At 60.9% G+C, this 55,589-nt stretch carries 56 protein-coding genes (2 of these 56 only partly in view); 29 read left to right on the top strand and 27 right to left on the bottom strand.

Annotated features, from left to right (window positions below; all coding sequences use genetic code 11):
• The 3 genes from EIY72_RS27215 to EIY72_RS27225 form a co-directional block, all read right to left on the bottom strand.
• Positions 1–640, bottom strand: partial view of a 2-hydroxyacid dehydrogenase gene (locus EIY72_RS27215; protein ID WP_093222175.1) — the 5' portion only. The gene continues 326 nt to the left of window position 1, outside the view; only the first 640 of its 966 coding nucleotides appear in the window; the start codon lies at positions 638–640; its stop codon lies beyond the left edge, outside the window.
• A gap of 158 nt (positions 641–798) precedes the next feature.
• Entirely contained in the window at positions 799–1,398 is a 600-nt protein-coding gene (locus EIY72_RS27220; RefSeq protein WP_093222171.1) for a TetR/AcrR family transcriptional regulator, read from the bottom strand.
• A gap of 29 nt (positions 1,399–1,427) precedes the next feature.
• Positions 1,428–1,811 (bottom strand): tautomerase family protein, encoded by a 384-nt coding sequence (locus EIY72_RS27225; RefSeq protein ID WP_093222168.1) that lies wholly within the window; start codon positions 1,809–1,811, stop codon positions 1,428–1,430.
• Positions 1,812–2,101: 290 nt separating this feature from the next.
• Here EIY72_RS27225 and EIY72_RS27230 point away from each other — a divergent pair, with 290 nt between their 5' ends.
• Complete coding sequence (locus EIY72_RS27230) at positions 2,102–3,382, top strand: serine/threonine transporter (protein WP_093222164.1); 1,281 nt, start codon at positions 2,102–2,104, stop codon at positions 3,380–3,382.
• Positions 3,383–3,477: 95 nt separating this feature from the next.
• Positions 3,478–5,148: a SulP family inorganic anion transporter gene (locus EIY72_RS27235; protein WP_093222159.1), complete on the top strand. Its 1,671-nt coding sequence runs from the start codon at positions 3,478–3,480 to the stop codon at positions 5,146–5,148.
• 216 nt (positions 5,149–5,364) lie between these two features.
• On the opposite strand, the gene acnB is transcribed toward EIY72_RS27235, so the two are convergent.
• On the bottom strand, positions 5,365–7,965 hold the full coding sequence (gene acnB, locus EIY72_RS27240; protein ID WP_093222156.1) for a bifunctional aconitate hydratase 2/2-methylisocitrate dehydratase: 2,601 nt from the start codon (positions 7,963–7,965) through the stop codon (positions 5,365–5,367).
• A 435-nt stretch (positions 7,966–8,400) separates the two neighbouring features.
• Between acnB and EIY72_RS27245 the strand changes: the two genes are divergently transcribed.
• The gene (locus EIY72_RS27245) at positions 8,401–8,877 is read left to right on the top strand and encodes a DUF1289 domain-containing protein (protein ID WP_093222153.1); all 477 of its coding nucleotides are present in this window, start codon (positions 8,401–8,403) and stop codon (positions 8,875–8,877) included.
• Positions 8,878–8,970: 93 nt separating this feature from the next.
• On the opposite strand, the gene EIY72_RS27250 is transcribed toward EIY72_RS27245, so the two are convergent.
• Positions 8,971–9,834 (bottom strand): universal stress protein, encoded by an 864-nt coding sequence (locus tag EIY72_RS27250; protein WP_093222150.1) that lies wholly within the window; start codon positions 9,832–9,834, stop codon positions 8,971–8,973.
• Between the two features lie 160 nt (positions 9,835–9,994).
• On the opposite strand from EIY72_RS27250, the gene EIY72_RS27255 reads away from it, so the two are divergent.
• From EIY72_RS27255 to EIY72_RS27265, 3 genes are all read left to right on the top strand, one after another.
• Complete coding sequence (locus tag EIY72_RS27255) at positions 9,995–10,603, top strand: MiaE family protein (protein ID WP_093230569.1); 609 nt, start codon at positions 9,995–9,997, stop codon at positions 10,601–10,603.
• Between the two features lie 165 nt (positions 10,604–10,768).
• Positions 10,769–11,476: a winged helix-turn-helix domain-containing protein gene (locus tag EIY72_RS27260; protein ID WP_093222146.1), complete on the top strand. Its 708-nt coding sequence runs from the start codon at positions 10,769–10,771 to the stop codon at positions 11,474–11,476.
• Positions 11,477–12,763 carry an ATP-binding protein gene (locus EIY72_RS27265; protein WP_093222141.1) on the top strand — a complete coding sequence of 429 codons (1,287 nt, stop codon included), beginning with the start codon at positions 11,477–11,479 and terminating at the stop codon, positions 12,761–12,763. It abuts the gene before it with no gap.
• 132 nt (positions 12,764–12,895) lie between these two features.
• Here EIY72_RS27265 and EIY72_RS27270 read toward each other — a convergent pair whose 3' ends face one another.
• The 3 genes from EIY72_RS27270 to EIY72_RS27280 form a co-directional block, all read right to left on the bottom strand.
• Positions 12,896–13,189 (bottom strand): hypothetical protein, encoded by a 294-nt coding sequence (locus EIY72_RS27270; RefSeq protein WP_093222135.1) that lies wholly within the window; start codon positions 13,187–13,189, stop codon positions 12,896–12,898.
• Between the two features lie 125 nt (positions 13,190–13,314).
• On the bottom strand, positions 13,315–13,803 hold the full coding sequence (locus tag EIY72_RS27275) for a GFA family protein (protein ID WP_093222132.1): 489 nt from the start codon (positions 13,801–13,803) through the stop codon (positions 13,315–13,317).
• 51 nt (positions 13,804–13,854) lie between these two features.
• Positions 13,855–14,253: a PaaI family thioesterase gene (locus EIY72_RS27280; protein WP_093222127.1), complete on the bottom strand. Its 399-nt coding sequence runs from the start codon at positions 14,251–14,253 to the stop codon at positions 13,855–13,857.
• Between the two features lie 188 nt (positions 14,254–14,441).
• Here EIY72_RS27280 and EIY72_RS27285 point away from each other — a divergent pair, with 188 nt between their 5' ends.
• The 3 genes from EIY72_RS27285 to EIY72_RS27295 all read left to right on the top strand — a co-directional run bounded on the left by EIY72_RS27285 (position 14,442) and on the right by EIY72_RS27295 (position 17,651).
• Complete coding sequence (locus tag EIY72_RS27285) at positions 14,442–15,326, top strand: LysR substrate-binding domain-containing protein (RefSeq protein ID WP_093230567.1); 885 nt, start codon at positions 14,442–14,444, stop codon at positions 15,324–15,326.
• A 100-nt stretch (positions 15,327–15,426) separates the two neighbouring features.
• Positions 15,427–16,551, top strand: a complete 1,125-nt coding sequence (aguA, locus tag EIY72_RS27290) for an agmatine deiminase (RefSeq protein WP_093222122.1) — start codon at positions 15,427–15,429, stop codon at positions 16,549–16,551.
• Positions 16,552–16,553: 2 nt separating this feature from the next.
• Complete coding sequence (locus EIY72_RS27295; RefSeq protein WP_093222117.1) at positions 16,554–17,651, top strand: extracellular solute-binding protein; 1,098 nt, start codon at positions 16,554–16,556, stop codon at positions 17,649–17,651.
• A gap of 139 nt (positions 17,652–17,790) precedes the next feature.
• Here the strand turns inward: EIY72_RS27295 and EIY72_RS27300 are convergent, their stop codons facing one another.
• The 5 genes from EIY72_RS27300 to EIY72_RS27320 form a co-directional block, all read right to left on the bottom strand.
• On the bottom strand, positions 17,791–18,408 hold the full coding sequence (locus tag EIY72_RS27300; protein ID WP_093222113.1) for a DNA-3-methyladenine glycosylase family protein: 618 nt from the start codon (positions 18,406–18,408) through the stop codon (positions 17,791–17,793).
• A gap of 22 nt (positions 18,409–18,430) precedes the next feature.
• Positions 18,431–19,513 carry a bifunctional transcriptional activator/DNA repair enzyme AdaA gene (locus EIY72_RS27305; RefSeq protein ID WP_093222110.1) on the bottom strand — a complete coding sequence of 361 codons (1,083 nt, stop codon included), beginning with the start codon at positions 19,511–19,513 and terminating at the stop codon, positions 18,431–18,433.
• Between the two features lie 70 nt (positions 19,514–19,583).
• A complete protein-coding gene (locus EIY72_RS27310) occupies positions 19,584–20,540 on the bottom strand; it encodes a Dyp-type peroxidase (RefSeq protein ID WP_093222107.1) in 957 nt (318 codons plus the stop codon).
• A 30-nt stretch (positions 20,541–20,570) separates the two neighbouring features.
• A complete protein-coding gene (locus EIY72_RS27315) occupies positions 20,571–21,191 on the bottom strand; it encodes a LysE family translocator (protein WP_093222103.1) in 621 nt (206 codons plus the stop codon).
• A 91-nt stretch (positions 21,192–21,282) separates the two neighbouring features.
• A complete protein-coding gene (locus EIY72_RS27320) occupies positions 21,283–22,179 on the bottom strand; it encodes a DMT family transporter (RefSeq protein WP_093222096.1) in 897 nt (298 codons plus the stop codon).
• 87 nt (positions 22,180–22,266) lie between these two features.
• On the opposite strand from EIY72_RS27320, the gene EIY72_RS27325 reads away from it, so the two are divergent.
• Both EIY72_RS27325 and EIY72_RS27330 read left to right on the top strand, forming a co-directional pair.
• Positions 22,267–23,598 (top strand): aminotransferase-like domain-containing protein, encoded by a 1,332-nt coding sequence (locus EIY72_RS27325; RefSeq protein ID WP_093222080.1) that lies wholly within the window; start codon positions 22,267–22,269, stop codon positions 23,596–23,598.
• Positions 23,599–23,688: 90 nt separating this feature from the next.
• On the top strand, positions 23,689–24,276 hold the full coding sequence (locus EIY72_RS27330) for a LysE family translocator (protein ID WP_093222075.1): 588 nt from the start codon (positions 23,689–23,691) through the stop codon (positions 24,274–24,276).
• Positions 24,277–24,284: 8 nt separating this feature from the next.
• Here the strand turns inward: EIY72_RS27330 and EIY72_RS27335 are convergent, their stop codons facing one another.
• Together EIY72_RS27335 and EIY72_RS27340 are read right to left on the bottom strand one after the other, a co-directional pair.
• The gene (locus tag EIY72_RS27335; RefSeq protein ID WP_093222070.1) at positions 24,285–25,118 is read right to left on the bottom strand and encodes a helix-turn-helix transcriptional regulator; all 834 of its coding nucleotides are present in this window, start codon (positions 25,116–25,118) and stop codon (positions 24,285–24,287) included.
• A 33-nt stretch (positions 25,119–25,151) separates the two neighbouring features.
• The gene (locus EIY72_RS27340) at positions 25,152–25,655 is read right to left on the bottom strand and encodes a VOC family protein (protein ID WP_093222067.1); all 504 of its coding nucleotides are present in this window, start codon (positions 25,653–25,655) and stop codon (positions 25,152–25,154) included.
• Between the two features lie 280 nt (positions 25,656–25,935).
• On the opposite strand from EIY72_RS27340, the gene EIY72_RS27345 reads away from it, so the two are divergent.
• From EIY72_RS27345 to EIY72_RS27365, 5 genes are all read left to right on the top strand, one after another.
• Positions 25,936–26,184, top strand: coding sequence for a transmembrane sensor/regulator PpyR (locus EIY72_RS27345; protein WP_093222062.1), 249 nt, complete (start codon positions 25,936–25,938; stop codon positions 26,182–26,184).
• A gap of 168 nt (positions 26,185–26,352) precedes the next feature.
• On the top strand, positions 26,353–26,808 hold the full coding sequence (locus tag EIY72_RS27350; protein WP_093222057.1) for a (2Fe-2S)-binding protein: 456 nt from the start codon (positions 26,353–26,355) through the stop codon (positions 26,806–26,808).
• A 7-nt stretch (positions 26,809–26,815) separates the two neighbouring features.
• Entirely contained in the window at positions 26,816–28,984 is a 2,169-nt protein-coding gene (locus EIY72_RS27355; protein WP_093222053.1) for a xanthine dehydrogenase family protein molybdopterin-binding subunit, read from the top strand.
• 1 nt (position 28,985) lies between these two features.
• Entirely contained in the window at positions 28,986–29,564 is a 579-nt protein-coding gene (locus EIY72_RS27360; protein WP_093222049.1) for a hypothetical protein, read from the top strand.
• Between the two features lie 74 nt (positions 29,565–29,638).
• A complete protein-coding gene (locus tag EIY72_RS27365; RefSeq protein ID WP_093222045.1) occupies positions 29,639–30,220 on the top strand; it encodes a GGDEF domain-containing protein in 582 nt (193 codons plus the stop codon).
• 136 nt (positions 30,221–30,356) lie between these two features.
• On the opposite strand, the gene fabI is transcribed toward EIY72_RS27365, so the two are convergent.
• From fabI to gloB, 8 genes are all read right to left on the bottom strand, one after another.
• Positions 30,357–31,151, bottom strand: a complete 795-nt coding sequence (fabI, locus tag EIY72_RS27370) for an enoyl-ACP reductase FabI (RefSeq protein ID WP_093222042.1) — start codon at positions 31,149–31,151, stop codon at positions 30,357–30,359.
• 19 nt (positions 31,152–31,170) lie between these two features.
• Positions 31,171–32,781 (bottom strand): ABC transporter ATP-binding protein, encoded by a 1,611-nt coding sequence (locus EIY72_RS27375; RefSeq protein WP_093222038.1) that lies wholly within the window; start codon positions 32,779–32,781, stop codon positions 31,171–31,173.
• Between the two features lies 1 nt (position 32,782).
• A complete protein-coding gene (locus EIY72_RS27380) occupies positions 32,783–33,802 on the bottom strand; it encodes an ABC transporter permease (RefSeq protein ID WP_093222035.1) in 1,020 nt (339 codons plus the stop codon).
• Between the two features lies 1 nt (position 33,803).
• A complete protein-coding gene (locus tag EIY72_RS27385) occupies positions 33,804–34,877 on the bottom strand; it encodes a microcin C ABC transporter permease YejB (RefSeq protein WP_093222031.1) in 1,074 nt (357 codons plus the stop codon).
• 4 nt (positions 34,878–34,881) lie between these two features.
• Positions 34,882–36,723, bottom strand: coding sequence for an extracellular solute-binding protein (locus EIY72_RS27390; protein ID WP_093222028.1), 1,842 nt, complete (start codon positions 36,721–36,723; stop codon positions 34,882–34,884).
• Positions 36,720–38,549, bottom strand: coding sequence for an extracellular solute-binding protein (locus tag EIY72_RS27395; RefSeq protein ID WP_093222024.1), 1,830 nt, complete (start codon positions 38,547–38,549; stop codon positions 36,720–36,722). Before EIY72_RS27395 ends, EIY72_RS27390 begins: the two co-directional genes overlap by 4 nt.
• 298 nt (positions 38,550–38,847) lie before the next feature.
• Positions 38,848–40,278: a transglycosylase SLT domain-containing protein gene (locus EIY72_RS27400; protein WP_093222020.1), complete on the bottom strand. Its 1,431-nt coding sequence runs from the start codon at positions 40,276–40,278 to the stop codon at positions 38,848–38,850.
• Positions 40,279–40,377: 99 nt separating this feature from the next.
• Positions 40,378–41,145: a hydroxyacylglutathione hydrolase gene (gene gloB / locus EIY72_RS27405; protein ID WP_093230564.1), complete on the bottom strand. Its 768-nt coding sequence runs from the start codon at positions 41,143–41,145 to the stop codon at positions 40,378–40,380.
• A 65-nt stretch (positions 41,146–41,210) separates the two neighbouring features.
• Between gloB and EIY72_RS27410 the strand changes: the two genes are divergently transcribed.
• The 5 genes from EIY72_RS27410 to EIY72_RS27430 all read left to right on the top strand — a co-directional run bounded on the left by EIY72_RS27410 (position 41,211) and on the right by EIY72_RS27430 (position 46,359).
• Positions 41,211–41,969 (top strand): class I SAM-dependent methyltransferase, encoded by a 759-nt coding sequence (locus EIY72_RS27410; protein WP_093222016.1) that lies wholly within the window; start codon positions 41,211–41,213, stop codon positions 41,967–41,969.
• A gap of 89 nt (positions 41,970–42,058) precedes the next feature.
• A complete protein-coding gene (gene rnhA / locus EIY72_RS27415; RefSeq protein ID WP_093222012.1) occupies positions 42,059–42,511 on the top strand; it encodes a ribonuclease HI in 453 nt (150 codons plus the stop codon).
• Positions 42,512–42,592: 81 nt separating this feature from the next.
• Positions 42,593–43,351, top strand: coding sequence for a DNA polymerase III subunit epsilon (dnaQ, locus tag EIY72_RS27420; protein WP_046037200.1), 759 nt, complete (start codon positions 42,593–42,595; stop codon positions 43,349–43,351).
• Between the two features lie 123 nt (positions 43,352–43,474).
• Positions 43,475–45,730 carry an Orn/Lys/Arg family decarboxylase gene (locus EIY72_RS27425; protein WP_093222007.1) on the top strand — a complete coding sequence of 752 codons (2,256 nt, stop codon included), beginning with the start codon at positions 43,475–43,477 and terminating at the stop codon, positions 45,728–45,730.
• Between the two features lie 14 nt (positions 45,731–45,744).
• Complete coding sequence (locus tag EIY72_RS27430) at positions 45,745–46,359, top strand: GNAT family N-acetyltransferase (RefSeq protein WP_093222002.1); 615 nt, start codon at positions 45,745–45,747, stop codon at positions 46,357–46,359.
• On the opposite strand, the gene EIY72_RS27435 is transcribed toward EIY72_RS27430, so the two are convergent.
• Positions 46,325–47,218, bottom strand: coding sequence for a LysR family transcriptional regulator (locus EIY72_RS27435; protein WP_093221997.1), 894 nt, complete (start codon positions 47,216–47,218; stop codon positions 46,325–46,327). The two genes, EIY72_RS27430 and EIY72_RS27435, sit on opposite strands and share 35 nt — an antisense overlap.
• Before the next feature lie 88 nt (positions 47,219–47,306).
• Positions 47,307–47,534, bottom strand: a complete 228-nt coding sequence (locus EIY72_RS27440) for a hypothetical protein (protein WP_093221994.1) — start codon at positions 47,532–47,534, stop codon at positions 47,307–47,309.
• Positions 47,535–47,708: 174 nt separating this feature from the next.
• Here EIY72_RS27440 and EIY72_RS27445 point away from each other — a divergent pair, with 174 nt between their 5' ends.
• Positions 47,709–48,269 carry an NADPH-dependent FMN reductase gene (locus EIY72_RS27445; protein ID WP_093221990.1) on the top strand — a complete coding sequence of 187 codons (561 nt, stop codon included), beginning with the start codon at positions 47,709–47,711 and terminating at the stop codon, positions 48,267–48,269.
• A gap of 21 nt (positions 48,270–48,290) precedes the next feature.
• Here the strand turns inward: EIY72_RS27445 and EIY72_RS27450 are convergent, their stop codons facing one another.
• Positions 48,291–48,950 carry a TetR/AcrR family transcriptional regulator gene (locus EIY72_RS27450; RefSeq protein ID WP_093221986.1) on the bottom strand — a complete coding sequence of 220 codons (660 nt, stop codon included), beginning with the start codon at positions 48,948–48,950 and terminating at the stop codon, positions 48,291–48,293.
• 55 nt (positions 48,951–49,005) lie between these two features.
• Here EIY72_RS27450 and EIY72_RS27455 point away from each other — a divergent pair, with 55 nt between their 5' ends.
• The gene (locus EIY72_RS27455; protein WP_093221982.1) at positions 49,006–50,109 is read left to right on the top strand and encodes a DUF2855 family protein; all 1,104 of its coding nucleotides are present in this window, start codon (positions 49,006–49,008) and stop codon (positions 50,107–50,109) included.
• A 129-nt stretch (positions 50,110–50,238) separates the two neighbouring features.
• Here EIY72_RS27455 and EIY72_RS27460 read toward each other — a convergent pair whose 3' ends face one another.
• On the bottom strand, positions 50,239–51,189 hold the full coding sequence (locus tag EIY72_RS27460; RefSeq protein WP_093221978.1) for a DUF1853 family protein: 951 nt from the start codon (positions 51,187–51,189) through the stop codon (positions 50,239–50,241).
• A 117-nt stretch (positions 51,190–51,306) separates the two neighbouring features.
• Here EIY72_RS27460 and EIY72_RS27465 point away from each other — a divergent pair, with 117 nt between their 5' ends.
• The 6 genes in view from EIY72_RS27465 to pepN are tightly spaced (at most 32 nt apart) and all read left to right on the top strand, a layout consistent with a single transcriptional unit that may run on beyond the window.
• A complete protein-coding gene (locus tag EIY72_RS27465; protein ID WP_034146463.1) occupies positions 51,307–52,197 on the top strand; it encodes an NAD(+) kinase in 891 nt (296 codons plus the stop codon).
• Positions 52,197–53,168: a metallophosphoesterase gene (locus tag EIY72_RS27470; RefSeq protein ID WP_093221974.1), complete on the top strand. Its 972-nt coding sequence runs from the start codon at positions 52,197–52,199 to the stop codon at positions 53,166–53,168. Before EIY72_RS27465 ends, EIY72_RS27470 begins: the two co-directional genes overlap by 1 nt.
• A complete protein-coding gene (locus EIY72_RS27475; protein WP_093221967.1) occupies positions 53,165–54,034 on the top strand; it encodes a rhomboid family intramembrane serine protease in 870 nt (289 codons plus the stop codon). The genes EIY72_RS27470 and EIY72_RS27475 overlap by 4 nt, the downstream gene beginning before the upstream one ends.
• Before the next feature lie 32 nt (positions 54,035–54,066).
• Positions 54,067–54,327 carry a YeaC family protein gene (locus EIY72_RS27480; RefSeq protein WP_093221961.1) on the top strand — a complete coding sequence of 87 codons (261 nt, stop codon included), beginning with the start codon at positions 54,067–54,069 and terminating at the stop codon, positions 54,325–54,327.
• On the top strand, positions 54,324–55,154 hold the full coding sequence (locus EIY72_RS27485; RefSeq protein WP_093221956.1) for a DUF2797 domain-containing protein: 831 nt from the start codon (positions 54,324–54,326) through the stop codon (positions 55,152–55,154). Before EIY72_RS27480 ends, EIY72_RS27485 begins: the two co-directional genes overlap by 4 nt.
• Before the next feature lie 10 nt (positions 55,155–55,164).
• Positions 55,165–55,589 carry the beginning of an aminopeptidase N gene (gene pepN, locus EIY72_RS27490; protein WP_093221952.1) on the top strand. The gene runs 2,233 nt beyond the window's last position, so only the first 425 of its 2,658 coding nucleotides appear in the window; it begins with the start codon at positions 55,165–55,167; its stop codon lies off the right edge, out of view.

Genomic DNA, 55,589 nt, shown 5'->3' on the forward strand with positions numbered 1-55,589 from the left:
GGCGATTGATCAGGTGTTTGGTGCCCAGGCCACCCGGGGTGGCGACGATCAGGAAGTCCGAGGCCCGCGCCAGTTCCGTTGGCGTGGAACAGAAGGTGTAGGGCACATCGCTTCGATGCTGGCGATTGTGATAGCACACGCTCATGTCGAAACCGGCGGCGGCGCGTTTGGCGATGGCCATGCCGACGGCGCCGAGGCCGAGGATGCCCAGGCGTTTGCCGGCGAGGGAAGGGCGCATGATTTTCGGCCACTCACCACGGCGCACGGCGGCATCGCAGCGCGGCACATCGCGCACCAGTGCCAGCAGCAATGCCATGGCGTGGTCGGCCACGGACGAGGCGTTGACCCCGGCGCCGTTGGTCACCGTGATGCCGCGATCGGCGGCGGCCTGCAGGTCGACGTGTTCATAACCGGCGCCGATCACGCAGATGATCTTGAGGTTGGGCAGGGCGGCGATTTCATCGGCATACAAGCCCAGCGGGCCACGGGTCAGCACGGCGTCAATCTGGCCGGCGTGCCGGGTGATGGCTTCGGCACGTTCGGCAGGCGTCGGCGCCAGAATCAGGTGAAAGCCCTGATGTTCGAGAATCGGCAGGTAGTCATTGATGGTTTCAACCAGTACCAGAACAGTTACAGGCATGCTTGGCTCCTGTGGGCAGCAGAATGTCGGTCTCGAACGTCCTATGAGATTGCTGGCTGCATGGGGATTTGGCAATGCCAAAGATCGCCATCAGCGGGCCGCGCCAACAAGTGTAGGAGCTGGCGCAACCGGCGATCTTTTTTCTGTGTGCCTGGGGGTTATTTGCGTGGGGCGGGGGGCTTCAGCAGCGCATCGCGTGCTGTCTCCAGCAGTTCATCGGACAACGGATCGCCGCGGGTCGCCCGGGCCAACATCAGCGCGCCAAACATCAGTGAGTACTGAACCAGCGCTTGCTGGCGGTTGGCAGCGGCATCGTCCGACTCCTGAAGCGAAGCCAACGAATCGAGCAAATTGTTCAGGCCATGCAGGTAGGTCTGGTGCAAGCCGCTGTCGGCGGCCTCGTGGCACATGTCCCCGGCAAAGGCTACCACCGGGCAACTTTCCCCCGGCTTGTCGCGGCTTTCGTTGGACAGGTACAGCTCAATCACGTCCCGGCGCGCGGCGGTTTTGTCTTCCCGGCCGGTAGCACGTTCCTGCCAGCGCTGTGCCGCCTGCTCGAATGCCCGGCCGCTGGCCTCCTGCGCCAGTGCTTCCTTGGACTCGAAGTGACCATAGAAACCGCCATGGGTCAAGCCGGCAGCCGCCATCACATCGACCACGCTGATGCCGTGCAAGCCACGCTCACGAAACAGCCGCGTGGCGGCATCGACGATGGTTTCGCGGTTGAGTTCGGCTTGTTTTCGGGAGACTCGGGGCATGGGCGGCTCGCAGGATCAGGGATGGAAGGTCAACTGGCGTACTGGGCAATACCGTTGCCGAAGGACCAGTTTTCCTTTTTGACTTCCACAAGGTTAATGAAAACGTCCTCCATGCGCACGCCCAGTTCCCCGTGCAAGCTCTCGGCGATGGTCTTGTAGAGCAGTTTTTTCTGCTCCAGGGTTCGTCCTTCGTTCAGGGTGATCTGGATGATCACCAGGTTGTCGGTGCGCTGGATGCCCAGGTATTCAGTGTCGAAAATGAAGTGCTGCTCATCGTGCTCGGCAAGGATCTGGAAGTTGTCATGTTCGGGCACGCCAATCGCGCTGTGCATGGCGGCGTAGATCAACTGGCCGACGCGCTTGGCGTGGGTGGGGTCCTGGTGTTTCTTGATGTCGACGCGAACCAGTGGCATGGGGCAGCTCCGGAAAGGATGGCAGGTGTATTCAAAATACATGATGCTAATCCTTTATCAAGGGCTTAACGATGAAAAAGCATCCCCGAAAGCGCAGCACGCCTTTTGTAGGAGCCGGCTCCCGCAGGTGACTTTCGTCCATCTGGAACCACCGTCCCTCACCTAAGTCTTTGCTTCTGCTCACTTATCCCCCAGAATGCCGCCCCTGTTTCGGCCAAGTCACTTTTTGTCGGGTACTCCGACGCGTCCTGGCCGAGTGGCAAGTGACCGGAATGTGGAGATCCCACCGGATGAATGATCAGGCCAATAGCGTCAACAAGCGCTATGTAGCAGCAACTCCAGCCACGCTTTCGAGCTGGAATCGCCAAGACACCACCTGGATGCTCGGGCTGTTTGGCACGGCGATTGGTGCCGGCACCCTGTTTTTGCCGATCAACGCAGGCCTTGGCGGTTTCTGGCCGCTATTGATCCTGGCGCTGCTCGCCTTCCCGATGACCTTCTATGCACACCGTGGCCTGACTCGCTTTGTGTTGTCCGGACGCGAAGGCGCGGACATTACCGAGGTGGTGGAAGAACATTTCGGCATCAAGGCCGGTGCGCTGATTACTCTGCTGTACTTTTTCGCGATTTTCCCGATCCTGCTGATCTACAGCGTGGCCCTGACCAACACGGTCGGCAGCTTCCTTGAGCATCAGTTGCACATCACGCCGCCGCCGCGTGCGCTGCTGTCGCTGGTGCTGATCCTCGGCCTGCTGGCGGTGGTGCGCTGCGGCGAGCAACTGATCGTCAAGGCCATGAGCCTGATGGTCTACCCGTTCATCGTCGCCTTGCTGTTTCTCGCGGTGTTCCTGATTCCCCACTGGAACGGCGGCATCCTCAGCACCGCCAGCACAGTGCCGGCGCCTTCGGCGCTACTGCACACGCTATGGCTGGCGATTCCGGTGATGGTCTTTTCGTTCAATCACTCGCCGATCATCTCGGCGTTCGCCGTGGACCAGAAGCGCCGTTACGGTGAACACGCCGAGGAGCGCAGCTCGCAGATCCTGTCCCGCGCGCACCTGTTGATGGTGGTGATGGTGCTGTTCTTCGTATTCAGCTGCGTATTGACCCTGTCGCCGGCACAACTGGCAGAAGCCAAGGCGCAAAACCTGTCGATCCTGTCGTACCTGGCCAACCACTTCAACAACCCGACCATCGCCTTCGCCGCGCCGTTGATTGCCTTCGTGGCGATTTCCAAGTCGTTCCTGGGCCATTACATCGGCGCCAGCGAAGGTCTCAAGGGCCTGATCATCAAGAGCGGCAAACGTCCGGCGGCCAAGACCCTGGACCGCATGACCGCGGCCTTCATGCTGGTGGTGTGCTGGATCGTCGCCACCCTGAACCCGAGCATCCTCGGCATGATCGAAACCCTCGGCGGCCCGGTCATCGCGGCGATCCTGTTCCTGATGCCGATGTATGCGATCCGCAAGGTCCCGGCGATGGCCCGTTATCGTGGTCAGGCCTCCAACGTCTTCGTGACGGCGGTGGGCCTGGTAGCGATTACTGCGTTGATCTACTCGCTGACCGCTTGATCCGCAGGCCTGCCTCGCGCAGTGCCGGATAGACAGCTACAGTGGCCGCTGTGCGTGATGCGCACAGCGGCTTTTTTTCGTCTGGAGACACAGGATTGTCGAGCGCCTCTTCCACAACCCCCACCGAGCAACCCAACCGCTGGCAGGACCTGCTGGCCGGGTTGTCGATAGCCGGCCTGTTGCTGCCTGAAGCGGTGGCTTATTCAAGCATTGCCGCGCTGGCGCCCCAGGCCGGGGTGATCGCGCTGTTTGCCGGTTTGCTGTGCTATGGGTTGCTGGGCACCAGTCGTTTCGCCATCGTCTCGGCGACTTCCTCTTCTGCCGCGGTACTGGCGGCGGCCACGGCGACCCTGGCCAATGGCGATCCGGCACTGCGCTCGACCCTGGCCATCGCCCTGGTGCTGGTCACGGGGGCGTTCTTTTTGCTGGCCGGGCTGTTCAAGCTCGGCAGCGTCACCTCCTTCATTGCCAAACCGGTATTGCGCGGGTTCGCCTTTGGCCTGGCGCTGACGATCATTCTCAAACAGGTCGCCAGCGTCGTCGGCGTGCACCTGACCGATGCCAACCTGGTGCGATTCCTGCCGCAACTGCTGGAACAGCTACCAAAATGGAACTGGGTGGCTGCAAGCGTGGCCGCCGTGGCCCTGGCGCTGCTCTGGCTGTTTGGCAAGTTTCGACGCCTGCCGGGCGGCTTGCTGGTGGTGGTGATCGGCATTGTGGCGGGGCAGTGGTTGAACCTGACCGCCCATGGCGTGCCGATGATCGGCGTGATCGGCGTGATCGACTTGAGCCTTGAAGTGCCCAGGCTGCCGGTGCTGCCCTTTGCCGATTGGTTGCGTCTGGGGGAATTGGGTTTTGCCATGGTGATGATCCTGTACGCCGAGTCTTATGGCTCGATCAGTGCCTACGCGCTGAAACACGGTGACAGGGTCACTTCCAACCGCGATCTGCTGGCCCTTGGCGCTTCCAACCTGCTCTCCGGCCTGTTCCATGGCATGCCGGCGGGGGCAGGGTATTCGGCGACATCGGCCAACGAAGCGGCCGGCGCCACCTCGCGTTTTGCCGGCATCGTGGCCGCGCTGGTGGTGTTGGTCATCGTCTTGACGGTGTTGCCCTACATCGCCCTGACCCCCGAGCCGATCCTAGCCGCCATCGTCATCCACGCTCTGGGCCGTGGCTTGAGCCTGCAACCGCTGGGACGTTACTTCATTTGGCGGCGTGATCGCCTGCTGGTGATTTGTGCGGTCGGTGCGGTCCTGCTGCTCGGTGTGCTGGACGGCCTGCTGGTGGCGGTGGCGATCAGTGTGTTGCTGATGCTCAAGCAGATGTCCTCGGCCGACATCCAGGTGCTCGGGCGCATCGATGGCGGGCACGATTTCGTCGATGTGAGGCGTCATCCTGCGGCGACAGCGGAACCGGGGGTCCTGATCGTGCGGCCGAGCGAGGCGCTGTTTTTTGCCAACGTCGAACGGATCCTCGGTGGCGCCTTGCGTCTGGTGCGACATTCACAGGTGCCAATCCATACGGTGATTCTCAGCCTCGAGGAGTCGCCTGATCTGGATGGCACCAGTATCGAGGCGTTGCAGGAGTTTTTCCTGCGGGTTCATCAGGAGGGCAAATTTCTGGTTCTGGCGCGTCTGAAAGATCACGCGCAAACCGTCTTGGCGGCGTTGCCAGAGGTGGAGGCCAACGGGGTGATTCTCAGTGGGTTGAGTGTGGACGGGGCCGTGCAGCAGGCCCGTAGCCTGACTGTGACCCAAGAGTGATTACCTGTGGCGAGGGAGCTTGCTCCCGCTGGGGCGCGTAGCGGCCCCTTTTCGATAACCCAACCTATCCATTGGAGTGCATTGGTCTATTTTAGGGCCGCTGCGCAGCCCGACGGAAGCAAGCTCCCTCGCCACAAAATCCGCGACTGATCTTTACGGGCATAAAAAAACGCCGCCCCTCGCGAGAGGGGCGGCGTTTTCTATTGCGTTGCTACGTTAGGCTTGAACGACCGGAATGTTGGCGTTCGCAGCAGCTTCACGGAACTCGGCGATCTGGTCGAAGGACAGGTAGCGGTAAACGTCGGCCGCCATGCTGTCGATCTTGCCAGCGTATTCCATGTACTCCTCGACGGTCGGCAGGCGACCCAGGATGGAAGCCACGGACGCAAGCTCAGCCGAAGCCAGGTAGACGTTCGCGCCGTCACCCAGACGGTTCGGGAAGTTACGGGTCGAAGTCGACACCACAGTCGAGTTCGGCTCTACACGTGCCTGGTTACCCATGCACAGCGAGCAGCCCGGCATTTCCATGCGCGCGCCAGCCTTGCCGTAGATGCCGTAGTAGCCTTCTTCGGTCAGTTGGTGAGCGTCCATCTTGGTCGGCGGCGACAGCCACAGACGAGTTGGCAGCTGACCCTTGACCTGTTCCAGCAACTTGCCGGCAGCGCGGAAGTGACCGATGTTGGTCATGCACGAACCGATGAACACTTCGTCGATCTTCTCGCCAGCAACGCTGGAGAGCAGGCGAGCGTCGTCCGGGTCGTTTGGAGCGCAGAGCACAGGCTCCTTGATCTCGGCCAGGTCGATCTCGATGATTTCGGCGTATTCGGCGTCCTTGTCCGCTTCCATCAGCTCAGGGTTGGCCAGCCAGGCTTCCATCGCTTGAGCGCGACGTTCCAGCGTACGAGCATCGCCGTAGCCTTCGCCGATCATCCAGCGCAGCAGGGTGATGTTCGATTGCAGGTATTCGGCGATCGACTCTTTGGACAGCTGGATGGTGCAACCGGCAGCCGAACGTTCGGCCGAGGCGTCGGACAGTTCGAACGCTTGCTCGACGGTCAGCTTAGGCAGACCTTCGATTTCCAGGATGCGGCCGGAGAAGGCGTTTTTCTTGCCTTTCTTCTCTACGGTCAACAGGCCTTTCTGGATCGCGTAGTAAGGAATGGCGTGAACCAGGTCACGCAGGGTGACGCCTGGTTGCAGCTCGCCCTTGAAGCGAACCAGAACCGACTCAGGCATGTCCAGCGGCATGACGCCGGTGGCTGCGGCGAACGCTACCAGGCCGGAACCGGCCGGGAACGAGATGCCGATCGGGAAACGGGTGTGGGAGTCACCACCGGTACCAACGGTGTCTGGCAGCAGCATGCGGTTCAGCCACGAGTGGATGATGCCGTCGCCCGGACGCAGCGAAACGCCACCACGGGTCATGATGAAGTCAGGCAGGGTGTGGTGGGTGGTCACGTCGATCGGCTTCGGATAAGCCGCGGTGTGGCAGAAGGACTGCATTACCAGGTCGGTCGAGAAGCCCAGGCACGCCAGGTCTTTCAGTTCGTCACGGGTCATTGGACCGGTGGTGTCCTGAGAACCTACGGTGGTCATCTTCGGTTCGCAGTAGGTGCCCGGACGAACGCCGGTCACGCCGCAAGCCTTGCCGACCATTTTCTGCGCCAGGGTGAAGCCCTTGGTGCTTTCAGCCGGTGCTTCCGGCTTCTTGAACAGGGTCGAAGGTGGCAGGCCCAGCTCGGTACGAGCCTTCTCGGTCAGGCCACGGCCGATGATCAGCGGGATACGGCCGCCGGCGCGCACTTCGTCCAACAGGACCGGGGTCTTCATTTCGAAGGTGGTCAGGACTTCGTCGGTGCCGTGCTTGCAGACTTTGCCAGCATGCGGGTACAGGTCGATCACGTCGCCCATGTGCATGTTGGAAACGTCGAATTCGATTGGCAGTGCGCCAGCATCTTCCATGGTGTTGTAGAAGATCGGAGCGATCTTGCTGCCGAAGCAGAAACCGCCGGCACGCTTGTTCGGCACGTAAGGCACGTCGTCGCCGAAGAACCACAGTACGGAGTTGGTTGCCGATTTACGCGACGAACCGGTACCGACCACGTCACCGACGTAGGCGATTGGGAAACCGGCGTTGCGCATTTCTTCGATCTGCTTCATCGGACCGGTGACGCCTTGTGCGTCAGGCACGATGCCGTCGCGAGCCATTTTCAGCATGGCCAGGGCGTGCAGCGGGATGTCCGGGCGGGACCAGGCATCCGGAGCAGGGGACAGGTCGTCGGTGTTGGTCTCGCCAGTCACCTTGAAAACGCGCAGGCTGATCTTGTCGGCCAGCACCGGACGCTTGACGAACCACTCGCCGTCAGCCCAGGACTGCAGAACGCCTTTGGCGTGAACGTTGCCGTTCTTGGCTTTTTCAGCGACGTCGTGGAACGCATCGAACATCAGCAGGGTGTGCTTGAGTTCTTCGGCAGCTACTGGCGCCAGTTCGGCGTCGTCCAGCAGGTTGACCAGGGTCACGATGTTGTAGCCGCCCTGCATGGTGCCGAGCAGTTCAACCGCGCGCTTCTTGTCGATCAGAGGGGAGGTGGCTTCGCCTTTGGCGATGGCGGACAGGAAGCCGGCCTTTACATAGGCTGCTTCGTCCACTCCTGGCGGAACGCGATTGGTGATCAGGTCAACGAGGAATGCTTCTTCGCCAGCCGGGGGATTTTTCAGCAGCTCGACCAGGCCTGCAGTTTGTTCGGCGTTAAGCGGCTGGGGAACGATACCCAGTGCTGCACGCTCTTCGATATGTTTGCGGTAGGCTTCAAGCACAGTTATTACCCTCATCAGTGGTCCCAAATGGGTGTCCGGGACGCTCATCCCGAAATTGCCGTACTCATGCGCTGCATGGCGTTGTGAGCCACTTAGCCAGAATTACCGACAATTCCTTACAGAAGCTGCTTTCAAAGTTTTACGCCTGCAGAACGGGAGCTGATGAGGGTTGGCGCTGGACTTTTCCCCGCTGGAAAAACCCGACGCCAACACCGCTCTGAAGGAACGACTGTGCTCGTGACGCTTTGAAAACAGCTTCTAACGGACATTGGCGCCTAAAAAGGCAGGCTGATTCTACGGCAAAAAAAAAATTAAGGTAAGTCAGGTCCTATAGGACTTTGGTGGCGAATCCAAACCCTCGAACTTTGCAGGGTGATCAATGGCTGACAAAGGGCTAACATGCCGGCCTGTTCTGCTTTTCCGATTTTTCTACTTATGCCCAATCAGACCATCAAGACACCCTGCGTCGGCCTCTGCTCCACTGTTTACGGTGATCTGGTGTGCCGTGGCTGCAAGCGCTTCCACCACGAGGTGATCCACTGGAACGGTTATAACGAGGAAGAAAAGCGCGCGGTCTGGTTGCGACTGGAGCAATTGCTGTCACAAGTGATGGCCGCCAAGGTGGAGATTTTCGATCCGACGATGCTGCGCATGCAGCTGGAACAGCGCAAGATCCGCTTCGTGCCGCACCAGTCGCAATACTGCTGGGCTTACCAGCTGATCGCCCGGGGCGCGCGGGTGATCAATAATCTGGAAGCCTACGGGATGGTCTTGCTGCCGGAGTTCCGCGACTGGAACCTGCCGGAACTGCGGGATGCGATCGACCGGGAGTTTTTCCTGCTGTCCGAAGCCCATTACCAGCGCTACATCGCGCCGGGGTTTCTCAAGGATGGCCTCGGCGACGGACCTTGAATGCATTGCTGGCAAGCCTGCTCTCACTAAGGCAGTGAAAAACATGTGGGAGCGGGCTTGCCAGCGATGGCGATTTGACCGGTGCCGCCAATCTCAAGGCTTGTTAGCCAATTCCTCCAGATGATCCTCCACCTCGGCGGGCTTGAGCACCAGCACATCGCTTTCCACAGCATCGAGCACCACCTCGGCGGTGTTACCGATCAGCGCCCCCGACAGCCCGGTACGCGCCACTGTGCCGATCACCAGCACCGCCGCTTGCAGTTTGTGCACCATGAACGGAATCAGCACATCCGCCGGCCCTTCCTCGATATGCAAATGTTCATCGTCTATGTCGAACTCGGCCTGGAACGTCCGGCATTGTTCGCGATAACGCGCTTCGATGGTTTCCTTGAGCTGGAAAGTCGGGTCAGCGGAGGACAGCATTGGCGAGGGGTGGGCGCTGATCACATGCAGGTGCGCCTTGGCCAGGCTGGCGATGTCATAACCGTGGTCGATGATTAGAACGTGCAGATGGCGGTGTTCAAGATCGGAATTGCCGACGTCCACTGCCGCAAGAATCACCTTGTCCTTCCAGGAACCGGCGGTTTTCACCAGCAACACCGGCGATGGGCAATGGCGCAGCAGTTTCCAGTCCTCCGGCGTCAGCAGGGCTTTTTTCAGCGAGCTGTCGGGCAGGTGTTGCTTGACCACCAGTCCGCAACCTTCGGCCTGTTGCACATCGATAATGGTTTTGTGCAGGCTGTCGTTCCACGCCTGTTCGGTGGTGACGCTGTACCCGTCCTCGAGCAAGGCGGCCTTGAGCACACTCAGCATGGCGCTGCGATCATGCCGGGGATCGCACACCAGCAGGTGCAGGTGCGCCTGGGTCACGCCAGCAATCAGCTTCGCCCGTTTGAGCGCCAGGCTTTCCGTGTGTTCGGGTTCGATGACCACCAGAATGCTGCGAATGGCTTGCATGATCGGGATCTCCTGAAAATGAAAAGGCACGGCGTTGCACAACTATAGTTGCTGCCCGGCGTTCGGCGACTTGATGCATATCAACGGATGGTGACTGGTGGTCTTCGGGCAGGCCGGTATAATCGGCGCCCTTCGTTTCGAACCTTTTTCCGTGAGCCCCATGATCCTTCCCGACATTCACGAGTTCCTTGGCTGCCGCACCCCCGATGGCTGGGTTCAAGCCGCACTGGCCGATCAGGAAACCTTGCTGATCGACCACAAGAACTGCGAATTCAAAGCCGCCAGCACCGCCTTGAGCCTGATCGCCAAGTACCACTCCCATGTCGACCTGATCAACATGATGTCGCGCCTGGCCCGCGAAGAACTGGTGCACCACGAGCAGGTCATGCGCCTGATGAAGCGGCGCAAGATCGAGCTGCGCCAGCTGTCCGCCGGGCGCTACGCCTCGGGATTGCGCAAAGTGGTGCGCAGCCACGAGCCGGTGAAGCTGGTCGACACCCTGGTGGTCGGCGCGTTCATCGAGGCGCGCAGTTGCGAACGTTTCGAGGCGCTGGTGCCGCACCTGGACGAAGAGCTGGGCAAGTTTTATTTCGGACTGCTGAAGAGTGAAGCCCGGCATTTCCAGGGTTACCTGAAACTCGCCTACCAGTACGGCGACGCCAAGGACATCGCCCAGGTGATCGACAAGGTTCGCGCAGCCGAGCAGGAGCTGATCGAGTCCCCGGACGTGGAGTTCCGCTTTCACAGCGGCGTACCTGCGGCGGCCTGAGTTCCGCCGGATTCTTTGCAACGCTTTGTTAAAAACTCTTAAGAGTATGAAAGATCACTGAAAACCGGCCCTTGAGGCCGGTTTTTGCCCTATAGCCTCTGCGTCCGCCGAGCGAATGCCGCCATAATGGCGCCCACTTCAGTCAACGGTTGGCAGATGGTCGTTATGGATAACCTGGGTTTTGGCAAAGTATTGCTGGTGGAAGATGACGAGAAGCTGTCAGGGCTGATCGCGCATTTCCTGTCCCAACATGGCTTCGAGGTACGCCAGGTCTACCGCGGCGATCTGGCGTTCGCCACCTTCCTCGAGTTCAAGCCGAAAGTCGTGGTGCTCGACCTGATGCTCCCGGGCCAGAGCGGCTTGCAGGTGTGCCGGGAAATTCGCAGCGTCTCCGACACGCCGATTGTCATCCTGACCGCCAAGGAAGACGACCTCGATCACATCCTGGGCCTGGAGTCCGGCGCCGATGACTATGTGATCAAACCGATCAAACCACCGGTGCTGCTCGCACGTCTGCGTGCCTTGCAACGGCGCCAGGCGCCGGACCCTGCCGTGTGCAGCGCGCTGGAGTTCGGCCAGTTGAGCATCGACCGCAGTTGCCGCGAAGTTCGCCTGGCGGGCGAGGGCATCGAACTGACCACCATGGAGTTCGAGTTGCTGTGGTTGCTGGCCAGTGCCGCCGGCAAGATCCTTTCTCGCGATGACATCCTCAATCGTATGCGCGGTATTGCCTTCGACGGGCTCAACCGTAGTGTCGATGTCTACATCAGCAAGCTGCGCGGCAAGTTGAAGGACAACCCTCGGGAGCCGGTGTGCATCAAGACCATCTGGGGCAAGGGTTATCTGTTCAATCCGTTCGCGTGGGAGCTGTAGATGCTGCGCTTATTCCTTGGCTTGTATCTGGTGGCAGCCGTCGGGCTGGTGGCAGCGTTACAAGCGGTTGAGCATACCTTCAACGCTTTGCTCGAAGGCCAGATGCAGGCGTACAACCGCGAAGCGGTGCGCGGCCAGGCGTGGACGCTGGTGGAGCAACTGCGCGGGCTCGAAGGTCCGCAGCGTGAACAGCACCTGGAAGAGTTGCGCCCACATTACGGGCTGGGCCTGAGCCTGGTTCAAGCTGATCAACTGGCCCTCGACGAGCACGAAAAAGCCCTGTTGGCCGACGGTTTGCTGGTGATCCGTGAGAAGTACACCCAGTTCATCGCCTCGATCGATGGCGGCCCGCAATTGCTCAGTATCAAGTTGCCGGCCGAGCCGAGCCTGATGCCGTTCTACATCACAGCGGCTTACCTGATGCTGGCGGTGCTGGTCGGCATCGTCCTGTATGTCTGGGTCCGGCCGCACTGGCGCGACCTGGAAAAACTGCGCCTGGCAGCCGAGCGCTTCGGTGACAACGACCTGTCGGCGCGCATCCAGATGTCGAAACGTTCGAACATTCGCGACCTTGCCGAACACTTCAACCTGATGGCGGCGCGCATCGAGGGGCTGATCGCCAATCAACGCGAACTGACCAATGCGGTGTCCCATGAGCTACGCACACCCATCGCCCGATTGTCGTTCGAACTCGACCAGCTCAGGCAGCAAACCGACCCCGGCCAGAACCGTGAGCTGATCGCCGACATGTACGCCGACCTGGGGGAGCTGGAGGACATGGTCTCGGAACTGTTGACCTACGCCAGCCTCGAGCGCGGTGCATCTGTGATTTCCCGGGAGAACATTCAGGCCAGCAGCTGGCTCGACAGCGTGGTTGGCAGCGTGTCGCTGGAAGCCGAGGCGGCCGGGGTGCAGTTGTTGATCGGTGCGTGCCAGGTGGATGAGGTGCGCATCGAACCGCGCTTCATGGCCCGCGCCGTGATCAACCTGCTGCGCAATGCCATTCGTTATGCCGAGCAGCGCGTTGAAGTGTCCCTGGTGCGCATCGGCGATCACTACGAAGTGCGGGTCAATGATGACGGCCCGGGGGTACCGCTGAGTGGACGGGAGAAAATCTTCGAGCCCTTTGCGCGCCTGGATGCCAGCCGTGACCGGCGTACGGGCGGATTCGGTTTGGGGCTGGCGTTGGTACGTCGGGTGTCGCAATCCCATGGCGGGTCAGTGGAAGTGGCGGACTCGCCCTGGGGCGGGGCGTCGTTCCGGATGACCTGGGCGCATGCGGACTAGACACTGTGGGAGCGAGCTTGTCTCCGGGCGGCGATCCGACGATGAGGCCATTGAAGTCACTGCATCGTTGACTGCCAAGTCGCCATCGCGAGCAGGCTCGCTCCCACAGTTGTCGAAAGCCTTACTACCCCATCAATCACCACCGACCGCCACCACCTTCCTGCGATCCTCGCGAACATCACTGGCCCCTACATGAACGTCCAGTCCGAACTCCTCTTCATCAAACGCCAAATCGTTCAGGACAATCCGCTTGGGGCTGACTGTTTCATCCTCGTGCACTGTCAGTGAGTCCTGCTCGACGCTGTTCGAAGGGAACACGCTTGCCGCTCCGTCGTAAGGACTGAAACGCCATTGTTCGGCGCTCAAATGACCGGCGGGTATGAGCAGGCAAAGGAAGATCAGTGGTGCGTGGATCGAACGAAGCATGAGGAACACCCCGGGAATCTGAATGTTGCGATGCTAGGGCGTGACGGGTGGCCAGTCTTCGACAGTTTTGTCGGGAAACTGTCAAAAACTGTCAAGCCGGGTGCACGCGCAACGGGATCCGTTCATCAACGGCTCAACCCGAGTCGCTCATGCCACTGGGCTATGGACTCTTTGGGATAGACCTCGAACTGTTGATCACCTGGCTTGACCTGGACTTCCACCCAAGAAGCCTTGGAGCCGAGCATCAGGTGCGTATGCTCAGGCGGCACCGGTAATGGCGTGTCGATCGCCGAGGCAAACGGATGTATCAGCTCGGGCCACTCCGGGCTGAACAGCCACAAACCCGAACCACACACTGAACAGAAATGCCGCTCGGCCGTGCTGCTGTGGGCACGTTTGTCGCCCGGCTCCTTAAGGCGTGCATGGTAGATCGCAATGTGTTTGCGCCCCTGCACCTTCAGGCTGTTGGCATCGCCGCTGAGGTTGATCGCATAACCGCCACCACCCTGGGTCTTGCGGCAAATCGAGCAGTAACAACGTTGGTAAGGGTAGGGGTGGGCGCTGCTCAGGCTGAACGACACGGCGCCGCAATGGCAGGAACCTTCGAGATGCATGAGAGCCTCCGGCTGTCTTGTCTGTACCCAAGACAGCCTAGACCCTGCGCGTTACTCGACCGGCACGAGGATCGCGTCACCCGTCGCCACCAGCTTCAGCTGATCGCCGCTGTGCGCAAACAACTCGGCGCGGGCGAATACCTGTTTCTTCCCGGCTTTCACCACGCGCCCCTTGGCGATGAACACTTCACCGACCGCGGGTGCCAGGCAGTTGACCGAAAAGTGCGACGCCAACACGTTGCCCGCCACTGTGCCCGCGGCAAAACCACAGGCGGTATCGAGCAACGCGCCAATCATGCCGGCATGCAGGAAACCGGCGTACTGCGCCATGTCGGCTTCGCGAAATGCCAGGGTCAGTTCGGCGACGCCGCTGTCGGCGTGGGTGACTTCGAAGCCGGCCCAGCGGTTGAAGGCTGAGGTCGAATTGATCTTTTTGAGTGTGTCGAGCATGGCGAATCCCTCCGTTTTGAGAGACCAACATGCGCCCGGCTGCGTTGGCCGTCATCATTCATTCAATTCCCTGATGTGCAACAGCAGGAGCGGTGAATGAACAAGTGCCTTTTGGCCTGAGTTCAGCCAACTGGACGTCTGCCGCCCGTCGCGTCAGCATGGCAGCCTTGAAACCGGGACATGACCTGATGCGACGACTACCTTCCCTGGCAGCCCTCAGAACTTTCGAATGTGCCGCCCGCCATGCCCATTTTGGCCGGGCGGCCGCCGAGTTGTGCGTGACCGACAGCGCCGTCAGCCACCAGATCCGTCAGCTTGAAGAGCAGCTCGGTGTGTCGCTGTTCGTCCGCGAAGGTCGGCAGATACGTCCGACCCTCGCCGCTGGGCGCCTGATGCAAAGCCTGCAACAGGCCTTCGAACTGATTGGCGATGCCTGCGATGAATTGCGCGATCCGTCTTCGCTGGCGGTGTTGCGCCTGGCGGTCACTGCGGAGCTGGCGCAGAAGTGGTTGATGAGCCGCCTCACCGATTTCTATGCGCGTTATCCGCACATCACCTTGCACCTGTACGAGCAACCCATCGACGCCACGGCGCCGGGGGAAGACATCGACCTGGCGATCACCTATGGCACCGGCCCCGTGGACAGCACGGCGTATTTCGTGCGGCCATTGCCGGCGTTGCAGTTTTTCCCGGTGTGCAGTCCCGGCCTGTTCAACCTGGGCACGCTGAAAACGCCACGGGATCTGGCGCGGCATTGCCTGCTGCACGACGATCAGGACGGCAAGACCTGGACCGCATGGCTCACCAGCCACGCCGGCGACCTGCGCCCGGACCGCCAGTTGTACTTCGCCCACGCCGGGTTGGCACTGGAAGCCGCCGCGCAAGGGCAGGGCGTGGCCATGGGTGACAATCTCACTGCCCAGGAAGACTTGCTCAACGGGCGTCTGGTGCGGCCGTTCACCTCCAGCATGACCGCGCTTGGCCAATACGCGCTGGTGTGTGAGCGGGTGCGGCTGGAGCGTCCGGCGGTGGCGCAAATGCTCGAGTGGTTCAACGATCAGCTGATCGATTGATGAGTTGAATTCAACTATTCCGAAATAATCATCGTTGGCGAGCCGGTCGCCAACGCCCTTAGCCTGTGGTCATTCCCATCCCCGATAATGAGGTTTGACCATGGCGCGTTTACTCGACACCACCCCGAAACAGGACGGTTTCCGTCTGCCCGGCGAATTCGAAAACAAGTCCGGTTGCTGGCTCGGCTGGCCGGAGCGCACCGACGTGTGGCGCAACGGCGCCAAGCCAGCGCAAAAAGTCTGGGTGCAGATCGTCACCGCCATCTCAATGAGCGAACCGGTCACGGTCTGCGCCTCGGCCAGCCAGTTCGCCACCGCGCGCCGTCAGTTGCCGCCGCAAGTGCGGGTGGTGGAAATGACCTGCAACGACACCTGGTTCCGCGACAGCGGTCCGTGCTTTGTGGTCAACGATGCCAGCGGTGAAGTGCGCGGCGTCGACTTTGAGTTCAACGCCTACGGTGGCCTCGATGGCGGTTTGTATTATCCATGGGACAAGGACGACCAGATCGCCAGCAAGATCCTCGAAATCGAGCGTTTCGACCGCTACCGTGCCCCCTTGATTGCTGAACTGGGCGGCATCCAGAGTGATGGTCAGGGCAGCATCCTCACCACCGAACAGTGCCTGCTCAATCGCAACCGCAACCAGCACCTGGGCAGGGACGAAGTGACCCGACGCCTGACCGATTACCTCGGTGCCGAGCAGGTCATCTGGTTGCCCCGGGGCTGCAAGTTCGACGAAACCGATGGCCATGTCGACGACCTGGCGTGCTTCGTGCGCCCGGGCGAAGTGGTGCTGCAATGGACCGACAATCGCGACGACCCGCAATGGGAAATCTACCAGGAAGCCTATGACATCCTGCGCAGCACCCGCGACAGCCGTGGTCGCGAGTTGATCGTGCACAAACTGCCGCAACCGGACGTACTCGAATGGACCGCTGAAGAAGCCGAAGGCCTCGACCAGCAGGACAGTACCCACACCCGTCAAGCCGGGACAAAGATTTGCGCGTCGTACATCAACTACTACGCGGGCAACAGCTCGATCGTGGTGCCGCTGTTCGGCGACCGTAACGATCAGGTGGCACTGGCGACCCTGGCCGAGCTGTTCCCGCAGCACAAGATTGTCGGCATCGAAAACTCCCGGGAAATCCTCCTCGGCGGCGGCAACGTTGCGTGCATCACCATGCCTCAATACGCAGGCTTTGCCCCTCAGACAAAAGGAGCGTGACCATGGGCCTGCACAAACTGACTCAAGCAATACTGTTGGTGCTTGCACCCCTGTGCGTGCAGGCCGCCGATACCGCCAAACCGGTGGTGAACCTGTACATCTGGGGCGAGTACCTGGCCCCGGACACCCTGAAGAATTTTGAAGCCAAGACCGGTATCCATGTGGTGGCCGATCACTTCGATTCACTGGAAACCGTCGAAACCAAACTGCTCACCGGGCGCAGTGGTTATGACCTGGTGCTGACGGCCGGACAGCATCTGTCCCGGGCCATCGAGAGTGGGGCGGTGCAGACCATCGACAAGCAGCAGTTGCCGCACTTCGCCGGGGTTGGTGAGGAGTTCCGCCAGCACATGGCGGTGTTCGATCCGGGCAACCGCTATGCCGGGATCTACGCCTGGGGCACCACGGGTGTGGGCTTTCAGCAGGAAGCGGTGAATCAGCGCCTGGCGGATGCGCCCACCGACAGTTGGGCCATGTTGTTCGATCCGGCGGTGGTGTCGAAGTTTGCCGACTGCGGCGTCAGCCTGTTGAATGACCCCAACGAAGTGTTTGCCGCGGTCATGAAGTACATGGGCCTGGACATCAACCGCCAGAGCCTTGATGACCTGAAACTGGCCGAGCAGCAACTGGCGAAGATTCGCCCGTACATTCGCTACTTCGACAATGACCTGAACATCAGCGACCTGGCCAACGGCAATACCTGCGTGGCGATGTCGTGGAACGGCAACGTGGCGATTGCGGCAGGCCAGGCGGAGGCGGCGAAAAAGCCGTACACGCTGACCTACCGGATTCCGAAGGAGGGCACCTTGATCTGGTTCGACGCCATGGTCATTCCCAAGGACGCACCGCACCCGCAGGCGGGGCTGGCGCTGATGGATTACCTGATGACGCCGGAGGTGATTGCGCCGATTACCGACACCATCCACTACGCCAATGCGATCACCGCTGCGGATGACCTGATTGATCCGGCGATACGCAACGACCCCGGGACCTATCCGGCTCAGGCAGTGCGGGCTTCGCTGTACAGCAAGAATGACAATGGCAAGGCGTTCAACCGCGCGCTGATTCGGGCGTTCAGTCGGTTGAAGTCGGGGTTGTGATATGCCTTTGATGTCGGGTTGACTGAACCGACGCCTTCGCGAGCAAGCTCGTTCCCACAGTGCTCGCGTTGTACATGAAATTTCTGTATGCCGCTGAACCTGTGGGAGCGAGCTTGCTCGCGAAGAAAGATAACGCGGTCTAACGGCTGGGCACCCGCCACAAATACCAGGATGCCACCGTCCGGTGCGGGCTCCACGCCTGTCCGATGTCGATCATCTGCCGGCGTGTCGGTTGCGCCTCCAGCCTCTTCAGGCGCCGGTAGCCCTCGCGCACGCCAAAATCATCCGCCGGCAGAATATCCATCCGCTCCAGGCTGTAGATCAGCAGCATCTCCACCGTCCAGCGGCCGACGCCGCGCAGGGTGATCAGGCGCTCGATCAGCGCCTCGTCGTCCATGGCCAGCGCCGTGGCGTAATCCGGCACCACGCCGTCCAGTGCCGCTTGGGCAATGCCTTGAATGGTCGCGATCTTGCTGGCGGAAAAACCGCAGTTGCGCAGTTGATCGAAATGGGTCGCAACGATCTGTTCCGGCCTTGGAAATGACACCGAGGGGAACAAAGCCAGTAATCGCCCGAGGATCGCATCACCGGCCCGGGCATGCAGTTGTTGGTAGGCAATCGCCCGCACCAGCGACTCATAGGGATCACGGGCGGCGTGGGGTTGGTGCAGGCACGGGCCGACGGCGTCGATGTGTCGGCGCCAGTCGTCATCCAGCGAGGCCAGCCATTGTGTGGCGGCTTGGTACGGATCAGGCATGCAGCATCCTTGTCGACTTAAGTCAAAAGGCCAGTTGACCGGTGAGTTGCACGGGGGCGTTTTCCAGTCGCAGCAGAAAAGCCTTGCGCGGTTCGCCGCCGGCGTAGCCTGTCAGCGAACCGTCGGCACCGATCACGCGGTGGCAGGGCACCACAATCGAAATTCGGTTGTGCCCATTAGCCAGGCCCACGGCACGACTGGCACCGGGTTTGCCGAGCCGTTGGGCGATCGCGCCGTAGGTGGTGGTCTGGCCGTAGGGGATGGTTGCCAGTTCAGCCCAGACCTGACGAGAGAATTCGCTGCCCGGCATGTGCAGCGCGACGCTGAATACCTTGCGCTCACCGGCAAAATACTCCGCCAGTTGTTGCCCGATCTGCTGCAAATGCACATTGTGTCCCGGCGCCACCGCGTAGCCGAAACGGCTTTGCAGGGCTTCGACTTCCGGACGCAGCGAAGACTGGTCGAGGAACTCCAACAGCACCAGCCCACGACGTTCGGCCATGGCGATCATCGGCCCCAGCGGCGTGGTCAGGCGGGTAAACAGCAACGGCTCGCTGTTGGCTGCCCGGCCCGGAGTGATGTGAAAGGACTTCTGAAAGGCGTCGCGAAAACCGCTGAGGGATTCATAACCTGAATCGAAGGCAACGCCGTCGATGGTTTCACCTTGCTTGATGCCGTCCAGCGCCTGGCCCAGTCGCCGGGCCCGCAACCAGGCATGAAAGGTCATGCCCATGTGCTGCTTGAACCAGCGCCGCAGTTTCAGCGGCTCTATGCCTTGGGCCAGCAGTTGGGCGTCGCTCCAGCGAGTGTCCGGCTGCGCGTCTACCGATTTGAGCAGCCCCTGCACCCAGTCCGGGGCGCTGTCGGCGGCGTCCAGTGGCTTGCAGCGCAGGCAGGCGCGATAACCCGCTGCCAGGCATTCGTTGACGCCGGCGAAAAACTCCATGTTTTCCGGTTTGGGTTTGCGCGCCGTGCAACTGGGGCGGCAGAAAATGCCAGTGGTCTTGACCGCAGTGAAGAACACCCCCTCGTAGGAGGTGTCTCGTTCGAGCATGGCGCGGACCATCTCGGCATGGGGCGGAAGCAGCGAGTTTTGTAGGTTCATGGGCGCAGCATAGATCGCAGGAGGGGCAACCTCCACCGGAAAATCGACAGTGAATTTCCCCGGTTTGCCATCAGTTTTCCGAGGGTTCACGGTCGGCCAGTTCTTCCAGCAAATCGGCAGAGGGGACAAAGAACAGGCCGCCCGTGACCGCCGTACTGAAATCCAGCAACCGGTCGTAATTGCCCGGTGGCTTGCCGACAAACATGTTCTCCAGCATCAGTTCGATAGGGGCGGGCGAGCGTGCATACCCGATAAAATAGGTGCCGAATTCACCGGCACCGGGGCGGCCGAACGGCATGTTGTCGCGCAGGATTTTCACTTCCTGCCCGTTCTCGGTGATGGTCGTCAGGCTGCTGTGGGAACAGCTTGGTTTAATTGAATCGTCGAGTTCGATATCGGACAGCTTGGTGCGGCCGATGACCTTTTCCTGGGTCTCGACCGGCAGCTCATTCCAGGCATCCATGTTGTGCAGGTATTTCTGCACCAGCACATAGCTGCCGCCGGCGAATGTCGGATCTTCAGCGCCGACCAGGGTGAACTCGGCGATCTTGCGCCCCGTTGGGTTTTCCGTGCCGTCGACAAAGCCGATGATGCTGCGCATGTCGAAATAGCGAAATCCTTGCACTTCATCGACGACCGACAGCGCGCCTCTGAGCGGGTTCAGCAACTGCGTCGCCAGTTCGAAGCACAGGTCCATTTGCTCGGCGCGAATGTGCAGAAGAATATCGCCGGGCGTGGCGACGGCTCGACGACCCTCCTCACCGAATTCGCGAAAGGCATGCAACGACGCCGGGCGTGGATGCCCGAACAAGTTGTCCCAGGCGCTGGAGCCAAACGCGCAGATGCACGACAGGTTGCCGGAGGGCACGCGCTTGCCGACCGAGCGGGTCAGGGCAGCGATGTCGCCGCACCAGGCGCGGACTTTGGCAATCGAATCGGGGTCAGGAACCAATGTCGCGACGATGAAGATCGCGCTGCCGGTGATGGGGCTGCAAACGGCTTGCGGTTCAGGTGTTGGGTTGTCCATGGGCGTTTGGTTCCATGAGCGAGGGATTGATCAGGCGCGGCGTGCCATCAACAACACCGAAGCCGCCGCCGACAGCAGCCCGGCGCAACAGCGATTGAACAGGCGCTTGCCGGACGGCTTGGCGAACCAGCGCCGCATGTGCAGGCCCATGTAAGCGTAGGCGCCGATGGCGATCCACTCCAGCCCCAGGAACAAGGCGCCCAGCACCACGAATTGTGGCGTGATGGCCTGGCCCGGGTTGACGAATTGCGGCAGGAACGCAGTGAAAATCAGGATGGCCTTGGGGTTGCCGGCCGCCACCAGGAATTCCTGCCGAGCCAGTGCCAGCGTGCCCACGGGGGCGGTGCTCAGCTGATTTTCAACGCCCGGATCGGCGCGCCACAACTGCCAGGCGAGGTAGAACAGATAGGCCGCACCGAGAATCTTGATCCCATAGAACAGCAGCTCGGAGGTTTGCAGCACCACGGCCAGCCCCGCCGAGGCGAGGGCGATCATCCCGGCAAACGCCAGCAGCCGACCCGCGCCGGCCACGCAGGCGGTTCGATAGCCATAGCGGGTGGCATTGCTGACCGACAGCAGGTTGTTCGGGCCGGGTGCCATGTTGAGGGCGAAGCAGGCCGGCAGAAACAGGGTGAGGGTGGCGATGTCCATGGTGGGCTCCTGGTGCAAGAACGGTATTTTTACCACAGCAGAACCTGCGCCAGACCCATACAGTGACGAGCGTAAAACGCCGTACCAGCCTCTATTTGGCGAACTTTTTCGCCCCTGCTACACAGAGAATCACAGCGACAGTGACACCGAGCATGCCGGCGCTCACCTGTTCGTGCAGCAAGGTGGCGGCCAGGGTCAGGCCGAAGAACGGCTGCAGTAGTTGCAACTGGCCGACGGCGGCGATCCCGCCCTGTGCCAACCCGCGATACCAGAACACGAAGCCGATCAACATGCTGAACAGCGAGACGTAGCCGAGGCTGAACCAGGCCGGCGTGCTGATGCCGCTCAGCGAAGAAGGCATGCGCAGCCAGGTCAGCGCTGCCACTACCGGCAACGACAGCACCAGCGCCCAGCAAATCACCTGCCAGCCGCCGAGGGTACGTGACAGTGTTGCGCCTTCGGCATAGCCCAGGCCACAGGCGAGGATCGCCAGCAGCATCAGGATGTCCCCCTGAGGGGAGGCCGTCAGCCCTTGGGACAGCGCGTAGCCGACCACCAGCAGGCTGCCCAGCACCGAGAAAATCCAGAACGCCGCCCGTGGCCGCTCACCGCCGCGCAGCACACCGAACGCCGCCGTCGCCAATGGCAACAAACCGACGAAGACGATGGAGTGGGCGGAAGTGACGTACTGCAGCGCCAGTGCGGTCAGCAAAGGAAAGCCGATCACCACGCCCAGGGCAACGATCGTCAGCGACATAAGTTGATGGCGCGCCGGGCGCTTTTCCTTGAACAGCCACAGCAAACCCAGCGCCAGCAGCGCGGCGATAGTGGCGCGGGCAACCGTGAGGAACACCGGATCGAATTCCAGCACCGCCACGCGTGTCGCTGGCAGCGAGCCACTGAAGATCACTACACCGATCAGGCCATTGATCCAGCCGCTGGCCGAGGTTTGCAGGGGCGAGTGTTGCAGGTTTGAAGTCCGTTCCATTGCTTCGAGCTCATTGTTGGTTGCATGAACGCCATCCTGGGGTTGATTATCGATACAATCAAAAAATTGTCATGGATACATCTCGAGATGCCGACTTCACGCTACAAGTCCCTGGTGGACGCCTTTGCCGCCGACATTCGTTCGGGCACATTGCCGCCGGGTACACGTCTGCCGACGCACCGCAAACTGGCGGCCGAGCATGGCCTGGCGCTGGTGACTGCCAGTCGGGTGTATGCCGAACTCGAGGGTATGGGCCTGGTCAGCGGCGAAACCGGGCGCGGGACTTTCGTGCGCGAGACGTCCTTGCCGCCGGGGCAGGGCATTTCCCAGCACGTGGTGGCTGCGGGCATGCTGGACCTGAACTTCAATTACCCCTCATTGCCCGGTCAGGCCGACCTGTTGCGCAATGCCCTGCGCCAGTTGGCCTTGTCTGGCGACCTGGAGGCGCACCTGCGCTATCAGCCTCACGCCGGACGCTTGCATGAACGGGCTGCGGTGGCGCGCCACCTTGAGGCGCGCGGCCTGAACGTGCCGGCCGAACAGGTGCTGATCGTCAGCGGCGCCCAGCATGGCCTGGCGGTGGCGATGATGACGCTGCTCAAGCCCGGTGATGTGATCGCCGCTGACGCGCTGACTTACCCCGGTTTCAAGACCCTCGCCGAGACGTTGCACCTCGAAGTCCTGGCCATTCCGGTGACCGATTCGGGACCGGATCTGGCGGCTTTCGAGCGGATGTGCCGAACCCGTCCGGTACGCGCGGTCTACTCGATGCCGACCTTGCACAACCCGCTGGGGTGGGTGATGGGCGCTGAACAGCGCGAGCTGCTGGTGGCGATCGCGCGGCGGCATGAGTTGATCATCATCGAAGACGCCGCCTACGCGTTTCTCGCTGAAAACGTCCCGCCGCCGCTGGCCGAGCTGGCGCCGGAAAGAACGGTCTACGTGTCCGGTCTTTCGAAGAGTGTCGCCACCGGGTTGCGTGTCGGCTTCATGGCCGCGCCTGCCCGCTGGATGGCGGCATTTGAGCGCACGGTCATGGCCACCACCTGGAACACACCGGGGGTGATGACGGCCCTTGCCACGACCTGGCTCGACGACGGCACGGTCATTGAGCTGGAAGGGCAGAAACGGGTGGACGCCCAGGCCCGGCAGGCCATTGCACTTCAGGTGTTGGCGGGGCTGGATTACATCAGCCATCCAAATTCGTATTTCATCTGGTTGCCCCTGGCGGAAGACGCGCGGGCCGATCAGGTGGCCATGGCCCTGATGCGTGATCAGGTGTCGGTGTCGGTCGCCGAACCTTTCTCGGTCTCGACCCACGTGCCCCATGCGATTCGCCTGGCGCTGGGTTCGGTGGACATGGCTGCGCTGCGTCAGGCCCTGGTGACAGTGAAAAGGGTGGTGAGCTTTTATTCATAGCGGATTGGCCAGGGCAGTTTTCTTCAATACGGATGACGGCCGGCGCTTTAGCGTGAAGGCCTGGTTCAACTGAATGGAAGAAGGTGTGCAATGAGTCTGATCATGTCCATGGCGGCGTTCGCGTTGGTCGCTTCAATTACGCCAGGGCCGGTGAACATCGTCGCCCTGAGCGCCGGGGCACGCTTTGGTTTCAAGGCCAGTCAGCGTCATGTCGCCGGCGCTACCCTGGGTTTTGTCCTGTTGCTGGTGCTGATGGGGCTGGGCCTGCATGAACTGCTGCAGCGCTGGCCGGCGCTGACGCAATGGGTGCAATGGGCGGGCGTGGCGTTTCTGTTGTACATGGCCTTCAAACTGGCGGCCGACAACGGCCAGGTGAAGGCCAGCGAGTCGGCGCGGGCGCCGTCGATGCTGTATGGCGCCATCATGCAATGGCTCAACCCCAAGGCCTGGCTGGCCTGTGTCGCGGGCATGGGTGCGTTTGTCGCGGATGGTGAAGCAAGGTTGGTGTGGCAGTTTGCGGCGGTGTATCTGGTGATCTGCTACGTGTCGGTGGGTTGCTGGGCCTATGCCGGGACCTTTCTGCGCGGTTATCTGAATAATCCTGCGGGTATGCGTCTGTTCAACCGGTCGATGGCCTTTCTGTTGGCGTTGAGTGCCGGGTATTTGCTGCTGCCCTGAGGGCAGGTTCAATCCCGATACTGCCCCGGCGTCGCCGCTAGGTGCTGTTTGAAGGCCCGTTGAAAATGCGCCTGATCGGCGAACCCCGCTGCCAGTGCCACGTCGGCGATCAGTTTGCCGCTGCGCAGTTGGTCCCTGGCGAACTGGATGCGCCGGTTCACCAGATAGGCGTGGGGTGTCATGCCGAAGTGCTGCTTGAAGGCACGGATCAGGTAGGAGGGCGACAGCTGCGCGGCTTCGCAGATGTCTTCGAGCTTGAGCAGTTGCGTGCAATTGTCGCGGATGTAGTCGGCGGCACGCTCCAGCTTGAAGTTGGGTTCGCGCAACAGCTGATCCGCCGGGTTGAGGCGTTGTTGCACGTCGGTGAAAAACTCCACCGCTGCGCTGTGTTTGCGCAGCACGTCCTGCTGCGGGTCGACCAGCACTTCATACAGTTGCGTGAGCCCGGTAAACAGCCGGGCATCTTGCGTATGGGTGGCTGAAAAGCGGCGGAACGCCGAGTCTGCGCTGAAGCCGAGCTGATGCTGCAAATCCGTCAGCCATGGGGTTTCGACATACAGCATCACATACGACCACGGCTGGTCATCGATCGGGTTGCAGGCGTGCACGTCGCCGGGGTTCATCAGCACCACGGTGCCGACGCCAACCTCAAACGCCGAGCGTTCGTGCAGGTAGGTACTGCGTCCGTGGGTGATCGCCCCGATGGAAAAATGCGCATGGGCGTGACGGCTGTAGCAGACTTCGCGGCCGTCGGCGATGGCGCGCGCCTCGATGAAGGGCAGGGCATCGTCGCGCCAAAAGCGCGGGGCCTTGTCGGTGTCTTTGGCAACAGCGTGCTTCATGCTCGATCCTCGGCAGGTCAGCCATCGAGTGTATTAGCTCTCGCCATCAAAGGCTCGTTGCAAGGTGGCGATATCGAGTTTTTTCATCTGCATCATGGCTTCCATGGCCCGTTGCGATTTTTTCGTATCGGGGTCTTTGAACATGTTCATCATCGCCACGGGGATGATCTGCCAGGCCAGGCCGAACTTGTCCCGCAGCCAGCCGCATTGCTGCGCTTCGGGCGCGCCACCGGCGGACAGCTTGCCCCAGAAGTGGTCGACCTCTTCCTGGGATTCGCAATTGACCTGGAACGAGATGGCCTCACTGAACTTGAACATCGGCCCGCCGTTGAGGCCGGTGAAGCTTTGTCCGTCGAGTTCGAAGCTGACGGTCATCACCGAGCCTTCAGGTCGCCCGTGGAACTCGAAACCGGCATGGCCGTAGTGGGTGATGGCGGTGATTTTCGAGTGATCGAAGATCGAGCAGTAGTACTTCGCGGCGTCTTCGGCCTCACTGTCGAACCACAGGCAGGGGGTGAGTTTCTGGATACGTTGCATGGCAGGCACTCCTCGGCAGGTTAGGCATGCTGGAGTTAAAGCGTAGCCAGCCTGACGTGGGTCGGCAGTACCGTAGATCGACCAGCGGGGTTTGGTGGCTTGAAAGATTGCGATCAAAAAATGTAGTCATAATGACTGATTGAAGTGTCTTTATGACTCGTTTTGTTCAGAGTCATATTGACCTCTTCGAGTCCAACTAATTGATTTTTAATTGCATATAAGCTGGCACGAAAACTGAAGTCACTTACGTACAACTGATCGACGTACAGGAGTACGGAACATGTTCGATTTCTTCAGCAACCCTCAAAACCTGTTCAACCTTTCGAACCGCGTGCTGGGTGCCGGCCTGGCCATGCTGCTGGTGGGCATCTACGGCGCTTATCTGTATGGCGGGCATCTGTCGATATTGGTTCTGGTAATGATGCACGCCCTGACCATCCTTGGCCCGACCTTGTTGAAAATCGGCTATGTCATGCGCCTGGTGTCTCAGCATCGCCTGGGCCAGAGCCGGGCAGCCGCGCTGGCTTGAGGCCAACAATGGCAGCGATTCAGACGGCTGGTCGATGACCGGTGGTCGATGCATTCCCGCCAGCCCGGGAATCTGCGCTTAGCTGAAGGGATAACCCGAGGCGCGCACAGGTCTTGCACCACCTCAGCGACGCCCCTTCAGATCACCGTGAGTCTGAGGAACTGCGCAATGCTGACCCTGAACATCAACGGTCAGGACCAGGAGCTGGATGTCCCCGCCGACATGCCGTTGCTCTGGGTCCTGCGCGATGTCGCCCACCTGACCGGGACCAAATTCGGCTGCGGCATGGCCCAGTGCGGAGCCTGCACCGTGCACGTCGACGGCGCGCCATTGCGTTCCTGTATCACCCCCGCCACAGCGGTGGCCCACGGGCAGAAAATCCTCACCATCGAAGGCCTCTCCGCGGACGGTTCGCACCCGGTGCAACGCGCCTGGGCGGAAATCGACGTGGTCCAGTGCGGCTACTGCCAATCAGGGCAGATCATGTCCGCCGCCGCCTTGTTGGCGAAAATCCCCAAACCGACCGACAGCGACATTGACCAGGCGCTGTCCGGCAATATCTGCCGCTGCGGCACCTACCCGCGGATTCGCGCGGCGGTCAAGCGCGCGGCTGAATTGGGCTGAGGTGAGCATGAGCACGTTCAATCCGCTTTCGCGTCGAGGTTTTCTCAAGGGCAGTGCCGTGCTGGGTGGCGGGCTGGTGGTGGCGTTCGTCATACCGGGCGGTCATCGCTTTGCCATGGGCGCGGACGACCAGGGCAATGTGTTCGCGCCGAATGCGTTCCTGCGCATTGGCAATGACAACAACGTCACCGTGCTGCTCGGGCATTCGGAGATGGGCCAGGGCATCTGGACGGGCCTGACCATGCTGATCGCCGAAGAACTGGATGCCGACTGGACGAACATTCGCGTCGAGCATTCGCCGGCCTCAGCCAAGGATTACGGCCTGGCCGGGTTCGGCGGCATGCAAATCACCGGCGGTTCGACCTCGACCTGGATGGAGTTTGACCGTTATCGCCAGGCGGGCGCGATGGCTCGGCTGATGCTGATCGAAGCCGCGGCCAAGCGTTTCAATGTCGCGCCCTCAGCGATTCATACGGAATCTGGTGTGGTGATCGCCGGCGACCAGCGCGCCACTTATGGCGAGCTGGCCGACGAGGCGGGGCAGTTGCCTGCACCGGACCCGGCGTCGATCCAGCTCAAGGCGCCGAAAGACTGGCGGCTGATCGGCAAGCCCACACCGCGTCTGGACACCCCGGAGAAAATCACCGGTCGGGCGAAGTTCGGCTTGGATGTGCAGTTCGACGGACTGATGACCGCCATGGTTGCCCGCTCGCCGACCTTTGGCGGCAGCGTCAAATCCTTCGAGGGCGCCGAAGCCCTGGCGATACCGGGTGTGCACAAAGTGGTACAGGTGCCCACCGGCATTGCGGTGATCGCCGATCATTACTGGGCGGCGAAGCTGGGCCGCGATGCGCTGAAAATCGACTGGGACAAAGGCCCCAATGCCGGACTCGACAGTCACACCCTGCTGGAATCCTTCCGCAAACTGGCAGCCACGCCGGGGATGAACGCCGGGCAGACGGGGGATACCCAGGCGGCGCTGGCCAAAGCAGCGAAAGTCATCGACGTCGAATACAGCGTGCCTTACCTGGCCCATGCGCCGATGGAGCCGCTCAACTGCACGGTGAGCATCAGCAAGGACAAGTGCGAAATCTGGACCGGTACTCAGTTCCAGACCCTCGATCAAATGATCGCCGGGAAAATCACCGGTCTCAAACCCGAGCAGGTGGTCATTCACACCGAATTTCTCGGCGGTGGTTTCGGCCGTCGGGCCAATCCCACCTCGGACTTCGTCAGCGAGGCGGTCTATGTCGCCAAGGCGGCGGGCGGACCGGTGAAAACGGTGTGGGCGCGTGAGGATGATGTCCGTGGTGGCTATTACCGTTCGGCCTTCCTGCACCATGCGCGGATCGGCCTGGACGCGGAGGGCATGCCCTTGGCCTGGAAACATGTGATGGTCGGCCAGTCGATCATGGCCGGTACCTCCCTCGAAGCGGCCATGGTCAAGGACGGTATCGACAAGACCTCTGTTGAGGGCGTTGCTGACAGTCCCTATCTCGAAGGTCTGGGCAATCACCAGATCGAACTGCACTCACCGAAGACCGGGATCAACGTGCTGTGGCTGCGCTCGGTGGGGCACAGCCACACGGCGTTCGTCATGGAGTCGTTGATCGATGAACTGGCCACGGCCGCCGGCAAGGACCCGGTCGAATACCGCAGAACCTTGCTCAAGGAGCACCCGCGCCACCTTGGGGTGCTCAACCTGGCGGTGGAGAAGGCCAACTGGAAGGCGCCGCTGCCCGACGGCCACGCGCTGGGCGTGGCGGTGCATGAGTCGTTCGGCAGTTTTGTCGCCCAGGTGGCCGAAGTGTCCCAGGACAACCTGGCGATTCGGGTGCATCGAGTGGTCTGTGCGGTGGATTGCGGCATCGCGGTCAATCCCCAGAGCATCGCCGCGCAGATGGAATCGTGCATCACCTTCGGCCTGAGTTTTGCCTTGCACAGCAAGTTGACGATCAAGGACGGGCAAACGGTGCAGTCCAACTATCACGACTATCAGGTGCTGCGGCTGAACGAAATGCCGGTGGTCGAAGTACACATCATGCCCAGCAGCGACAAACCCGGTGGCATCGGTGAGGCAGGGGTGCCACCGACGGCGCCGGCGGTGGCCAATGCGGTGTTCGCCTTGACCGGGCAGCGCCTGCGCGAACTGCCCTTGCAGTTGTCGGGGGTGTGATATGAAACGCCATCTGATCCTCGGTGCCGTGCTGTTGGTCGGGCTCGCCATCTACGCTTCGCATTTGTTCGCCGACGACCAGGACGCCCTGAAAGCCTTCGGCACCGTACAAAAAGTCTTCCAGAGCCCGCGCTGCCAGAATTGCCACATTCCGGGTGATTCGCCACTGCAATTCGACGCCGGGGTGCCCCATGCAATGAATGTCGTGCGCGGTATGGACGGCAAGGGTTCGGCGGGTTTGCCGTGTGCCACCTGTCACGCCGAGAGCAACCCGCCAGCCAGCTACGGTCCGCATGCGCCACCCGGAGCGCCGCACTGGAGCTTGCCATCTGCCGCACACCGCATGGCCTGGATCGGCCTGCCTGCTGACAGGCTATGCGCGATGATCAAGGATCGTTCGAGCAATGGCGACCGCGACTTTTCCGCACTGATCAAGCACGTCAGCGACGACAAACTGGTGCTATGGGGCTGGAATCCCGGGGGTGATCGGGCACCGGTGCCGGTCCCCCACGATATCTTCGTCGCCCAGTTCAAGCTCTGGGCCGATGCAGGCGGGCCTTGCCCGGTGGCGGGTATCTGACCAGTGGCGGATCCATAGGGAGTCAATGCGGCGCTGAGCGACTCTAACGTTCATGGCTGCCAAGGGAGTGAATGATGTTGATGCCAGGTAAATCGTGCAGGACGGGTCTTCATGCAGACCCGTTGCTCACGCCTCAGCAGGCAAGGGAACGGTTGCGTGATCAGCTACGTCAGGCCGAGCAGGAGCTGGTGGGTGTGCAGATGGCGAGCATGGATGAGTTGACGCTACTGTCCAATCGTCACGGCTTCACGGCACTGGCTCAGCTTGGGCTACAAACGTGCCGGGAGTTGGAAATTCCAGCCACGTTGCTGTATTTCAAACTCGATGATTATCAGCGCATCACTGGTCTGTACGGTCATGCCGAGGGTGATGAGGCGCTGAAGACCTTTGCCGATGTGCTGCGCATCGCCTTTCGCGAAAATGATGTGGTGGGGCGGTTGAAGCGGGATTGCTTTGCGGTGCTGCTGACCGGCTCCAGTGCCGTGGAGATTGTTGCGATCCAGGCGCGGCTCAAGGAAATGCTCGAAGAGCGCAATGCAATGGCTCACCGCCGTTATGGGATTCGCTTCAGTGCAGGGCAGGTTGAGATCGACCCGCAGGAGAATCAGTCGGTGGAAGATTTGCTCGCCGAGGTGGAGCGGGTGCCCGGGCAATAGTGCAATGTGTTTCGACGGGCCTCATCGCGAGCAAGCTCGCTCCCACAGGTTTATGCCTTGGCGTGCTCTGTCTGCGGTAATCCCAGGCACAAAAAAACCCGCCAACACAGGCGGGTTTTTATTGGCGTATCGAAAATTACTCTTCGATGCTGCCCATGGCCGTGGTGTTGAAGCCACCGTCCACGTACATGATTTCACCGCTGATGCCCGACGCCAGATCGGAGCACAGGAAGGCGCCGGCGTTGCCGACTTCTTCGATGGTGACGTTGCGACGCAGCGGGGTTTGCGCTTCGTTGGCGGCCAGCATCTTGCGGAAGTTCTTGATACCGGAAGCCGCCAGGGTGCGGATCGGGCCGGCCGATACGCAGTTGACGCGGGTACCGTCCGGGCCCAGGGAACCGGCCAGGTAACGTACGCCAGCTTCCAGGGAAGCCTTGGCCATGCCCATGACGTTGTAGTTCGGCATGGTGCGCTCGGCGCCCAGGTACGACAGGGTCAGCAGGCTGCCGTTGCGGCCTTTCATCATTTCGCGACCGGCCTTGGCCAGGGCTACGAAGCTGTAGGCGCTGATATCGTGGGAGATGCGGAAACCTTCACGGGTGGTGGCTTCGGTGAAGTCGCCGTCCAGTTGGTCGCCCGGGGCGAAGCCGACGGAGTGCACGATGCAGTCCAGGCCGTCCCACTTCTTGCTCAGTGCTTCGAAGACCTGGGCGATTTCTTCATCGCTGGCCACGTCACACGGGAAGCACAGCTCAGGGCTCGAACCCCAGCCTTGGGCGAATTCTTCAACACGACCTTTCAGTTTGTCGTTCTGATAAGTGAAGGCAAGCTCAGCGCCCTCGCGATGCATGGCGGCAGCGATGCCGGATGCGATGGACAGCTTGCTGGCGACACCGACGATCAGTACGCGCTTACCGGCGAGAAAACCCATGTGTTGCTCCTCTTTCAGGTTATTGCGCAGTGGCTGGTGCCAAAAAAGCGGCTTCCAGCAACTGCTGTGTATACGGATGTTGGGGGGCGGCAAAAATGCTTTGCGCGTCTCCCTGTTCGACCACTTGGCCATGCTTGACCACCATCAACTGGTGGCTCAGCGCTTTCACCACAGCCAGGTCATGGCTGATAAACAGATACGTCAGGTTGTACTTGGTTTGCAGTGACCGTAAAAGCTCCACTACCTGGCGTTGTACCGTGCGGTCGAGGGCCGAAGTCGGCTCGTCCAGCAAGATCAACGCCGGTTTTAACACCAGTGCCCGGGCAATGGCGATCCTCTGCCGCTGCCCGCCGGAAAATTCGTGGGGGTAGCGGTGCCGGGTTTCCGGGTCCAGACCTACCTCCTTGAGTGCTGCAATAATCGCTTGTTCCTGTTCCGCCTCGGTGCCCATTTTATGGATCCGCAGGCCTTCGCCAACGATCTGGCTCACGCACATCCGTGGGCTCAGGCTGCCAAACGGGTCCTGAAACACCACTTGCATCTCGCGCCGCAGCGGCCTGACCTGTTGCTGCGTCAGGCTGTCCAGCGCCTGGCCCTCGAAGCGGATCGAACCTTTGCTGGCGATCAACCGCAGGATGGCCAGGCCCAGGGTCGACTTGCCGGAACCGCTTTCACCCACTATCCCGAGGGTCTGACCCTGGGGCAGGCTGAAATTGATGCCGTCCACCGCCTTGACGTAATCCACCGTGCGCTTGAGCAAACCTTTCTTGATCGGAAACCACACCTTGAGGTCCTCGACCGCCAGCAAAGGCGGGCCGATCACGTTGCTTGCAGGCTTGCCGCTAGGCTCCGCTGCCAACAGTTCCCGAGTGTACGGATGCTGCGGCGCGCGGAACAGTTCTTCGCACGATGCCTGTTCGACGATGCAACCTCGCTGCATGACACATACGCGATGCGCAATTCTTCGCACAAGGTTCAAATCGTGGCTGATCAGCAGCAAAGCCATGCCCAGACGCGCCTGCAGTTCTTTGAGCAATTCGAGGATTTTCAGCTGAACGGTCACGTCCAGGGCTGTGGTCGGTTCATCGGCAATCAGCAATTCAGGCTCGTTGGCCAGGGCCATGGCGATCATCACGCGCTGGCGCTGACCACCGGACAGCTCATGTGGCAGGGCCTTGAGGCGTTTATGCGGTTCGGGGATACCGACCATCTCCAGCAGTTCGAGGGTGCGCCGGGTCGCGACCTTGCCGGTGAGGCCCTTGTGGATGCCAAGCACTTCGTTGATCTGCTTCTCAATCGAATGCAACGGATTGAGCGAGGTCATCGGCTCCTGAAAGATCATCGCAATGCGGTTGCCGCGAATGTGGCGGATGGTTTTTTCTTTCAGATCCAGCAGGTTCTGCCCGGCGTACTCAATGGTGCCGGACGGGTGCCGCGCGAGCGGGTAGGGCAGCAAGCGCAGGATTGAATGCGCCGTGACCGATTTGCCTGAGCCGCTTTCGCCGACCAGAGCCAGGGTTTCGCCGCGCTTGATGTCGAAACTGATGCCTTCGACGGCGCGCTGGCAACGGTTGCCGACGACGAATTCGACGGCGAGGTCGCGCACTTCGATCAGATTGTCCTGATTCATTTCACTTCCTCGGGTCGAAGGCATCGCGAGCGGACTCACCGATGAACACCAGCAAACTCAACATCAACGCCAGCACCGCAAAGGCGCTGATACCCAGCCACGGCGCCTGCAGGTTGGATTTTCCTTGCGCCACCAACTCACCCAGCGACGGGCTGCCGGCTGGCAAACCGAAGCCGAGGAAGTCCAGGGCGGTCAGGGTGCCGATGGCGCCGGTCAGGATGAACGGCATGAAGGTCATGGTCGAGACCATCGCGTTGGGCAGGATGTGGCGGAACATGATCGCACCATTCTGCATGCCCAGCGCGCGGGCGGCGCGCACGTATTCCAGGTTGCGCCCGCGCAGGAACTCGGCCCGCACCACGTCCACCAGGCTCATCCACGAAAACAGCAGCATGATCCCCAGCAGCCACCAGAAGTTCGGCTGGACGAAGCTGGCGAGGATGATCAGCAGGTACAACACCGGCAGCCCGGACCAGATCTCCAGAAAACGCTGCCCGGCCAGGTCGACCCAGCCGCCATAGAAGCCCTGCAGGGCACCGGCGATCACACCGATGATCGAGCTGAGCACCGTCAGGGTCAGGGCAAAAAGCACCGAGATGCGAAAACCATAGATCACCCGGGCCAGCACATCGCGTCCCTGGTCGTCGGTGCCCAGCAGGTTATCCGTTGAAGGCGGGGCAGGGGCCGGGACCCGCAGGTCGTAGTTGATGCTCTGGTAGCTGTAGGGGATCGGCGCCCACAACACCCAGGCGTCCTTGGCCTTGAGCAGTTCACGGATGTAGGGGCTTTTGTAGTTGGCTTCCAGCGGGAACTCGCCGCCGAAGGTGGTTTCCGGGTAGCGCTTGAGCGCCGGGAAGTACCAGTTGTTGTCGTAGTGCACCACCAGCGGCTTGTCGTTGGCGATCAATTCGGCGCCCAGGCTGGCACCGAACAGCACCAGGAACAGCCACAGCGACCACCAGCCACGCTTGTTGGCCTTGAACAGTTCGAAACGTCGGCGATTGAGCGGGGACAGGTTCATCTCAATGCTCCCGGCTTTCGAAGTCGATGCGCGGATCGACAAAGGTGTAGGTCAGGTCGCCGATCAGTTTCACCACCAGCCCCAGCAGGGTGAAGATGAACAGGGTGCCGAACACCACCGGGTAATCGCGGTTGATCGCCGCTTCAAAACTCATCAAGCCGAGGCCGTCGAGGGAGAAGATGACTTCCACCAGCAACGAGCCGGTGAAAAAGATGCCGATGAAGGCCGAGGGAAAACCGGCGATCACAAGCAGCATCGCGTTGCGAAACACATGGCCATAGAGCACGCGGTGGTTGGTCAGGCCCTTGGCTTTTGCGGTGATCACATACTGTTTGTTGATCTCGTCGAGAAAGCTGTTCTTGGTCAGCAGGGTCATGGTCGCGAAGTTGCCGATCACCAGGGCGGTCACCGGCAGCGCGAGGTGCCAGAAGTAGTCGAGTATCTTGCCGCCCAGGCTCAACTCGTCGAAGTTGTTCGAGGTCAGCCCGCGCAGCGGGAACCAGTCCAGGTAACTGCCGCCGGCGAACACCACGATCAACAGAATGGCAAACAGGAAGGCCGGGATCGCGTAGCCGACGATGATCGCCGAGCTGGTCCAGACGTCGAAATGGCTGCCGTGCCGCGTCGCCTTGGCGATCCCCAGCGGGATCGACACCAGGTACATGATCAGGGTGCTCCACAGCCCGAGGGAAATCGACACCGGCATCTTTTCCTTGATCAGGTCGATGACCTTGGCGTCGCGGAAGAAGCTGTCGCCGAAATCCAGGGAAGCGTAGTTCTTGACCATGATCCACAAGCGTTCCGGCGCCGACTTGTCGAAACCGTACATGTGCTCGATTTCCTTGATCAGTGCAGGGTCCAGGCCCTGGGCGCCACGATAGGCAGAGCCGGCGACCGAGACTTCCGCGCCGCCACCGGCGATGCGGCTGGTGGCGCCTTCGAAGCCTTCGAGCTTGGCGATCATCTGTTCCACAGGCCCGCCGGGTGCGGCCTGGATGATCACGAAGTTGATCAGCAGGATGCCGAACAGGGTTGGAATGATCAGCAGCAGTCGCCGAAAAATGTACGCCAGCATCTGATTACTCCGTGTCCGCAGGATCGGCCTGCAGTTTGGTTTCGACTTCTATGGCCGGCGCGATGTCGGGCTTGACCCACCAGGTGGCGGTGCCGATGTCATATTTTGGCGAGACCTTGGGGTGTCCTATGTGGTTCCAGTAGGCCACGCGCCAGGTCTTGATGTGCCAGTTGGGTATGACGTAATAGCCCCATTGCAGCACGCGGTCCAGCGCGCGGGCATGGGCCACCAGGCTTTGACGTGAATCGGCGTTGATCAGTTGCTCGACCAGTTGATCAACCACCGGGTCCTTCAGGCCCATGGAGTTGCGGCTGCCGGGCTTGTCGGCGGCGGCTGACATCCAGAATTCACGCTGCTCGTTACCCGGCGAGTTGGACTGCGGGAAGCTGCCGACGATCATGTCGAAGTCCCGCGAGCGCACGCGGTTGATGTACTGGGAAACGTCGACCCGGCGAATCACCAGGTCGATTCCCAGGTCACTCAGGTTGCGCTTGAAGGGCAGCAACACTCGCTCGAACTCGGTCTGGGCCAGCAGGAACTCGATGACCACCGGCTTGCCAGTGGCGTCGACCATTTTGTCGTCGACGATGCGCCAACCCGCTTCCTGCAGCAGTTGGTAGGCTTCCCGCTGCTGGGCGCGGATCATGCCGCTGCCGTCGGTGGTCGGGTTCTCGAAGGCTTCACTGAACACCTGTGCGGGCAACTGGCTGCGGAATGGGGCGAGCACCGCCAGCTGATCGGCGTCAGGCAGGCCGGTGGCAGCCATTTCCGAGTTTTCGAAGTAACTGCGGGTGCGTACGTAGGCGCTGTTGAACAGTTGCTTGTTGGTCCACTCGAAATCCAGCAGCAGTGACAGCGCCCGACGCACGCGCACATCCTGGAACACTGGACGGCGCAGGTTGTAGACGAAGCCTTGCATGCCGGTGGGGTTGCCGTTGGGGATCTGCTCCTTGATCAGGCGTCCCTCGGTGACCGCCGGAATGTTGTAGGCATTGGCCCAGTTCTTCGCGGTCATTTCCAGCCAATAGTCGAACTGCCCGGCCTTGAGGGCTTCCAGTGCCACGGTGTTGTCGCGGTAATAGTCGGTGGTCATCACGTCGAAGTTATAGAAACCACGGTTGACCGGCAGGTCCTTGCCCCAGTAGTCCTTGACCCGCTCGTAACGTACCAGGCGTCCGGCCTTGACCTGACTGACCTTGTACGGGCCACTGCCCAACGGGATTTCCAGGTTGCCTTTGTTGAAGTCGCGGTTGGCCCACCAGTGCTTGGGCAGGACCGGCAACTGCCCAAGGATCAGCGGCAGTTCACGGTTGTTGCTGTGTTTGAACTTGAACAGCACGGTAAGCGGGTCTTCGGCGACCACTTCGGCCACATCGTTGTAGTAGCCGCGGTACATCGGTGCGCCATCCTTGGTCAGCATCTCGAAGCTGAACACCACGTCTTCGGCGCGAATCGGATGTCCATCATGGAAGCGTGCTTCCGGACGCAGGTAGAAACGTACCCAGGCGTTATCCGGGGCCTTTTCGATCAGGCGGGCGATCAGGCCGTATTCGGTGAAGGGTTCGTCCAGGCCTTGCTTGGCCAGGGTGTCGTAGATCATGCCGATGTCGTCCGCCGGCACGCCCTTGCTGATGAACGGGTTGAGGCTGTCGAAGCCGCCGAAACCGGCCTGGCGGAAGGTGCCGCCCTTGGGCGCGTCCGGGTTGACGTAGTCGAAGTGCTTGAAATCGGCCGGGTACTTCGGCGGCTCGTTGTACAAGGTGACGGCGTGTTGCGGGGCGGCGCAGGCCAGCCCGGCGAACAACAGGCCGCCGGCCTGCAGGAGCAGGGTGCGTAGGGCGGTCATCGATCTTTCTCCGAAGATTTCAGCCACCACGCATTCAAGCCCAATGTGTAGGGCGGCGTGGTGACAAAGGCGAACCGGTTGCGGTACGCCAGGCGGTGATAATTGAGGTACCAGTTGGGAATGATGTAGTGCTGCCACAGCAGCACGCGGTCGAGGGCCTTGCCGGCGGCCACCTGTTCATCGCGGTTTTGTGCGGCGAGCAATTGTTCGAGCAAATGGTCGACCACCGGATTGGCAATGCCGGCGTAATTCTTGCTGCCCTTGACCGAAGCCTGGCTGGAGTGAAAGTACTGCCACTGTTCCAGCCCGGGACTCAAGGTCTGGTTGAGCGTCATCAGGATCATGTCGAAGTCGAATTGATCCAGCCGTTGTTTGTATTGGGCCCGGTCGACCGTGCGCAGCCTTGCATCGACGCCGATGCTGGCGAGATTCTCGACATAGGGCTGGAGGATGCGCTCCAGGTTCGGATTGACCAGCAGCAGTTCCAGGCGTAGCGGCTGCCCGGCGGCGTTTTGCAGGCGCTGGCCGTTGAGTTTCCAGCCCGCTTCGGCGAGCAGGCCAAGGGCCTTGCGCAAGGTCTCCCGGGGAATGCCGCGGCCATCGGTTTGCGCCAGGCTGAACGGTTCGGTAAACAGCCTGGCCGGCAGTTGTTCGCGATAGGGCTTGAGCATCAGCCATTCATGGCCGATCGGTAGGCCCGTGGCGGCAAACTCGCTGTTGGGGTAGTAACTGGTGGCCCGCTGATAGGCGCCGCTGAACAGCGTGCGGTTGGTCCACTCGAAGTCGAACATCAGCCCCAGCGCCTCGCGGACCTTGGCGTCGGCGAATGTTGGGCGACGGCTGTTGAAGAATAGCCCCTGGCTCTGGGTCGGGATCTGATGGGGGATCTGCGCCTTGATCACGTCGCCGCGACGGATGGCCGGGAAGTTGTAGCCGGTGTCCCAGTTCTTCGCCTGATGCTCGATATAAATGTCGAACTCATTGGCCTTGAACGCTTCGAACGCCACGTCGCTGTCGCGATAGAACTCGACTTCCATGCGATCGAAATTGTATTTGCCGCGGTTGACCGCCAGGTCCTTGCCCCAGTAATCCTTGACCCGCTCAAACACGAGCTGCCGCCCCGGCGTGACCGAGGTGATGCGGTAGGGGCCGCTACCCAGCGGTGGTTCGAAGGTGGTGGCCTTGAAATCGCGACCTTTCCAGTAGTGCTGGGGCAGTACCGGCATTTCGCCCAGACGCAGGATCAGCAACGGATTACCGGCGCGTTTGAACACGAAGCGGATGCGCTGGGGGTTGAGGACGTCGACCCGTGACACTTCCTGAAGGCTGGTGCGGTACAGCGGATGGCCTTCCTTGAGCAACACGCGGTAGGAAAATGCCACGTCGTAGGCGGTGATCGGGGTGCCATCGTGGAAGCGTGCTTCGGGTCTGAGATTGAACACCACCCAGCTGCGGTCCTCGCTGTACTCCACCGACTGGGCGATCAGGCCATAGCTGGACGCCGGCTCGTCGCCCGATGGCGCGTACTGGCCGGTGCCGACCATCAGCGGCTCGTTGAGTTCGTTGATGCCGTATTGCAGGAAATTCGGTGTGGTGACCGGGCTGGTGCCCTTGAAGGTGTAAGGGTTGAGCGTATCGAAGGTGCCAAACGCCATCACCCGCAACGTACCGCCCTTGGGCGCTTGCGGGTTGACCCAGTCGAAGTGGGTGAAACTGGCCGGATACTTGAGGGTGCCGAACTGCGCATAACCATGGCTTTCGCTGATCGTCGCGCTTGCGGTAGAGCTCAAGGCCAGGCTGATCAGGAACAGGTGCAGACGCTTCAAATAGGGAATCCGATCCAGGCGGCTTGGGCTTTGTCGGCCGTACAGTAACAGCTTGTCTGGACAGGAAAAAGACGGGGGTAGCGGGTTCTTGATTGCTGGGGAGGTTGTTCTGCCTGCGCCCATTCTGTGGCGAGGGAGCTTGCTCCCGCTGGGCTGCGCAGCGGCCCCAATACTCTGTTGATATAGCGCTTCGCAGAACTTTCGACGGCTTCGCCGTCGAGCGGGAGCAAGCTCCCTCGCCACAAAGACTTCCAACGCTGGAAACAATGAAAAAGCCCCTGATATCAGGGGCTCGTTTTTAATGCGGGTTGGAAACCGTCAGCATCTGTCCAGGCTTCAGCGCCTGACCCACGCGCGGGTTCCAGCGCTTGAGGTGCTGCATCTCGACATTGAAACGTTTGGCAACAATGTACAGCGAGTCACCTTGCTGGACCTTGTATCGGGTCTGCGGCTTTTTGCTGTTGGCTGCAACCACTGTGTTCACGCGACCTGAGCCACGCTTGACCTCTTCGTGCATGACCAGGGTCTGGCCGGGCTTGAGGTTCTTGCCGGTCAGCTTGTTCCAGCGTTGCAGATCCTTGACGTCGACCTTGTTGGCCCTGGCAATGGAAGCCAGGTTGTCACCGCGCTTGACCCGATAGGCGCGCCGCACGGTGGCGACCTTGGTGTCATCGGCGCCGTCGAAGACCGGTTTGAGCGACTTCTTGCTGATCAGTTCCTCGGGACGCATGGTCTGCAGGCTGCTGGTCAGCAGTTGCGCCTTGGACGTCGGCACCAGCAGGTGCTGAGGGCCATCGATGGTGGTGCGTTGCTTGAAGGCCGGGTTGAGCTGGAACAGTTCGTCTTCGTCGATGTTGGCGACTTCAGCAACCTTGGACAGGTCCATGCGCTGATTGATCTCGACGACCTGGAAGTAGGGTTCGTTGGCGATCGGGTTGAGGTTCACGCCATAAGCCTCGGGCGACATGACCACTTGCGAGAGGGCCAGCAACTTTGGCACATAGGCCTGGGTTTCCGCCGGCAGCGGCAGGTTCCAGTAGTCGGTTGGCAGGCCGAGCTTTTCGTTGCGCTCGATGGCCCGGCTGACGGTGCCTTCGCCGGCGTTGTAGGCCGCCAGGGCCAACAGCCAGTCGCCGTTGAACATGTCGTGCAGACGGGTCAGGTAATCCATGGCCGCGGTGGTCGAGGCGGTAATATCGCGACGGCCATCATAGAAGCGAGTCTGGCGCAGGTTGAAGTAGCGGCCGGTGGAGGGGATGAATTGCCAAAGACCCACCGCGTCGGCCCGGGAATAGGCCATCGGGTTGTAGGCACTTTCAATCACTGGCAGCAGCGCCAGTTCCAGCGGCATGTTGCGTTCTTCGAGGCGTTCGACGATGTAATGAATGTAGAGGCTGCCGCGTTCGCCGGCGTTCTCAAGGAAGGAGGGGTTACTGGCGAACCACAGGCGCTGTTGCTCGATGCGCGGGTTGACGCCCAGCCCGTCCTGCAACTGGAAGCCCTGGCGCATGCGCTCCCAGACATCCTGGGGAACTTGCGGGCTGGGTTTTTCGCTGAGCCAGATCGGCTTCTGTTTGGCGCGCGCGGCGATGTTGGGCGTATGCGCCGCATCGGTCTGCGGCGCATGGCTGGAACAGCCCGCCAGAGTGGCGGACACAGCCACCGCGATGGCTTGAGCCAGGCGGGTCAATGCGTCTGAATTGATGGCTTTGCGAGTAGGTGACGACATTGGCTGGAAGTAAGTTCCGGGCAAAAATGTCGGGCGATTCTAGAAAGCACACCCTGCGCGGTCAACCATTGAGAATTTCAGGGCCGACAGGCAGCCCTGTCAGAACGTGTCTTTCCAGGCCCGCAGTGCCGCAAAAACCGCACTCGGAGCCCGGTTATCGGTGCCGGTCCGTTCGTCCGCTTTTTGTTTAACGGATGTTTCACCGGTGCGCAAAAAAGGGTTCGTCAGCTTTTCCAGCGCCAGTGTCGTCGGCAGCGTCATGATCCCGGCTTGCCGTTTGCGCGTGACTTCGGCAAGGCGTTCGGCGGTATCCGGGTTGCCGGGTTCGACGGCCGCGGCGAATTTCAGATTGCTCAGGGTGTATTCGTGGGTGCAGTAGACGAGGGTGTCTTCCGGCAACGCGGCCAGGCGTGACAGCGAGGCGTGCATTTGCTCCGGTGTGCCCTCGAACAGGCGCCCGCAGCCGGCGGCAAACAGCGTGTCGCCACAGAACAGCAGGCCATGATGGTAATAAGCTATATGTCCCAGGGTATGGCCGGGGACCGCGTAGACATCAAAATCCAGGCCGAGCACCTGAACCTTATCGTTGTCATGCAGGGCCACGTCACGCGCCGGGATGCGTTCGCTGGCAGGGCCATAGACCGTTGCGTCCGTCGCCTTCTTCAGCTGTTCGACGCCGCCGACGTGGTCATGATGGTGATGTGTGATCAGAATATCACTCAGTACCCAACCCGGATTGGCCGTCAGCCAGGCTTGTACAGGGCCGGCATCACCCGGGTCGACGACCGCGCAGCGTTTGCTGGCGTGGTCTTGTAACAACCAGATGTAGTTGTCGGTGAAGGCGGGCAGGGCTGTGATCTGTATCATCGTCGGATTCGCCAAGCGGAAAACAATGGCGCATCTTAGAACTTCCTGGCGCGTTGGAGAATGCAATGACTGATAAAGCGTTCGCACAGGCCGATCCCGACTGGCTGGCGTTGATCAGCGCGGCCCGTGAATGGCTGGAAGGTCCCCTTGGGCAATTTCTGCTCGACGAAGAGCGGCGCATGCTCGAGGACGAACTCGGGCGGTTCTTCGGCGGCTACCTGGTGCACTACGGTCCTTCGGCGCAGACGCCGCCTTCGGCACCGCAGGTGCAGCGCAATGTGCGCCTGGGGGCGCCGTTGCCGGGCGTCGAGATTGTCTGCGAAGAGCAGGCCTGGCCCCTGAGCGAACATGCCGCCGATGTAGTTGTCCTGCAGCACGGCCTGGATTTCTGCCTGTCACCCCACGGTTTGCTCCGTGAAGCCGCCAGCAGCGTGCGGCCCGGCGGGCACCTGCTGATCATCGGGATCAACCCCTGGAGCAGCTGGGGCCTGCGCCATGTGTTCGCCCAGGACGCCTTGCGCAAGGCGCGCTGCATTTCGCCCTCGCGGGTCGCCGACTGGCTGAACCTGCTGGGCTTTGCGCTGGAGAAACGGCGCTTCGGGTGCTATCGTCCGCCGCTTGCTTCACCCGCCTGGCAATCACGCCTGGCCGGTTGGGAGCGTAAAGCGGGTGACTGGCAACTGTCCGGTGGTGGCTTCTATCTATTGGTGGCACGCAAGATCGTGGTCGGCTTGCGACCGGTGCGCCAGGAGCGTCGCGAACCGATGGGCAAGCTGATCCCGCTGCCGATGGCCAAGGTCAACCGGCGCAACATCGAACCTTGATTTTCTGATTTTTTCCGGCCGGGCACGTCCCGGCTTCGGGCGTCGTCGGTCTGCAATCGGCGAGCCCCTGCATTTCTGGACAGACTGGCATGAGCGATAGCGTAGAACTCTTCACCGACGGCGCCTGCAAGGGCAATCCCGGCCCAGGCGGCTGGGGCGCATTGCTGGTGTGCAAGGGCGTTGAAAAGGAACTCTGGGGCGGCGAAGCCAATACCACCAACAACCGCATGGAGTTGATGGGTGCGATCCGCGGCCTGGAAGAACTCAAGCGCCCTTGCGAGGTGCTGCTGGTGACCGACTCACAGTACGTGATGAAAGGCATCAACGAGTGGATGGACAACTGGAAGAAGCGCGGCTGGAAAACCGCGGCTAAAGAACCGGTTAAAAATGCTGACCTGTGGAAACAGCTCGACGAACAGGTCAACCGCCACAAAGTGACCTGGAAGTGGGTACGCGGGCACATCGGCCATCACGGTAACGAACGTGCCGACCAATTGGCCAACCGTGGCGTGGATGAAGTGCGCGGGTATAAGCAGGGCTGATTTGCGTCTACCTGAATCACTCCAGCAAGCGTGTTAACATCGCCGCCTTTACCTGATTGACCGATTGAGAGCTGAGCACTGATGGCCACCAGATCCGTTGTACTCGATACCGAAACCACCGGCATGCCGGTGACCGACGGCCACCGGATTATCGAAATCGGTTGTGTCGAGTTGATCGGCCGGCGCCTGACCGGGCGGCACTTTCACGTTTACCTGCAACCGGACCGCGAAAGTGACGAGGGCGCCATCGGCGTCCACGGTATTACCAACGAGTTCCTGGTGGGCAAACCGCGTTTTGCCGAAGTGGCCGAAGAGTTCTTCGAGTTCATCAAGGGCGCGCAGCTGATCATCCATAACGCGGCGTTCGACGTTGGCTTCATCAACAACGAATTCGCCCTGATGGGCCAGCAAGACCGCGCCGACATCACCCAGCACTGCTCGATCCTCGACACCCTGATGATGGCCCGGGAACGTCATCCGGGTCAGCGCAACAGTCTCGATGCCTTGTGCAAACGCTACGGCGTCGACAACTCCGGCCGTGAACTGCACGGCGCCTTGCTCGACTCCGAGATTCTCGCCGACGTCTACCTGACCATGACCGGCGGCCAGACCAGCCTGTCCCTGGCCGGTAACGCCTCGGACGGTAATGGCTCGGGTGAAGGTGCTGACAACTCGGCCACCGAGATCCGCCGCCTGCCTGCCGACCGCCAGCCAACACGGATTATCCGCGCCAGCGAAGATGATCTGGCCAGGCACGCCGCACGCCTTGAAATCATCGGCAAATCCGCCGGCGCACCGGCACTGTGGGTGCAGTTGGCCGAGGCCGAAGCCCAGGCTTGATCCTTTCATCAATGGGACACTCCGTGACCCATTTCGGGGCGTTCTGCTCGCTACATCGGCTGCAACACTCTACCCTGAGGTGATTGGCAGGCTCTGATCTGCCGCCTCAGGACACTGAGCCCCATGTATAAAGATTTGAAATTTCCGGTGTTGATCGTCCATCGCGACATCAAGTCGGACAGCGTCGCGGGCGATCGCGTGCGCGGTATTGCCAGGGAGCTGGAGCAGGAAGGTTTCAGTGTGGTGTCGGCGGTGGACTACAGCGAAGGGCGCCTGGTCGCATCGACTTACCACGGGCTGTCTTGCATGTTGATCGCGTCGGAAGACGCCAGCACCCATTCGCATTTATTACAAAATATGGCCGAACTCATTGGCCTCGCGCGAGTGCGTGCACCTGATCTGCCGATTTTCGCCCTCGGCGAAAAAGTGACCCTGGAAAACGCACCGGCCGACGCGATGGCCGAGCTGAATCAGTTGCGCGGCATTCTGTACCTGTTCGAAGACACGGTTCCCTTCCTCGCCCGCCAAGTTGCCCGGGCCGCGCGCAAGTACCTTGATGGACTGCTGCCACCGTTCTTCAAGGCGCTGGTGCAACATACCGCCGACTCCAACTATTCCTGGCACACCCCCGGGCATGGCGGTGGAGTGGCGTACCACAAAAGTCCGGTCGGGCAGGCTTTTCACCAGTTTTTCGGGGAGAACACCCTGCGTTCCGACTTGTCGGTGTCGGTCCCCGAGCTCGGCTCCCTGCTCGATCACACCGGACCCCTGGCGGAAGCTGAAGCGCGAGCGGCGCGCAACTTCGGCGCCGATCACACCTTTTTCGTGATCAATGGCACTTCTACGGCCAACAAGATCGTCTGGCATTCCATGGTCGCCCGGGATGACTTGGTGCTGGTGGATCGCAATTGCCACAAGTCGGTGCTGCACTCGATCATCATGACCGGCGCCATCCCGTTGTACTTGTGCCCGGAGCGCAATGAGCTGGGGATCATCGGACCGATTCCCCTCAGCGAATTCAGCGCCGAGTCGATCCAGGCCAAGATCGACGCCAGTCCATTGACCAAGGGGCGGGCGCCCAAGGTCAAGCTGGCGGTCGTGACCAACTCGACCTACGACGGGCTCTGTTACAACGCCGAGCTGATCCGTCAGCAGTTGGGCCGCAGCGTTGAAGTCCTGCATTTCGACGAAGCCTGGTACGCCTATGCCGCGTTTCATGAATTCTTCGCCGGGCGTTATGGCATGGGCACGACGCGTGACGAACATAGCCCGCTGGTGTTCACCACCCATTCCACCCACAAATTGCTGGCGGCATTCAGCCAGGCGTCGATGATCCATGTACGCGATGGCGGCGCCCGGAAACTGGACCGCGATCGTTTCAACGAAGCGTTCATGATGCACATCTCGACGTCGCCGCAGTACGGCATCATCGCCTCGCTGGATGTGGCGTCGGCGATGATGGAAGGCCCGGCCGGGCGCTCGCTGTTGCAGGAAATGTTCGACGAAGCCCTGAGCTTTCGCCGGGCGCTGGCCAATCTGCGCCAGCACATCGATGCCGATGATTGGTGGTTCTCGATCTGGCAGCCGCCCACGGCGCAGGGCATCGAACGTGTGGTCACCGAGGATTGGTTGCTGCAGCCCGATGCCGACTGGCATGGTTTCGGTGAGGTGACGGACGATTACGTGCTGCTCGACCCGATCAAGGTCACGCTGGTCATGCCAGGGCTCACGGCGGGCGGTGCGCTCAGTGAGCGGGGCATTCCGGCGGCGGTGGTCAGCAAGTTCCTCTGGGAACGCGGTCTGGTGGTCGAAAAGACCGGGCTGTATTCCTTCCTGGTGTTGTTCTCCATGGGCATTACCAAGGGCAAGTGGAGCACGCTGCTTACCGAGTTGCTGGAGTTCAAGCGCAGTTATGACGCCAACGTCAGCCTCGCGCATTGCCTGCCGTGCGTGACCAGGGAAAACGCCTCGCGTTACCAGGGCCTGGGCCTGCGGGATCTGTGCGATCAACTGCATGCCTGCTATCACAGCAATGCCACGGCCAGGCACCTCAAGCGCATGTACACAGTGCTGCCGGAAGTCGCGATGAAACCGGCGGACGCCTATGATCATCTGGTGCGGGGCGAAGTTGAAGCGGTGTCGATCGACGCGCTGCAAGGGCGGATCGCCGCGGTGATGCTGGTGCCATACCCGCCGGGTATCCCGTTGATCATGCCTGGCGAGCGTTTTACCGAGTCGACCCGCTCGATCATCGACTACCTGGCCTTCGCCAGGACGTTCGATAGCCAATTCCCGGGGTTCGTTGCTGATGTGCACGGATTGCAACATGAAGATGAGGGCAATGGGCGGCACTACACCGTCGATTGCATCAAGGAGTGAGGACCTTTCCCAGTATGCAGCCGCAAATCAATCCAACTCATCCAGGGTTGTCCGTACGCGTGGCCGATGACGGTTTCGCGGCCTACATCTGGGGCAGTGATTTCAGTTTTGAAGTCGCGGCCTATGGCGCGGTGCAAATCGGCAGCCCGGTAGCGCAGTGGCCGATAACGCCCATCACCCCGTATCGCAAGTGTTATGGCATCGATCCGGAAGAGTTCAGCAGTTTTCGCGATGCCGCGGACAGTGCGATTTTCATGGCTTATCTCGATGACCAACCGGTGGGGCATCTGGTGATCAGCACCAATTGGAATGGCTTTGCCCACATCGACGAACTGGCCGTGCACGCTCCGGCCCGACGGCACGGTGTGGCCAAGGCATTGCTGGATGTCGCGCAGTTCTGGAGCCGCAAGAAGAAGCTGCCCGGCATCATGCTCGAAACCCAGAACAACAATCTCGGTGCCTGTAGGCTCTATGAACGGTGCGGTTATGTGGTGGGCGGGATCGATCACCTGCGTTATCGCGGCATCGATCCGAACACCGCCGAAGTGGCAGTGTTCTGGTATCGATTGTTCGAGAACCCGTTGGAAAATCCGTTCAGCTCGTCAGCATCGCCACGGCTTGTTCCGTGATGATGGCCAGCAACGCCTGCACAGCGGGAGATGGCTCGGTGTTTTTCAGGGTTAACGCGTAGAGACAGACCGGCACTGCTGGAGCGAGTGGGCAGACATCCAGCCCCGAGGATTTGGCCCCCTGCGCCGTGAAGGGATCGACAATCGCCAGCCCTTCGCCAGCCTCGACCATGCTGCGCATCATCTGATGGGTCTGCACCCGGGTATGAATCACCGGCGCGGGGCGCAAACCATGCAGTTTGTTTTCCAGCGCCGGGCTCAACGGATCCTGGCCTTCGAGGCCGATCATCGCCTGGCCGGCCAGGTCCTGCAGGGAAATGTACTTCTGTTTCGGTTGCAGCCAGCCATGGGGGGCGAGCAGCTGGAGTTTGCCTTGGGCGATCACCTGACCGTGGATGTCCGCGTGGTCCGGGTCGTGCAGGCTCAGGCCCAGGTCGCTTTCGCGCAACAGCAGGCTACGAACGATATCGCGGGTCGGTTGGCTCAGCAGTGTGCAGGGCGCATCGGGCAGACGTCGACGCAACAGGGCGATGCCGTGTGGCAGTAATTGGTGAGCGAGGGGGGGAGTGCAGATGATGCGCAGCGGCGGCGCCAGGTACTGCTTGAGGCTATTGGCCAGACGCTGAACCGGTTCCAGTGCGTCGTAGATCCGGGCAATTTCCACCTGCAACTCCCGTGCCTCGCGGGTGGCCTGCAGACGCCCGCGGACGCTGGCGAACAGCATGAATCCCAACTGATCCTCGACATCGCGCAACACCTGCTCGACTTCGGTCACCGGCAACTGCAGCCATTCGGCGGCGGTGCCCAGGTGACCGGTCTGCAGGAGCGCCTGGATCACTTCGATATGGCGTAAGCGCATGCGTGAAGTCCATGTTCAGCAGGTGGAGGAGTCAGTGAATGAATCCTACCCCAAGTCTGCGCCTATGACTTCTGCTCATAACGATGGGTTATGAAACGGTGCTGGTTTGTGGCTCACGGGTGATGGTAATGCCGGCCTGGACCAGCAGGAACTCATTGTCATCGACCTTGTTGACGCGATCACCAATGGCCAGTTTATAGGTGGTGACAGGCGCTGTGCCGTCTGCTGCCGGGGTGGATTCCTGGAACTCGTGCACCGAATAGATACGGCCTTCCGCATCTCTTGCATGGAACTGACCGACGAGTACTGCTGCCATCTGCTTAGAACCTCTGGAGATAAATCACTCAATTTGCGGCTCTGTAGACCGTGCCTAAGTGAGGTAAGTTTTCCTACGGGAAAAAAATAGTCAGCGGCGCCGTTTTCCCTCACCACTGCTTGAATCGTCATCTATAACTACAAACTCTTTCCATCGGACAGTCGAGAATCTCCCATGAGCAACGTCTTTACGATCGCCGTCGTGGTTGGCAGCTTGAGAAAGGATTCGATCAACCGCAAAGTAGCGCAGGCGCTGATCAGCCTGGCACCCGCCAATCTCAAGCTCAATATCGTCGAAATTGGCGACTTGCCGCTCTACAACGAAGACATCGATGGTGCTACACCGCCGGCAGCCTACAGCACTTTCCGACAACAAGTGAGTTCATCCGACGCGGTGCTGTTCGTCACCCCGGAATACAACCGCTCGGTGCCCGCACCGCTGAAGAATGCGATTGACGTTGGCTCGCGGCCTTACGGCAAGAGCGCCTGGAGCGGCAAACCCGGCGCTATCATCAGTGTGTCGCCGGGGGCGATTGGCGGATTTGGCGCCAACCATCACCTGCGCCAGTCACTGGTGTTCCTCAATGTACCGTGCATGCAGCAACCGGAAGCCTATCTGGGCGGCGCCGGCACCGCATTCGATGAGTCGGGAAAACTCTCTGAGTCGGTCAAGCCGTTCCTGCAGAGTTTTATCAACGCCTACGCCCAATGGGTCGAGCAACACAAAAAGGTTTGATGGCTTGCCACGCTGGCCGGACTACAGGGTTCCGGCCAGTCGCCCACAGATCATCGTCTCCATTTCCGACAGCCACGCGGTCTGCGCCTGGGCAGCGGGTTGTGCCGTGGCGCAATAGCGCCGACCTCCCCAGGCCATGATCACCCAGGCGTCAATGGTGGTATCTGCTGGTCGCTCGGGTAAATCAAGGCAGGCGGCAAATACTGCGTGCCACTTTTGCGACAGTTCGTCGTACACCCGTCGATGGTGTTTGGCTTCGGTGAACTGGTGTTCGATGGCTTGCACGGCAGGGCTGAACAACGGCAGGCGAATTTCGTCCGGAGCGCAGGTCAGGGTGATCAGGTGCCTGATCCGGGCTCTCCAGTCGAGGTCGTGCGCTTGTACGACTTCGGTTTCGAGGCGTTGCAGCAGGCCTTCCATGCAATGACGCACGTACCCCGAGATCAGGGCTTCCTTGCTCGGGAAGTAGTCGTACAGCGTGCCCACTGCGACGCCGGCCTCCAGTGCCACTTCGCGGGTGGTCAGCCGCGACCAGCCGTCGCGCCGCCAAATCCGAACAAATGCCTCATAGATCGCCTCGACGGTGAACACGGCGCGCGCCTGGCTCGGCCGTTTCAGCGGTTTGGCGCGGGGATTGAGGGAGGACGTTTGGCCTTTGGAGTTTCCGAACCCGCTCTTCATGGTCTGTCATTACTCTGGTGTTGCCCGCCACGTTGTCACAGCAGGAGACTGGAAAATGCAAACGATGAGCACGGTAACACGGCTGATTACCCGCAAAAACGCCCTTGATCAAAGCCGGATCGAACAGGAGCAACGCAGCCTGATTCCGGCGGCCGGCGAAGTGATCTTGAAGATTGATCGCTGCGCGTTGACCACCAACAACATCACCTACGCCGCCTACGGCAACTCGATGAACTATTGGGGATTCTTTCCCACAGGATCTGAGGATTGGGGACATGTCCCTGCGTGGGGTTTTGCGGATGTCATCGCCTCGGCGGTGCCGGGCATCAAGGCGGGGGAGCGCTTCTACGGCTATTTTCCGATAGCCAGCCACCTGTGGATGCGCCCGGAGCGTGTCACCGAACGTGGTTTTTACGACGGTGCCGATCATCGCCAGGGGCTGACTTCGGCGTACAACCAGTACACCCGTTGCAGTTGGGATTCGTACTACAGCCCTGAAACCGAAAACCTGCAGATTTTGCTCAAGCCACTGTTTCTGACGTCTTCAATGCTGGCGGACTTCCTTCAGGACAATCAGTTCTTCGGCGCTACCCGGTTGGTGTTCTCCAGTGCGTCGAGTAAAACCGCTTATGGCACCGCGGTGTGCCTGCAAGACCAGCAGCACCTGCAGCGGGTAGCGCTGACCTCGGCGCGCAACAAGGCATTCGTTGAAAGCCTGGGTTGTTACGAGCGTACGGTGTCTTATGAGGAATTAGCGAACCTGGAGGATGATTGCCCTACGCTGTACGTGGACTTTTCCGGCGATCTGGATTTACGCGATCGCGTGCACCAACATTTCTCCGGACAACTGGTCTACAGCTGCTTTGCCGGTTCGGCGCAGAGCACGGCAGAGGCCAGGTTGACTGCACTGGAAGGCCCGCAACCGGTGTTTTTCTTTGCGCCGATCCAGATTCGCAAACGCAATGCCGATTGGGGGCCGGAAGGAGTCAGTCAGCATATCGGTGAAGGACTGGTGCAGTTTTACCGGCAAGTGACGACGTCGGATAAGCCGTTGCTGGAGGTTGTGGAGAGCCAGGGTTATGAGGCAGCGCAATCCATCATTTCGCGGTTGTTTCATGGGCAGGTTGCGCCGGTGGAGGGGCATGTGGTCCGGTTGTGAGGATTTGCCGGGGGCTCCCCGATAAATCCGGGTGAATTCATCGCGAGCAAGCTCGCTCCCACAGAAGATTGTATTTCCACTGTGGGAGCGAGCTTGCTCGCGATGGCGGTAACTCAGGCAAAAAACGTCTCAACCTTGCCCCGGCACATTTGGCCAAAGATCAGCCACCAGAAACAATCGCTCGGCTTCCTCCCAGTCCCCTTGACCGTTCTCCACCAGACGCACCAGCAATTGTGCCGGGGCCAAAGGGTTCAGATCGTCAAGCCAGGCGGTCATTTGAGCAGGGCTCCAGGTGTGCTCCAGCGAATAGTGTGCCGGCGCCAGCCAGGCATGGCGGGGCAGGGGTTGCCAGCGCCCCGGTGGGCTTTGCAGGAAGAACGCCGGCCAATCCTTCTGATGCAACCAGCGACCACGCAAATGCTGCGGATGCGCACCCAGCGGTGGCGCGGCATGTCCCGGCCATGGATAAAGCAGGTATCCGCCCAACCACAAGTGCGCGCTGAACGCCTGGATATCCAGGGTGGCCAAGGCCTCGCGACTCTCCTGGCGAGCGGAAATCGGCAATTGGTGCTGGCTCAGGTGCGCCAGTTTGCGGTCCAGCCGGTCATGGCAGCCAGGCCCGAGCCATAACGCGACGTCTTGCCCGTCACCTTGTTGCGGGCCGAGGTAGAGTTTGATCGCCAGTTCCAGATGATGCACGCCGTCGCGGTCACGCAGCAGCATGTCCAGTTCGCCCAAGGTGTGGCCCTCGCGGCGGATTGGCAGGTTGGCGGCGATCAGTTCGATTCCAGGGGCGTGCTGCACGGCGAACTGCCAGAGACGTTCGTAATACAGGCCCAGTCGCCGGGTTCGCGCCTGCGCCAGCCAATGCAGCAAGCCATAGCTGTCGCGATCCAGATCCCGCAGCCATTGCTCCAGCCGCTCCGGCGTCTGCACCCAGTCGCTGCCCGCCAGCGGATGACGTTGCGGCCACGGCGTATCGACAAGCATCGGCGGGGCAACGATGACCCACGCCAGATCACGCACCTCCGGATGGCGCAGTTGGTGTGGCAGGCGGAGCAAATCTGGAAATAGGATCATCTTGCGAGCATAGCCTGAAACCCGGGCACACCCTTGAAGCTGAAAGGATTTTGTCTATGGGCGGCTTTCGCCCATAATCGAGGTTTTCGCCGTCACACATATTTCCGCAGGAGCCCCATGGAGCAATTTCGCAATATCGGCATCATCGGTCGCCTGGGCAGTTCCCAGGTGCTGGATACCGTCCGCCGACTGAAACGGTTTCTGCTCGACCGTCACCTGCACGTGATCCTTGAAGACACCATCGCCGAAGTCCTGCCGGGGCACGGTCTGCAAACGTCTTCGCGCAAGATGCTCGGTGAAGTCTGCGACATGGTCATCGTGGTCGGTGGTGACGGCAGCCTGCTCGGCGCCGCTCGCGCCCTGGCCAAGCACAATATCCCGGTGCTCGGCATCAACCGTGGCAGTCTGGGTTTTCTGACCGACATTCGTCCCGACGAGCTGGAAGTCAAGGTCGCCGAGGTGCTCGACGGGCACTACCTGGTGGAAAACCGCTTCCTGTTGCAGGCGGAGGTGCGCCGTCACGCCGAAGCCATCGGTCAGGGCGATGCGCTCAACGACGTGGTGCTGCACCCGGGCAAATCGACGCGGATGATCGAGTTCGAGCTGTACATCGACGGTCAGTTCGTCTGCAGCCAGAAGGCCGACGGCCTGATCGTCGCCACGCCAACCGGCTCTACCGCGTATGCATTGTCGGCCGGCGGCCCGATCATGCATCCCAAGCTCGACGCTATTGTGATTGTGCCGATGTACCCCCATACCTTGTCGGGACGGCCAATCGTGGTCGATGGCAACAGTGAGCTGAAAATCGTCGTGTCCAAGGATATGCAGATTTACCCGCAAGTCTCGTGTGACGGGCAGAACCACTTTACCTGCGCGCCCGGCGACACCATCACCGTCAGCAAAAAGGCGCAGAAACTGCGGCTGATTCATCCGCTGGACCACAACTACTACGAAGTCTGCCGGACCAAGCTCGGCTGGGGCAGCAAGTTGGGGGGTGGAGGCGACTGATGCTCGATCCCGCGCGTAGCTACGACCTGATCGGTGACGTGCATGGTTGCGCTCTGACCCTGGAGCACTTGCTCGACCGACTCGGTTATCACAAGCAAGGTGGTGTCTGGCGGCATTCGTCGCGCATGGCGGTGTTTGTCGGCGATATCATCGACCGTGGCCCACGAATTCGCGAGGCGTTGCACATCGTCCACGACATGGTCGAGGCCGGTCAGGCGTTGTGCATCATGGGCAATCACGAATTCAACGCCCTGGGCTGGAGCACACCGGCGCTGCCCGGCAGCGGCAAGCAGTTCGTTCGCGAGCACACCCCGCGCCATGCACGCCTGCTGCACGAAACCCTGACCCAGTTCGAACACCATCCGGGGGACTGGCACGACTTTCAGCAATGGTTCTATGACTTGCCGCTGTTCGTCGATGCCGGGCGCTTTCGCGTGGTGCATGCCTGCTGGGACGCCGGGTTGATCGAACCGCTGCGTGCGCTGTTTCCCAACGGCTGTATCGACGAGCCTTTCCTCCAGGCCTCGGCCGAGTCCGGCTCGTTCGCCTGCACCGTGTTCGACCGCCTGTTGCGCGGCACCGACATGCGCCTGCCCCATGGCCTGACCATGACCAGTGGTGATGGCCTGGTGCGCTCGTTCTTCCGCACCAAGTTCTGGGAAGACGACCCGAAAACCTACGGAGACATTGTGTTTCAGCCAGACGCCTTGCCCGAGCCGGTCGCCCAGACGCCACTGACCTCCACTGAAAAGAACAGCCTGCTGCGTTATGGCAGCGACGAACCCTTGTTGTTTGTCGGCCACTATTGGCGCAGCGGCAAGCCGGCGCCGATTCGCCCCAACCTGGCCTGCCTGGATTACAGTGCCGTGCTCTACGGAAAACTGGTGGCCTATCGTCTGGACCAGGAATCGCGCCTGGACCCGAACAAATTCGTCTGGGTCGATGTCGAGCGGCCGGAGGTGCTGCAATGAGTGCCGTAGCGGTGTTGCGTCTGCCCCTGGCGGTGGATCTGAGCGGGTTCGTCAAGCTGTTACAGCGCATGCAGGTGCCCCATCGGGTCAGCGAAGAGGCCGGAGAGCAGGTGCTGTGGGTGCCGGACAACATCAGTGAAGACGTTCGCGCACTGTACGAGCGCTTTCCGGCCGGCGATCCCGACCAGCAACTGGACATTCCCGTGGCGCAAGCCCGTCACCGTCCAGGCTTCGTCGAACAGCTCAAGCATGCGAAAGCCACTGCCTTCATCCTGCTGTTGAGCATCCTCGTCGGCGCCATCACCTTGCTCGGTGAAAACCTCGACATGATGCGCTGGCTGACCTTCCTCGACTTCCGCGTGGTGGGCGAATACATCCATTTCACGCCCCTGGCCGACAGCCTGGCGGCAGGGCAGTGGTGGCGTCTGGTGACGCCGATGCTGATCCACTTCGGCATCCTCCACCTGGCCATGAACGGCATGTGGTACTGGGAGCTGGGGCGGCGTATCGAGTCGCGCCAGGGCAGCATCAACCTGCTCGGCCTGACATTGCTGTTCAGTCTGGTGTCCAACTACGCCCAGTATTATTTCAGCGGTGCGACCCTGTTCGGCGGCTTGTCCGGCGTGCTGTACGGCTTGCTCGGGCATTGCTGGATCTTCCAGTTGCTGGCGCCGAACCCGGCCTATCGCTTGCCGCGAGGCGTGCTGGTGATGATGCTGGTCTGGCTGCTGTTGTGCCTGTCCGGGCTGATCTCGATGATCGGCTTCGGCGAAATCGCCAACGCGGCACACGTCGGCGGGTTACTCATCGGATGCTTCACCGGTTTGTTGGGCGGGTTGTACAACCGCCGTAAACTGGCCGCCTAATTCAGAACATGCATTAAAGAGACGGAGACCCCATGTCCTCTTTTAACGAAATGATCAAGAACATCACCCCGGATATCTACGAGAGCCTGAAACTGGCGGTGGAGATCGGCAAATGGTCCGACGGTGGCAAGCTCACCGCCGAACAGCGTGAACTGTCGCTGCAAGCGATGATCGCCTGGGAAATCCAGAACCTGCCCGAAGAGCAGCGCACCGGCTACATGGGGCCGCAGGAATGCGCCTCCAAGTCGATCGAAGTGCCGAACATCCTGTTCAAGTCGGATGCCATCCATTGATCGAGATTGGCCGCGGTGCAATAAGCAAGATGTCGGCGCGCCTTGACGGGCCGAACGTTCAATATGCGTTTCGTCTGGGCGACACCGAGGTGCCGGTCAATCCATTGATCGGTACGACCGTTCGCCTGGAATACCTGGGGGCGATCCACTGCACCCATTGCGGGCGCAAAACCAAAACCAGTTTCAGCCAGGGTTACTGCTACCCCTGCATGACCAAACTGGCCCAGTGCGACGTGTGCATCATGAGCCCGGAACGTTGCCACTTTGATGCCGGTACCTGCCGGGAACCGGAGTGGGGACGGACGTTCTGCATGACCGACCACGTCGTCTACCTGGCCAACTCGTCAGGGGTGAAAGTCGGCATTACCCGCGCCACCCAGTTGCCGACTCGCTGGCTCGACCAGGGCGCCAGCCAGGCATTGCCGATCATGCGCGTCGCCACCCGCCAGCAGTCCGGTTTTGTCGAGGATCTGCTGCGCAATCAAGTGGCTGACAAGACCAACTGGCGTGCTTTACTCAAGGGCGATGCGGCGGCGGTGAACCTGAGCGAAGTACGCGATCAACTGCTCGACACTTGCGCCGAAGGCTTGCAGGCCCTGCAACAACGATTTGGCCTACAGGCCATTCAGGTGGTTTCCGACGTCGAACCGCTGGAAATCCGCTATCCGGTCGAACAGTACCCAGCGAAAATTGTCAGTTTCAATCTGGACAAGAACCCGATTGCCGAAGGCACGCTGATGGGCGTCAAGGGTCAATACCTGATCTTCGACACCGGCGTGATCAACATTCGTAAATACACGGCCTACCAGCTCGCCGTGCATAGTTAAGGACTCCAGCATGCGCACCGAACAACCGAAGATGATCTACCTGAAGGACTATCAGGCGCCCGAGTACCTGATCGACGAGACGCACCTGACCTTCGAGTTGTTCGAGGACCACAGCCTGGTCCATGCGCAACTGGTGATGCGCCGCAATCCCGAGCGAGGCCCGAGCTTGCCGCCGCTGGTGCTCGACGGCCAGCAGCTGGAGCTGCTGTCGGTGACCCTGGCCGATCGAGAGTTGAGTGCCGCCGATTATGTGCTGACGGACAACCACTTGACGCTGCACCCGACCAGTACCACCTTCACGGTTGATACCAGCGTACGCATCCACCCGGAAACCAATACGGCGCTGGAAGGCCTGTACAAATCCGGCGGCATGTTCTGCACCCAGTGCGAGGCCGAAGGCTTCCGCAAGATCACCTATTACCTCGACCGCCCGGA

It is taken from the genome of Pseudomonas vancouverensis, assembly GCF_004348895.1.
In the GTDB taxonomy this organism is placed as follows: domain Bacteria; phylum Pseudomonadota; class Gammaproteobacteria; order Pseudomonadales; family Pseudomonadaceae; genus Aquipseudomonas; species Aquipseudomonas vancouverensis.

What these genes read in the sequence shown, in the direction of transcription:
- EIY72_RS27220 (WP_093222171.1), bottom strand. Translation starts at nt 1,398, where the DNA reads ATGCCCCGAGTCTCCCGAAAACAAGCCGAACTCAACCGCGAAACCATC.
- EIY72_RS27225 (WP_093222168.1), bottom strand. Translation starts at nt 1,811, where the DNA reads ATGCCACTGGTTCGCGTCGACATCAAGAAACACCAGGACCCCACCCAC.
- EIY72_RS27230 (WP_093222164.1), top strand. Translation starts at nt 2,102, where the DNA reads ATGAATGATCAGGCCAATAGCGTCAACAAGCGCTATGTAGCAGCAACT.
- EIY72_RS27245 (WP_093222153.1), top strand. Translation starts at nt 8,401, where the DNA reads ATGCCCAATCAGACCATCAAGACACCCTGCGTCGGCCTCTGCTCCACT.
- EIY72_RS27250 (WP_093222150.1), bottom strand. Translation starts at nt 9,834, where the DNA reads ATGCAAGCCATTCGCAGCATTCTGGTGGTCATCGAACCCGAACACACG.
- EIY72_RS27255 (WP_093230569.1), top strand. Translation starts at nt 9,995, where the DNA reads ATGATCCTTCCCGACATTCACGAGTTCCTTGGCTGCCGCACCCCCGAT.
- EIY72_RS27260 (WP_093222146.1), top strand. Translation starts at nt 10,769, where the DNA reads ATGGATAACCTGGGTTTTGGCAAAGTATTGCTGGTGGAAGATGACGAG.
- EIY72_RS27265 (WP_093222141.1), top strand. Translation starts at nt 11,477, where the DNA reads ATGCTGCGCTTATTCCTTGGCTTGTATCTGGTGGCAGCCGTCGGGCTG.
- EIY72_RS27270 (WP_093222135.1), bottom strand. Translation starts at nt 13,189, where the DNA reads ATGCTTCGTTCGATCCACGCACCACTGATCTTCCTTTGCCTGCTCATA.
- EIY72_RS27275 (WP_093222132.1), bottom strand. Translation starts at nt 13,803, where the DNA reads ATGCATCTCGAAGGTTCCTGCCATTGCGGCGCCGTGTCGTTCAGCCTG.
- EIY72_RS27280 (WP_093222127.1), bottom strand. Translation starts at nt 14,253, where the DNA reads ATGCTCGACACACTCAAAAAGATCAATTCGACCTCAGCCTTCAACCGC.
- EIY72_RS27285 (WP_093230567.1), top strand. Translation starts at nt 14,442, where the DNA reads ATGCGACGACTACCTTCCCTGGCAGCCCTCAGAACTTTCGAATGTGCC.
- aguA (WP_093222122.1), top strand. Translation starts at nt 15,427, where the DNA reads ATGGCGCGTTTACTCGACACCACCCCGAAACAGGACGGTTTCCGTCTG.
- EIY72_RS27295 (WP_093222117.1), top strand. Translation starts at nt 16,554, where the DNA reads ATGGGCCTGCACAAACTGACTCAAGCAATACTGTTGGTGCTTGCACCC.
- EIY72_RS27300 (WP_093222113.1), bottom strand. Translation starts at nt 18,408, where the DNA reads ATGCCTGATCCGTACCAAGCCGCCACACAATGGCTGGCCTCGCTGGAT.
- EIY72_RS27305 (WP_093222110.1), bottom strand. Translation starts at nt 19,513, where the DNA reads ATGAACCTACAAAACTCGCTGCTTCCGCCCCATGCCGAGATGGTCCGC.
- EIY72_RS27310 (WP_093222107.1), bottom strand. Translation starts at nt 20,540, where the DNA reads ATGGACAACCCAACACCTGAACCGCAAGCCGTTTGCAGCCCCATCACC.
- EIY72_RS27315 (WP_093222103.1), bottom strand. Translation starts at nt 21,191, where the DNA reads ATGGACATCGCCACCCTCACCCTGTTTCTGCCGGCCTGCTTCGCCCTC.
- EIY72_RS27320 (WP_093222096.1), bottom strand. Translation starts at nt 22,179, where the DNA reads ATGGAACGGACTTCAAACCTGCAACACTCGCCCCTGCAAACCTCGGCC.
- EIY72_RS27325 (WP_093222080.1), top strand. Translation starts at nt 22,267, where the DNA reads ATGCCGACTTCACGCTACAAGTCCCTGGTGGACGCCTTTGCCGCCGAC.
- EIY72_RS27330 (WP_093222075.1), top strand. Translation starts at nt 23,689, where the DNA reads ATGAGTCTGATCATGTCCATGGCGGCGTTCGCGTTGGTCGCTTCAATT.
- EIY72_RS27335 (WP_093222070.1), bottom strand. Translation starts at nt 25,118, where the DNA reads ATGAAGCACGCTGTTGCCAAAGACACCGACAAGGCCCCGCGCTTTTGG.
- EIY72_RS27340 (WP_093222067.1), bottom strand. Translation starts at nt 25,655, where the DNA reads ATGCAACGTATCCAGAAACTCACCCCCTGCCTGTGGTTCGACAGTGAG.
- EIY72_RS27345 (WP_093222062.1), top strand. Translation starts at nt 25,936, where the DNA reads ATGTTCGATTTCTTCAGCAACCCTCAAAACCTGTTCAACCTTTCGAAC.
- EIY72_RS27350 (WP_093222057.1), top strand. Translation starts at nt 26,353, where the DNA reads ATGCTGACCCTGAACATCAACGGTCAGGACCAGGAGCTGGATGTCCCC.
- EIY72_RS27355 (WP_093222053.1), top strand. Translation starts at nt 26,816, where the DNA reads ATGAGCACGTTCAATCCGCTTTCGCGTCGAGGTTTTCTCAAGGGCAGT.
- EIY72_RS27360 (WP_093222049.1), top strand. Translation starts at nt 28,986, where the DNA reads ATGAAACGCCATCTGATCCTCGGTGCCGTGCTGTTGGTCGGGCTCGCC.
- EIY72_RS27365 (WP_093222045.1), top strand. Translation starts at nt 29,639, where the DNA reads ATGTTGATGCCAGGTAAATCGTGCAGGACGGGTCTTCATGCAGACCCG.
- fabI (WP_093222042.1), bottom strand. Translation starts at nt 31,151, where the DNA reads ATGGGTTTTCTCGCCGGTAAGCGCGTACTGATCGTCGGTGTCGCCAGC.
- EIY72_RS27375 (WP_093222038.1), bottom strand. Translation starts at nt 32,781, where the DNA reads ATGAATCAGGACAATCTGATCGAAGTGCGCGACCTCGCCGTCGAATTC.
- EIY72_RS27380 (WP_093222035.1), bottom strand. Translation starts at nt 33,802, where the DNA reads ATGAACCTGTCCCCGCTCAATCGCCGACGTTTCGAACTGTTCAAGGCC.
- EIY72_RS27385 (WP_093222031.1), bottom strand. Translation starts at nt 34,877, where the DNA reads ATGCTGGCGTACATTTTTCGGCGACTGCTGCTGATCATTCCAACCCTG.
- EIY72_RS27390 (WP_093222028.1), bottom strand. Translation starts at nt 36,723, where the DNA reads ATGACCGCCCTACGCACCCTGCTCCTGCAGGCCGGCGGCCTGTTGTTC.
- EIY72_RS27400 (WP_093222020.1), bottom strand. Translation starts at nt 40,278, where the DNA reads ATGTCGTCACCTACTCGCAAAGCCATCAATTCAGACGCATTGACCCGC.
- gloB (WP_093230564.1), bottom strand. Translation starts at nt 41,145, where the DNA reads ATGATACAGATCACAGCCCTGCCCGCCTTCACCGACAACTACATCTGG.
- EIY72_RS27410 (WP_093222016.1), top strand. Translation starts at nt 41,211, where the DNA reads ATGACTGATAAAGCGTTCGCACAGGCCGATCCCGACTGGCTGGCGTTG.
- rnhA (WP_093222012.1), top strand. Translation starts at nt 42,059, where the DNA reads ATGAGCGATAGCGTAGAACTCTTCACCGACGGCGCCTGCAAGGGCAAT.
- dnaQ (WP_046037200.1), top strand. Translation starts at nt 42,593, where the DNA reads ATGGCCACCAGATCCGTTGTACTCGATACCGAAACCACCGGCATGCCG.
- EIY72_RS27425 (WP_093222007.1), top strand. Translation starts at nt 43,475, where the DNA reads ATGTATAAAGATTTGAAATTTCCGGTGTTGATCGTCCATCGCGACATC.
- EIY72_RS27430 (WP_093222002.1), top strand. Translation starts at nt 45,745, where the DNA reads ATGCAGCCGCAAATCAATCCAACTCATCCAGGGTTGTCCGTACGCGTG.
- EIY72_RS27435 (WP_093221997.1), bottom strand. Translation starts at nt 47,218, where the DNA reads ATGCGCTTACGCCATATCGAAGTGATCCAGGCGCTCCTGCAGACCGGT.
- EIY72_RS27440 (WP_093221994.1), bottom strand. Translation starts at nt 47,534, where the DNA reads ATGGCAGCAGTACTCGTCGGTCAGTTCCATGCAAGAGATGCGGAAGGC.
- EIY72_RS27445 (WP_093221990.1), top strand. Translation starts at nt 47,709, where the DNA reads ATGAGCAACGTCTTTACGATCGCCGTCGTGGTTGGCAGCTTGAGAAAG.
- EIY72_RS27450 (WP_093221986.1), bottom strand. Translation starts at nt 48,950, where the DNA reads ATGAAGAGCGGGTTCGGAAACTCCAAAGGCCAAACGTCCTCCCTCAAT.
- EIY72_RS27455 (WP_093221982.1), top strand. Translation starts at nt 49,006, where the DNA reads ATGCAAACGATGAGCACGGTAACACGGCTGATTACCCGCAAAAACGCC.
- EIY72_RS27460 (WP_093221978.1), bottom strand. Translation starts at nt 51,189, where the DNA reads ATGATCCTATTTCCAGATTTGCTCCGCCTGCCACACCAACTGCGCCAT.
- EIY72_RS27465 (WP_034146463.1), top strand. Translation starts at nt 51,307, where the DNA reads ATGGAGCAATTTCGCAATATCGGCATCATCGGTCGCCTGGGCAGTTCC.
- EIY72_RS27470 (WP_093221974.1), top strand. Translation starts at nt 52,197, where the DNA reads ATGCTCGATCCCGCGCGTAGCTACGACCTGATCGGTGACGTGCATGGT.
- EIY72_RS27475 (WP_093221967.1), top strand. Translation starts at nt 53,165, where the DNA reads ATGAGTGCCGTAGCGGTGTTGCGTCTGCCCCTGGCGGTGGATCTGAGC.
- EIY72_RS27480 (WP_093221961.1), top strand. Translation starts at nt 54,067, where the DNA reads ATGTCCTCTTTTAACGAAATGATCAAGAACATCACCCCGGATATCTAC.